The 57,671-nt window shown below is 62.6% G+C and carries 47 protein-coding genes and 1 pseudogene (2 of these 48 only partly in view); 26 read left to right on the top strand and 22 right to left on the bottom strand.

Annotated elements, in window-relative coordinates; genetic code table 11:
* The 5 genes from M8312_RS13340 to M8312_RS13320 all read left to right on the top strand — a co-directional run.
* Positions 1–1,288 carry the 3' portion of a hypothetical protein gene (locus M8312_RS13340; RefSeq protein WP_250118168.1) on the top strand. Its footprint begins 38 nt before the window's first position, so 1,288 of the gene's 1,326 nt are visible here — the last part of the coding sequence; its start codon lies beyond the left edge, outside the window; it ends in the stop codon at positions 1,286–1,288.
* A gap of 4 nt (positions 1,289–1,292) precedes the next feature.
* Complete coding sequence (locus tag M8312_RS13335) at positions 1,293–2,978, top strand: hypothetical protein (protein ID WP_250118167.1); 1,686 nt, start codon at positions 1,293–1,295, stop codon at positions 2,976–2,978.
* Complete coding sequence (locus tag M8312_RS13330) at positions 2,975–4,102, top strand: hypothetical protein (protein WP_250118166.1); 1,128 nt, start codon at positions 2,975–2,977, stop codon at positions 4,100–4,102. The genes M8312_RS13335 and M8312_RS13330 overlap by 4 nt, the downstream gene beginning before the upstream one ends.
* A gap of 28 nt (positions 4,103–4,130) precedes the next feature.
* A complete protein-coding gene (locus M8312_RS13325) occupies positions 4,131–4,454 on the top strand; it encodes a response regulator transcription factor (RefSeq protein WP_250118165.1) in 324 nt (107 codons plus the stop codon).
* A 232-nt stretch (positions 4,455–4,686) separates the two neighbouring features.
* Positions 4,687–4,947 carry a DksA/TraR family C4-type zinc finger protein gene (locus M8312_RS13320; protein ID WP_250118164.1) on the top strand — a complete coding sequence of 87 codons (261 nt, stop codon included), beginning with the start codon at positions 4,687–4,689 and terminating at the stop codon, positions 4,945–4,947.
* Positions 4,948–5,058: 111 nt separating this feature from the next.
* Here the strand turns inward: M8312_RS13320 and M8312_RS13315 are convergent, their stop codons facing one another.
* Positions 5,059–5,460 carry a putative quinol monooxygenase gene (locus M8312_RS13315; protein WP_250118163.1) on the bottom strand — a complete coding sequence of 134 codons (402 nt, stop codon included), beginning with the start codon at positions 5,458–5,460 and terminating at the stop codon, positions 5,059–5,061.
* A 627-nt stretch (positions 5,461–6,087) separates the two neighbouring features.
* Between M8312_RS13315 and M8312_RS13310 the strand changes: the two genes are divergently transcribed.
* Positions 6,088–7,167: a hypothetical protein gene (locus tag M8312_RS13310; protein ID WP_250118162.1), complete on the top strand. Its 1,080-nt coding sequence runs from the start codon at positions 6,088–6,090 to the stop codon at positions 7,165–7,167.
* Here the strand turns inward: M8312_RS13310 and M8312_RS13305 are convergent.
* Positions 7,164–8,177 (bottom strand): glycoside hydrolase family 43 protein, encoded by a 1,014-nt coding sequence (locus tag M8312_RS13305; RefSeq protein ID WP_250118161.1) that lies wholly within the window; start codon positions 8,175–8,177, stop codon positions 7,164–7,166. The genes M8312_RS13310 and M8312_RS13305 overlap by 4 nt on opposite strands.
* Positions 8,178–8,307: 130 nt before the next feature.
* On the opposite strand from M8312_RS13305, the pseudogene M8312_RS13300 reads away from it, so the two are divergent.
* Together M8312_RS13300 and M8312_RS13295 are read left to right on the top strand one after the other, a co-directional pair.
* Positions 8,308–8,576, top strand: a pseudogene (locus M8312_RS13300) (tyrosine-type recombinase/integrase); the annotation flags it as partial.
* 506 nt (positions 8,577–9,082) lie between these two features.
* Positions 9,083–9,817, top strand: a complete 735-nt coding sequence (locus M8312_RS13295) for a PEPxxWA-CTERM sorting domain-containing protein (protein WP_250118160.1) — start codon at positions 9,083–9,085, stop codon at positions 9,815–9,817.
* 171 nt (positions 9,818–9,988) lie between these two features.
* On the opposite strand, the gene M8312_RS13290 is transcribed toward M8312_RS13295, so the two are convergent.
* Together M8312_RS13290 and M8312_RS13285 are read right to left on the bottom strand one after the other, a co-directional pair.
* Positions 9,989–11,098: a catalase family protein gene (locus M8312_RS13290; RefSeq protein ID WP_250118159.1), complete on the bottom strand. Its 1,110-nt coding sequence runs from the start codon at positions 11,096–11,098 to the stop codon at positions 9,989–9,991.
* A gap of 272 nt (positions 11,099–11,370) precedes the next feature.
* Positions 11,371–11,586 (bottom strand): hypothetical protein, encoded by a 216-nt coding sequence (locus tag M8312_RS13285; RefSeq protein WP_250118158.1) that lies wholly within the window; start codon positions 11,584–11,586, stop codon positions 11,371–11,373.
* A gap of 123 nt (positions 11,587–11,709) precedes the next feature.
* Here M8312_RS13285 and M8312_RS13280 point away from each other — a divergent pair, with 123 nt between their 5' ends.
* Positions 11,710–14,106, top strand: coding sequence for a tetratricopeptide repeat protein (locus tag M8312_RS13280; RefSeq protein ID WP_250118157.1), 2,397 nt, complete (start codon positions 11,710–11,712; stop codon positions 14,104–14,106).
* A gap of 35 nt (positions 14,107–14,141) precedes the next feature.
* On the opposite strand, the gene M8312_RS13275 is transcribed toward M8312_RS13280, so the two are convergent.
* Positions 14,142–15,047 (bottom strand): TolB family protein, encoded by a 906-nt coding sequence (locus M8312_RS13275; protein WP_250118156.1) that lies wholly within the window; start codon positions 15,045–15,047, stop codon positions 14,142–14,144.
* Positions 15,048–15,464: 417 nt separating this feature from the next.
* Positions 15,465–15,923 (bottom strand): hypothetical protein, encoded by a 459-nt coding sequence (locus tag M8312_RS13270; RefSeq protein ID WP_250118155.1) that lies wholly within the window; start codon positions 15,921–15,923, stop codon positions 15,465–15,467.
* Between the two features lie 366 nt (positions 15,924–16,289).
* Between M8312_RS13270 and M8312_RS13265 the strand changes: the two genes are divergently transcribed.
* The gene (locus M8312_RS13265) at positions 16,290–18,422 is read left to right on the top strand and encodes an FG-GAP-like repeat-containing protein (protein ID WP_250118154.1); all 2,133 of its coding nucleotides are present in this window, start codon (positions 16,290–16,292) and stop codon (positions 18,420–18,422) included.
* Between the two features lie 436 nt (positions 18,423–18,858).
* Here the strand turns inward: M8312_RS13265 and M8312_RS13260 are convergent, their stop codons facing one another.
* Positions 18,859–19,116, bottom strand: coding sequence for a hypothetical protein (locus M8312_RS13260; protein WP_250118153.1), 258 nt, complete (start codon positions 19,114–19,116; stop codon positions 18,859–18,861).
* A 510-nt stretch (positions 19,117–19,626) separates the two neighbouring features.
* On the opposite strand from M8312_RS13260, the gene M8312_RS13255 reads away from it, so the two are divergent.
* The 4 genes from M8312_RS13255 to M8312_RS13240 all read left to right on the top strand — a co-directional run bounded on the left by M8312_RS13255 (position 19,627) and on the right by M8312_RS13240 (position 24,535).
* Complete coding sequence (locus tag M8312_RS13255) at positions 19,627–19,929, top strand: hypothetical protein (protein WP_250118152.1); 303 nt, start codon at positions 19,627–19,629, stop codon at positions 19,927–19,929.
* Between the two features lie 369 nt (positions 19,930–20,298).
* Positions 20,299–20,928 carry a YqiJ family protein gene (locus M8312_RS13250; RefSeq protein ID WP_250118151.1) on the top strand — a complete coding sequence of 210 codons (630 nt, stop codon included), beginning with the start codon at positions 20,299–20,301 and terminating at the stop codon, positions 20,926–20,928.
* Positions 20,929–20,962: 34 nt separating this feature from the next.
* Positions 20,963–22,759 carry a flotillin family protein gene (locus M8312_RS13245; RefSeq protein ID WP_250119790.1) on the top strand — a complete coding sequence of 599 codons (1,797 nt, stop codon included), beginning with the start codon at positions 20,963–20,965 and terminating at the stop codon, positions 22,757–22,759.
* 267 nt (positions 22,760–23,026) lie between these two features.
* On the top strand, positions 23,027–24,535 hold the full coding sequence (locus M8312_RS13240) for a tetratricopeptide repeat protein (RefSeq protein WP_250118150.1): 1,509 nt from the start codon (positions 23,027–23,029) through the stop codon (positions 24,533–24,535).
* Between the two features lie 252 nt (positions 24,536–24,787).
* Here the strand turns inward: M8312_RS13240 and M8312_RS13235 are convergent, their stop codons facing one another.
* Positions 24,788–28,135, bottom strand: coding sequence for a DUF3857 domain-containing protein (locus tag M8312_RS13235; protein WP_250118149.1), 3,348 nt, complete (start codon positions 28,133–28,135; stop codon positions 24,788–24,790).
* Between the two features lie 307 nt (positions 28,136–28,442).
* Between M8312_RS13235 and M8312_RS13230 the strand changes: the two genes are divergently transcribed.
* The gene (locus M8312_RS13230; protein ID WP_250118148.1) at positions 28,443–28,820 is read left to right on the top strand and encodes a YkvA family protein; all 378 of its coding nucleotides are present in this window, start codon (positions 28,443–28,445) and stop codon (positions 28,818–28,820) included.
* Between the two features lie 934 nt (positions 28,821–29,754).
* On the opposite strand, the gene M8312_RS13225 is transcribed toward M8312_RS13230, so the two are convergent.
* From M8312_RS13225 to M8312_RS13210, 4 genes are all read right to left on the bottom strand, one after another.
* Positions 29,755–30,120, bottom strand: coding sequence for a hypothetical protein (locus M8312_RS13225; protein WP_250118147.1), 366 nt, complete (start codon positions 30,118–30,120; stop codon positions 29,755–29,757).
* A gap of 98 nt (positions 30,121–30,218) precedes the next feature.
* Positions 30,219–31,025, bottom strand: a complete 807-nt coding sequence (locus M8312_RS13220; RefSeq protein ID WP_250118146.1) for an FAD:protein FMN transferase — start codon at positions 31,023–31,025, stop codon at positions 30,219–30,221.
* Positions 31,018–31,569 (bottom strand): FMN-binding protein, encoded by a 552-nt coding sequence (locus M8312_RS13215; protein ID WP_250118145.1) that lies wholly within the window; start codon positions 31,567–31,569, stop codon positions 31,018–31,020. Before M8312_RS13215 ends, M8312_RS13220 begins: the two co-directional genes overlap by 8 nt.
* Positions 31,570–31,579: 10 nt before the next feature.
* Positions 31,580–32,452, bottom strand: a complete 873-nt coding sequence (locus M8312_RS13210) for a DUF6662 family protein (protein ID WP_250118144.1) — start codon at positions 32,450–32,452, stop codon at positions 31,580–31,582.
* Positions 32,453–32,860: 408 nt separating this feature from the next.
* Here M8312_RS13210 and M8312_RS13205 point away from each other — a divergent pair, with 408 nt between their 5' ends.
* The 6 genes from M8312_RS13205 to M8312_RS13180 are packed head-to-tail and all read left to right on the top strand — an operon-like array spanning position 32,861 to position 39,824.
* Entirely contained in the window at positions 32,861–33,499 is a 639-nt protein-coding gene (locus tag M8312_RS13205; RefSeq protein ID WP_250118143.1) for a CerR family C-terminal domain-containing protein, read from the top strand.
* Entirely contained in the window at positions 33,496–34,497 is a 1,002-nt protein-coding gene (locus M8312_RS13200; protein ID WP_250118142.1) for an HlyD family secretion protein, read from the top strand. Before M8312_RS13205 ends, M8312_RS13200 begins: the two co-directional genes overlap by 4 nt.
* A 9-nt stretch (positions 34,498–34,506) precedes the next feature.
* A complete protein-coding gene (locus M8312_RS13195; protein WP_250118141.1) occupies positions 34,507–36,201 on the top strand; it encodes an ATP-binding cassette domain-containing protein in 1,695 nt (564 codons plus the stop codon).
* The gene (locus M8312_RS13190) at positions 36,198–37,310 is read left to right on the top strand and encodes an ABC transporter permease (protein ID WP_250118140.1); all 1,113 of its coding nucleotides are present in this window, start codon (positions 36,198–36,200) and stop codon (positions 37,308–37,310) included. Before M8312_RS13195 ends, M8312_RS13190 begins: the two co-directional genes overlap by 4 nt.
* A complete protein-coding gene (locus tag M8312_RS13185; protein ID WP_250118139.1) occupies positions 37,310–38,422 on the top strand; it encodes an ABC transporter permease in 1,113 nt (370 codons plus the stop codon). Before M8312_RS13190 ends, M8312_RS13185 begins: the two co-directional genes overlap by 1 nt.
* Positions 38,423–38,426: 4 nt before the next feature.
* The gene (locus M8312_RS13180) at positions 38,427–39,824 is read left to right on the top strand and encodes an efflux transporter outer membrane subunit (protein ID WP_250118138.1); all 1,398 of its coding nucleotides are present in this window, start codon (positions 38,427–38,429) and stop codon (positions 39,822–39,824) included.
* Between the two features lie 158 nt (positions 39,825–39,982).
* Here M8312_RS13180 and M8312_RS13175 read toward each other — a convergent pair whose 3' ends face one another.
* The 7 genes from M8312_RS13175 to M8312_RS13145 all read right to left on the bottom strand — a co-directional run bounded on the left by M8312_RS13175 (position 39,983) and on the right by M8312_RS13145 (position 47,346).
* Positions 39,983–42,526, bottom strand: a complete 2,544-nt coding sequence (locus M8312_RS13175; protein ID WP_250118137.1) for a polynucleotide kinase-phosphatase — start codon at positions 42,524–42,526, stop codon at positions 39,983–39,985.
* Entirely contained in the window at positions 42,523–43,941 is a 1,419-nt protein-coding gene (locus M8312_RS13170; protein WP_250118136.1) for a 3' terminal RNA ribose 2'-O-methyltransferase Hen1, read from the bottom strand. Before M8312_RS13170 ends, M8312_RS13175 begins: the two co-directional genes overlap by 4 nt.
* 787 nt (positions 43,942–44,728) lie before the next feature.
* Positions 44,729–45,034 carry a hypothetical protein gene (locus M8312_RS13165; protein WP_250118135.1) on the bottom strand — a complete coding sequence of 102 codons (306 nt, stop codon included), beginning with the start codon at positions 45,032–45,034 and terminating at the stop codon, positions 44,729–44,731.
* A 34-nt stretch (positions 45,035–45,068) separates the two neighbouring features.
* Entirely contained in the window at positions 45,069–45,464 is a 396-nt protein-coding gene (locus tag M8312_RS13160) for a hypothetical protein (RefSeq protein WP_250118134.1), read from the bottom strand.
* A 297-nt stretch (positions 45,465–45,761) separates the two neighbouring features.
* On the bottom strand, positions 45,762–46,373 hold the full coding sequence (locus M8312_RS13155; protein ID WP_250118133.1) for a hypothetical protein: 612 nt from the start codon (positions 46,371–46,373) through the stop codon (positions 45,762–45,764).
* A complete protein-coding gene (locus M8312_RS13150) occupies positions 46,373–46,909 on the bottom strand; it encodes a hypothetical protein (protein WP_250118132.1) in 537 nt (178 codons plus the stop codon). The genes M8312_RS13155 and M8312_RS13150 overlap by 1 nt, the downstream gene beginning before the upstream one ends.
* 86 nt (positions 46,910–46,995) lie before the next feature.
* On the bottom strand, positions 46,996–47,346 hold the full coding sequence (locus tag M8312_RS13145) for a hypothetical protein (RefSeq protein WP_250118131.1): 351 nt from the start codon (positions 47,344–47,346) through the stop codon (positions 46,996–46,998).
* An 80-nt stretch (positions 47,347–47,426) separates the two neighbouring features.
* Here M8312_RS13145 and M8312_RS13140 point away from each other — a divergent pair, with 80 nt between their 5' ends.
* Positions 47,427–50,906, top strand: coding sequence for a class I SAM-dependent DNA methyltransferase (locus tag M8312_RS13140; protein ID WP_250118130.1), 3,480 nt, complete (start codon positions 47,427–47,429; stop codon positions 50,904–50,906).
* A gap of 26 nt (positions 50,907–50,932) precedes the next feature.
* Here M8312_RS13140 and M8312_RS13135 read toward each other — a convergent pair whose 3' ends face one another.
* Both M8312_RS13135 and M8312_RS13130 read right to left on the bottom strand, forming a co-directional pair.
* Positions 50,933–53,104, bottom strand: a complete 2,172-nt coding sequence (locus M8312_RS13135; RefSeq protein ID WP_250118129.1) for a relaxase/mobilization nuclease domain-containing protein — start codon at positions 53,102–53,104, stop codon at positions 50,933–50,935.
* Positions 53,104–53,370, bottom strand: a complete 267-nt coding sequence (locus tag M8312_RS13130) for a hypothetical protein (protein ID WP_250118128.1) — start codon at positions 53,368–53,370, stop codon at positions 53,104–53,106. Before M8312_RS13130 ends, M8312_RS13135 begins: the two co-directional genes overlap by 1 nt.
* 1,395 nt (positions 53,371–54,765) lie before the next feature.
* On the opposite strand from M8312_RS13130, the gene M8312_RS13125 reads away from it, so the two are divergent.
* The 4 genes from M8312_RS13125 (at position 54,766) to M8312_RS13110 (ending at position 57,459) form a co-directional block, all read left to right on the top strand.
* The gene (locus M8312_RS13125) at positions 54,766–55,206 is read left to right on the top strand and encodes a hypothetical protein (RefSeq protein ID WP_250118127.1); all 441 of its coding nucleotides are present in this window, start codon (positions 54,766–54,768) and stop codon (positions 55,204–55,206) included.
* Positions 55,196–56,197 (top strand): hypothetical protein, encoded by a 1,002-nt coding sequence (locus M8312_RS13120; RefSeq protein WP_250118126.1) that lies wholly within the window; start codon positions 55,196–55,198, stop codon positions 56,195–56,197. Before M8312_RS13125 ends, M8312_RS13120 begins: the two co-directional genes overlap by 11 nt.
* Positions 56,198–56,249: 52 nt before the next feature.
* Positions 56,250–57,179, top strand: coding sequence for a hypothetical protein (locus M8312_RS13115; RefSeq protein ID WP_250118125.1), 930 nt, complete (start codon positions 56,250–56,252; stop codon positions 57,177–57,179).
* Positions 57,180–57,264: 85 nt separating this feature from the next.
* Entirely contained in the window at positions 57,265–57,459 is a 195-nt protein-coding gene (locus M8312_RS13110) for a helix-turn-helix transcriptional regulator (RefSeq protein WP_250118124.1), read from the top strand.
* A gap of 84 nt (positions 57,460–57,543) precedes the next feature.
* Here the strand turns inward: M8312_RS13110 and M8312_RS13105 are convergent, their stop codons facing one another.
* Positions 57,544–57,671: the 3' end of a tyrosine-type recombinase/integrase gene (locus M8312_RS13105; protein ID WP_250118123.1), read on the bottom strand. Its footprint extends 1,174 nt past the window's final position; only the last 128 of its 1,302 coding nucleotides appear in the window; the start codon falls outside the window, past its right edge — the gene reads right to left on this strand; the stop codon is at positions 57,544–57,546.

Raw genomic sequence — 57,671 nt, 5'->3', positions numbered from 1 at the left:
CATCGCCGGGCCGCGTCCCGTCGTGCGCGGCGGGGCCGTTCCCGCGCTTAGCTTCTTCGCCCTGCGCACGTCCGTCAATGCCCGGCGCCATGCCAATGCGCTCCGCTGCTTCCGCCGCCACGAGTTCGGCAGCGGACCCGAAGCGCCCGGTCCGGCGCACATCGAGGCTGTCAACGACATGCTGCGCGCCGCGCGGCGTTCGGGCTTGGCCGAAGACCGGCGTCTCGCGGCAGCTTGCCGAGCGGCGGTTAGCGGCGATGATGCCGCCTGCGCGGCGATGCTCACCGCAAAGGAGCGCCATCAGACGCTGTCGGGTGAAGTCGAGAAACTTTGGGAGTTCTACTTCAACCTGTTTAATCAGCGGCGCGGCCCGTTCGCAACGCTGCTGAGCGGCATGGATCGGATAGCGCTAGATTGTTACCAGGCGATCTATCTCGGCCTGGGCCGGGCCCGCTCCATCCCGAGCCCGTCACCGTTCACCTATCTTGAGACCGGATTCGGCCCGGCCACCTTCCGCCGGGGCGTGCGGTTGTCGCTGATCGGGGCCAAGGCCAATCCCTTTCCGCTGGTGAAAGTGCCTTATCACCGCCTGATCAATCCGTGGTCGCTCGGCGCCATTCCGCACGAGGTCTCGCATAACCTCCAGAACGACCTTGGCCTGTGGGAGCTCATGCCGAGACAGATCCTTGCGACCTTCGCCAAGGCCGGGCTGCCTCGCCGCAACGCGGCCGTGTGGGCACGCTGGCATAAGGAAAGCTATGCCGATCTTGCCGGCACATTGCTGATCGGGCCCGCCTATGTCGGCTCACTCATGGACGTGGTCGGCCGTTCGCGCCCCGGCGCGGCCAACTTCTCGGACGAGGCCGTCCACCCCACTCCAATCATCCGTGTGCTGCTCAACATCGAACTGCTCCAACGCATGGGCTTTGGGGACGACGCCCGACAGTTCCGTGCCGCTTGGGACAAGCTTTACCCCTCATCTGCCTGGGCGCAGGTGCCAGCCTGGGTTCGCGACAAGCTACCCGCGCAGATCTCGGCAATGGTCACCGCGATCTGCTACTCTCCAAGTCCCGAGTATGGCGGCAAGTGCCTAGCCGAGGTCGCAAGATTTGAACCCAAGCACGCCCTGCTAACGCAGGAAGCAGCAGTCAGGCTGGAGGCTGGCGATTCCACCGGTGTGCTGCCCGAACGCTTCCTGATCGGGGCGGCCCGGCTAGCCCTAGCGCGCGGCAAGGTTTCCCCCGAGACTATTTACCGGTCGTTTTATGCCACGTTGGGGAGGAGCTGAAGCGATGTCGCAGTCTCCCTCCTTCGGTGCCCAAGCGCGCTCGCCCGCCGAAGATTTCCAGGCTGCGGCTGAGGCCGTGGACCGCGGAATGGCGGCACTGCTGAAGGCAGCGGAAGAGTTCCAGGCTGGCCAGGGCGAGCGCCGCAGTGTCGAACTGCTGTTGCGGGGCCTGTGCGCAGCTGGGACCAGCCGGCCGCCAATCGATCCCGGCGTGCCCCGGGCCTCCGCGCTCAACGACAGTTTGCTGTGGCTGGCTGCCATCCGTGACGCGCTAAGTCCGGACATCCTGATCGACCTTGAGAAGGAAGCGCAGGACGGCGGAGCGCCCGCCGCAGTGCACTTGCTCGACGCCGTTCGCGACTTCGAACTGCTGCTCGGCTCTCTCGGCGATGCACATGGTCTCATCGCCGCCACGCTCCCACAGGAGGATCAGAACATGGCCACCGGACAACGCTCTCGCCCAACGCCGCCCATCCAGGTTCGGGTGACAACCACCGCTCCCGGCGGCACAGGCGCGCCCGTCAGCAAAGTCCAGCAACAGCTGGTCACCACCCTCGACAGTCTTGGTCTGCCGCATCACGAGGGCATACTCGACGGTCGCGGAGCAGGCGGCGACCGGCTGGTGGCGAGGCTTGTGGACACGCTCGACCGCCGCTTTGCGCTGCGCGATGATCCGCTGGGCGGCTATCGGGCGACCCTGACCCGGGCGGGCGCCTTCGACCGCAGCGGCGTCACCGATGGGCCGCTCGCCGGTCGTCTCGCCATCGCGTCCCAACTGGCAGTTGCGACTACCCGCCAGATCGGCGTGATGCTGGATGACTTGCTAACGTTGGCCCAGTCGATCGAAACTTGGCCGCTGACCGATTCCGCGAGGATCGACTCAGCCCGGGCACGCGTGGAGGCGCAGCTTGACCGGCTGCGGGACCTAGCCGGTCGGGCCGGCGGGCCGCCGCGGCTTCGCTGCAAGCATGCGCTCACCGCATTCGCGCAGGCACTCGGGCAACAATTCATCGCTCTTGGCCTGCTCAACTGCGTCCCGCCGGCAGGCTGGAGCGATCTGCGCAGCCGGCTCGATGAGGCAGTGAACGCACTTGGCTCGACGCTGGCCGTGACCACTCACGATGAGTTGAAGGCGCTTGTGGAGCAGCTCTTTGAGCAGAGCGCCACCCTTCGGCGCCAGCTCACAGGTCAGGAGGGCAGCTTGCAGCGCAGCGAGGCTTCCTACCACCTACGCACCATCTTCGAGGCGGTCGCCACCCAAGTCGACGGCATCCGCGCGGCAATGGACGACAGCCCTGCCGCTGCCGCTTGGGTCGGGGCCCGTCTCCGAGGCGAGGACGAGCCCCCTCGTTACCTGGCCGACGAGCTGGACGAAGCGCTCGACTGGTTGGCCGAGCTAGCAGACAGCTTTGGCCTGTCCGATCGAGCCTACGCCGATCTCCGCCCGGAGGCGGTGCGAGACATTCATGGCGCGCTAGGGACCTTGGCGAGCGTGATTGGCAATTGCCGAGGCGAGCTGCGCCGGCTCGACGTGCCTGAGGACGATGACCTAGTCGAGCGCATGGACGGATTGCAGCAGCTGATCGGCTCGGCACAGGACCTTACGCGCCAACTTACCGATGCGAGGGGTGGTCCCACCACCTCCTCGAAGAAGCCCCCCAAGACCTCGCGCCAAGGAGCAGCGTCATGACCGATCCCGTGATGCCCACGATTACTCGCCGCGACTATGACGAGCTGCTTGCCAAGCTTGAGGGGCTGCGCAGCGCCCTGGTCGTCGCCGCGCGTGACGAGCTCGCCGCCGGCCCCTCATCGGGCGCCGAACTGCTCAATAGCTATGTCGACTCCGCCCAAAGCCTGATCGAAGGCACGATTGCCGATCGGCAACCGCCCGACGGAGGTTTTGCCAATCTCATCGGGCTTGGGCCGACGGTCGCACGCGATGCCGGGGATGCGCCGGCACCAACCAGCGTGCCGAGTTATGACAATGACATCCGCCGCGAGCGCCTATTGGCGGTGGCCGACCTCTACTACCTCTACCAGCATGAGCGCGCTGGCGTGTTCCGTGCCGTTCTCAAGCTCCAGACGCTATTTCGCTCGGGTGAAGTGCGTTTGTCGGACGGTCCGGGCGCGATGGCACTCTACCAGTATGACCGCAAAAAGGTGCTGCGCTTCACCGCCGGTGAGCGCCACGCCGCCTACCGCAAGGTTTTTGGGTATACGAGCGTCCCGACACCCGCAGGGGCCGAGCCGAACAGTGCGTTCCACGGCCTGCTGAGCAACTTCTGCGAGCATGTCAGCCGCTACTTCAGCGACAAGCGCGTGTCCGAGGTGTTGCGACCGGACGGCACGCGCGAGACCTTTGGCAGCATGGCCGTGGTACGCCGCTCAGGGCTCGACCTGCGCCACAACCTCAAGCAGGTCTCCTACGGCAACATTGCCGTGCTGCGCAGCGAGGTTCTGATCCTGTTGCGTGAAGCCTTCGCGGTGCTTGGCTCGGCCGACGTGCGCAGCCTCTTCGGCGCCGACAGCGCGTGGGATGTCCTGGAAGAAGTGATGAAGCGCTACTTCGTGGAGGTGCCACTGACGTCGCAGCGCAGCCGCATGGCGACCTCGGGACGCGCCATCCTGAACTGGCTGGCTGAGGATTATCTGCTCAGCCAGGTCCGGATTGATTTCGAGGCCTTCCTTGAGGCGATCATTGATCCATGTGATGATTGGCGCACCAGCGCCGAGTCGATTGGCCTTAGTCAGGACGGAGCTTCAGGGGGCAGCAATGTGGTGCCTTTCCGCGCCCCGCTTGCCCGGACTTCCTGACTAGAAAACAGCGGGAGGAGTGCTGCCTATGAACGCGCACAAGCTGCTGCTCGTCGAGCCCGCTCAGGGATCGCTGCTCTTGACCCCTCCCCGGCCGGCGCCGACGCCGGATCGCTGGCTGACCGGGGCGACACCAAGCAATCCGTTCGCGTGCCTGTCGGAGCGCGAGCGCCAGATTGCCGCCCTGGTCGCCGAGGGCTCGTCCAACAAGGAGATTGCTCGCTTGCTCGATATCTCGCCAAACACCGTGTCGAGCCATCTGCGGCAGATTTTCGCGAAGCTTGGCCTGGTCCGCCGCGCCGAGCTCTGCCGGCTCTGGTTCCGGGCCGAAACAGTGCGGACCGAAGCCTAGGTGCCTATCACCGTGCCGGTGTGATTGTATCTGTTAACGGACACTGCACTCGCGCGTGTAGCTCGTAGGCGAGAAGCTCGCAGGTCCGCCTTTTAGCAATCCGCGTCTGATAAGGCCCGTAAGCGCCCCTCCTCGCGGCTTGATTGGCTACCTCAAAGCCTCCACTCCTAAATTTGCTCTGAATGGTACTGGCCCCTTCTGCTCCCCATATGTCCGTGAAAGGAGAGGCAAGATGGCCGGTGGTTGGACGCGCGACGGAGCGGTTCAGGAGCAGATCGACGATACAGTTGCGGACGCCGTGCTGGCTGCTCGGGCAAATATGCCGAGCGGAGCGAGTGAGCCGTTCTGTGTGATCTGTGGCGACGACATCCCCGAGGGTCGCCGCCACGCGGTGCCTGGTGTTCGTACCTGCGTGAAGTGCCAAAGCGCCCGCGACCGACCACTCGCCGCAGCGTTCAATCGTCGCGGCAGCAAAGACAGCCAGCTGAGGTAACCACCCGGGCCCAGACACTGCCTCGAAATGAGCAGACCGTCTTACTGACGCTGAGTTGTGCTTCAAGCGCTTCATGAGACCGGACGTTGGCTCAATCTGCTAGACTAGCGGCTAACTGGCCACCTCAATGGCTTCGGCGACGGTGATGCTTGGCCGTGTGGCAGCTAGGTCGCGTGCGGCCAAGCCGAACGCTTTGAAATGGTCGGACGCCATGTGCGCCTGAACGGCACCGTGGTCGAAGTACAGCTCGTCGAACACGAAGCGCCGGTCACCGTCGACCTCCTGCCAAAGATCGTAGCGGAGGACGCCTGTCTCAGCCCGAGAGGCCGCGATGCAGGGCTGGGCTGCAGCGACGAACGCCTCCTCCTGCCCCTGCTTGACGGTTACAAATGCTACGACCTTGACCGACATGATGATCTCCAACTGTGGAACATCGTGGACTCCCTGGTGACGACCGGCAAGACCCACCGCCGCACGTTCCGCAGCGATTGAGCTGGCCCACAGTTCGGACATCCGTCCATCGCAGTCTGTCTATGGCTGAAAAGACCCACACTCGGACGCTGGGGCTTCGATCTCAACTGCCCAGGAGCGGACGTTCCTTCACGGAGGACGGGCTGCGGCCGGAAAGACCCACTTGCTGATGTTAGCGGTTGCTGGGTCACCTCTCGTAAGCAGCCGTTCATTCATATGAGCTTGGAATGCGAGCAACCGGGAGCGGCTTGCAGTTGGAAGCGCTCACACAAAACCTGCGATCACTCGTAACCGGAGCAACGCGAGCGGCTGTGCGTTAAGTTGAAACAAGTTGACCAAGAGGCGTGGCAGACAGCCATGGACAATGTGGCAGATCAGAGGAAGCCTGGGCCCGACATGGGAGAGCAAAGTCTTGAGCAGTCGCTAGCTAAAGGCAAGGGACCGTCCAAAAGCAAGCAAGGTCCCAAAAAGGTGGCCGTAAAGCAGAACCAGACCTCACGTCCGTAGGTTTTGGCGACTGCGTCAATGATGCTCAATCCTGGATCGTGAGCCAAGGAGACGAACATGCCTGCGAAATGTTGGGCTTGTCTTGGTTAGCTGATGGATGCAGGCTTCGATAGCTTCCTTCAGGCGGGATTTGAATGTTCGTCTCACCGGCGGCGGGATGGAGTGCGCCTCGACCTGATCAGGGCCACGTCTCACGACAAACACATCTTGCAAGACTACGATGTTCTCGCAAAATTGGGCTTGAAGACCATCCGCGACGGATTGAGATGGCACCTTATCGGCAGGACGCCGGGCAGGTACGACTGGTCGAGTTGGCTGCCCGGCCTTGAGGCCGCCGAGCGGCTCGGCTTGCAGATTATCTGGGATCTTTTCCACTACGGCTCACCCGATCATCTTGACCAGGGCGCGCCAGATTTCCCTGACCGCTTCGCCGACTTCGCTGTAGCTGCGATGAGGGTACACCGGTCGGTGAGCAGCCGGCCAGCATGCATCTGCCTTTTGAATGAGATAAACTTCATGGCTTGGGCCGTGAGCGAAGGCTATTTTCCACCCGTAGGCACGATGGAACACGGCTGGTTCAAGAGCCATTTGGTCCGGGCGGCTATCGCTGCATCCACTGCCATCAAACAGGATTGGCCGGACACAATCATAATCGGAGCTGAGCCTCTCATCCACATCGCACCCCACAATCGTCGTCGGCAGACCGTTAGGAAGGCGAAGCAGAACCTGCAGGGCATGTACGAGGCCTATGACTGGCTTCTCGGAGTTGCCCGGCCGGAGCTTGGCGGAAGCGCCGACCTGATCGACGTGATCGGATGGAACTTCTATCCTCACAATCAATGGTATTTCGAAGGTCCCACCATTCCGATGGGTCATCACGAATATCGGGCGTTAAGCCACATGCTCATCGAGATGGCCTCTCGGTATCGGAAACCGATGATGCTCTCGGAGACAGGAGCGGAGGGTACGGGAAAGGCCTCTTGGCTCCATTACGTAAGCCACGAAGTTCGAGATGCGATGGTGGGCGGCGCCGATATGAGGGGCATCTGCTGGTACCCAATTACCGCGTACCCTGGCTGGGACAACTCGAGGTATGCCGAGACTGGCCTCCTGTCCACGATCTTGGCGAACGGGACCCGGAACATCGACGCGCGCCTGTTAGGCGAGCTACAGATGCAGCAGATGCTTTTTGCCTGCGAGCCGGACAGAAGACCCAAAGTGGCAGGCGGTGGACGCCACTAAACGACGGGTGAAGGTTGCAGGCTGACTGAGGGGGTTCCCACATGCGGCCACCCGTCACGCCATTCGATGCGATCCATCAGCAGCACTCGGCGGCTGTTGATCTCGTCCTCTTGCCGCTGCCGGGGCCGCTCGATGTCGATCGCATGATAAACGATCCAGTCTTGCCCCGCCTCATCCTTGATGATGCAGTTGTGTCCAGGCGCGAGCCAGCGATCGCTCCTAGATAACATCAGGCTGTGAGGAACACCCTTGGCTTGCTCGAGAGTCTCGAACGGCCCTGTCGCGCTCTTCGAGCGCGCGACCATGACCCCGTACTCCGCATGAGGGCCGCAGCAATTGTCACCCGAGTAAAACAGGTAGAAGAAGTCTTCGTGCCGGATGACCCATGATGCTTCAACGAGCCGAGGAAAGCTGCCTTGCTCACCATTTGGCCAGATCAGGTCGATAGGCGCACTGCCAGTTGCAAACGACCTCCGATCGGCCGCGAGTTCCTGAACCTTGATGGGCTGGAACCCGGAACCCCAGTAGAGCAGATGCTTGCCGGTGACCGGGTCATCGTAGGCCATAGGATCGATGAATTCGAATCCCACACCGAGCAAAAGGGGCTCTCCCATGTCGACAAACGGGCCGGCAGGTGAGTTCGAAGTCGCAACGGCAAGCGCGTGCCCCCGCTGGTGCACTTCGCAGACGTCGGGGGTGGCCGAGTAGTACATGAAATAGGTCGTGCCATCGAAGATGACGCTTGGAGCCCAAAAGTCTTGCGTTGTGCTCGCCCAGCGCGGCTTCGCGGGCAGCGCATCACCAAGATATTGCCATTCAATGAGGTCCGCTGATCGCGCGACCTGGACGTTGACCCACCCGTCCTCACGCAGTGCCTGCGTTGCGTAGGCGTAATAATATCCATCCGGCGCGTGGACGATGGCCGGGTCAGGGAAGTCGCAGTCGATGATGGGGTTCAGGTATAGCTGCTTGGGAGCATCGGAACGCTTCGAGGCATTTGGCACGGGCATCTACTTATCGGTCCTAAGCGGCTAATTCGGGCCCGTCCATCTATGATCAAGCTGGCTTAACATCAGCTTGAAGATTTGAACTTGCCGGGCTGGTACCAAGACGACCATTCAAGTCGTAGCGACGTCCACGTTCCCGAGCCGCGTTGATCGGCTCGCGCATATGAGTACCCGACAATATGCTCGCCTGGTCGACGAATGGGTGACTGCGATCGGTCTGCGACGAGAAGACTACGGAACCCATTCGCTGCGACGCACGAAAGCAGCCCTGATCTACAAGCAGACAGGAAATCTGCGGGCTGTGCAGGTCTTACTCGGTCTACCAAGATCGAGACAACCGTTCGGTACCTTGGCGTGGAAGTTGAAGATGCCTTGGCGCTGGCCGAAGCGACCGAAATCTGAGCAGGATGGTTCGCCAACCCACCACTCCCGTGCTTCGAGGAGCCGGGGCCCACATTTAGCCCACGGGGCGCCGGCAACTTGCGCGATCGGACTGTTTTCCGGCCGGTTATCCTGCAAAGACCGATTTCGCTAATTTGCAGGATAACCTCGTAGGAAGCTGCCAATGCTGATGTCCGAAGCTGGCGGATTTACAAACGTCCGGTAGTCGGCGCTTGCGACCCGTTGCGGGCATATCTTAGAATCGTCATTGCCTAAACTGGCAGCAGATAGGCGGCATGCGAACCCGCTCGCACCGCGACTGGCAATCTGTGCCGGCCGAAATTTGGGCGGTGGCGAAGGCAAGGTACTCACTTAAAGCGCCGAAGCCATTACAGGCTAAATCCCGTACCTCTCATCTGCGGAACATCACTCGTGCAGCCTTGTTAACCAAATCGAGCCGCCTGGCTCGTTTGGCGTCATCCGGCCGTGCACTCGTCGGGTGCTTCCATCGCATCCGAGGAGTATCGATGATGAAGGCCTATCTGCGTACTGCGGCCGTGATGTCCGCACTAAGTTTTGTCGCCATCCCACAGGCTGCTTCCGCTGCCATTGTTTATTCTGGCGTGTTCACACCGCTTAATGGGAGCGGTGTTTCTGGTACCACCACGCTCACGCTTTCAGATGACATGACCTCGCTTAACGTCATGATCCACGCAACTGGCCTTGAGCCCGGCAACGCGCATGTTGGGCATATTCATGGCCTTAATTCCGCACCGGGCGTACCGGCCGACTCGACAACTCCAACACTCGCGCAGGACACGGATCGCGATGGTTATGTTGAGTTGGCCGAGGGGCAGACGAGCTATGGGCCGATCCTCATCCCCTTTGGCAACGTTGACCCCAACCTGGATGGAGTGGTCGACTTCAATCAGACGTTCAACCTTCTCGACCCTGCTACCTACGCAGCCGGCTTCAGCATTAACGACTTGCTTGGAGCCGACCGCAGCGGCCTGACCTTGCGGGAGATTGTTCTGCACGGCATGACTGTCGCTCCGGGCGTAGGTGCTGGCACCCCCGGCGAAGTGAATGGAACCGGCGGATACCTCGCCGTGCTGCCGGTCGCCTCGGCTGAGATCGTGCGAGGTGGGGTCAGCGCCGTGCCTGAGCCCGCGACCTGGGCATTGATGCTGTTCGGTTTTGGCGCCGTCGGCTTCTCGATGCGCCGCCGTGGAACTGGCGACCTTTTGCTGCAAGCCGCCTAACTCGCTGCAGCGAGCGAAGAAGAAGGGCTCGGCCGTCTGGCCGAGCCCTTTCTTGTTCGCCTTTCGCCATTGCCTGCATGTCCGGTTGTCATCAGCTTCAGATATTGGCGTCCTGAAAAGAGTGATATCTCTGCTTCGCAGTGGTGAATGGAAAGCCCGACGGCTCTCTTGTCAGGAAGTCACTGCCTCGAGCGCTCGCGCGTCGTGCATCGGACAACCGTTGAACTTCGAACGGAACTCGGCCGACATCTCGTATGTGTGCCGTCGGGCGCGGTTGACCGAACCAAGGGGCTGGTGCGCCGACAGCCCATGCCAGGGGCTGAAGAAGACCTGCTCGTCGGTCAACTCCTGGACTTCAGTCCCGATTGAGATCTGTGGGGCAACCATGATCCGCGCGACGGCTTGATACGGACTCGCCTTTTCATCCCAAACAACTGAAGCGTCCTCGACCGGCATCTTGTTGAGATCGGTGCAGAGCTGCACCCGGAGCTCCCACTCACCGCCCTGCTCTATTATCGTGTTACGGACCTCTTCGCGCAGCGCATCGGGGCGGCCCGTTACGTCCACTCGTTGGCCCTTGAGCTGCGTTAGGTGGTCGGACACCGGCACCAGAGCGAATTTCGCAATGTAGTCGCCAAAGCGAAATGCGGTCTGGCTGTAATAGGTGCCGCCCAGAGGGTGCGTGATCGGGACGCCGCCCATCGACTTGAGCATGGCGCTTTGGCCACCCACCGCCTCAAGTAAGTCTTCAAGCCCGCGGAATGTGGCCGAGAGCGCCTTCTTCGCCCATTCCGCTTTGTCGGTCGTGGCAGCGAGCTGCTTGAGCGAACCCAGAAACTTCTTGGCGTCGGGTGCGGCGAAAGCGGGATCGCTCGCCAAAACAAAGTTCTGGCTCGTCTCACCCTTGCTTTCTGGTAGACGCTCGCCAGGCACGTCCAGCACTTTCAGAGCCATTCCGCGTGCTGCCGATACTGCATCGTCGAGGATATCCCCTGGCTGTGTCGATAGCCGCATTACGGCCTTGTAGGTGCCAGGGGAGGCGAACAACCCCTGCGCCAGTTCCGCCGGCAGGTTCGACGCGATGGTCAGCTCGCCTTGGAAGACGCCGTGCGCTTTGGCGTGAACGGCACGCACTGCATGCCCGTAGTCTTTCGATGTGGTCTCCTCGATCGACCGCATCGTTTCCGTCAAGTCCCGATGGACCTGCTCCTCGTCTTCGATCGCCTTCTCGACGGACGGGCTGTAGGTTGCGGGGGTAGTAAGCATGAGGATCTCCTTCATGAGCCCTCCAGCGAACCGCCACTCACGATGTTCCAATAGATGAGACCGCAGGCAGCGCTGCACAGCCCGCGCACACGAAGCTGAGTCAAGCGGGTCTCAAGCAAAACTGAAAATCACGCACTAATCGCGTTGCCAATGTCGGTCTTTGCCCTAAGTCTCCCATCAAAAGACGTTGGGGCGGACTCGGTCTCAGCATCACTGCCGACCTGCGCAGAATCAGGTAGCGCTGCTCCACCGCGTAAGCGAAAACTTAACAGCAACCCTCAAAACTGTTACGCCCATTCGCACACCGGGGAACTCACGGCGATGGGCTGCTTCGCGCGGAAGGTCGAGAGGTGAACGTTACGGCGCGCATTCGCCAACCGGCCGTGCAGGCGCTGGTGGTGGTTCATTGCCTTGGCCGAACTAGGGTAGAGGACCCGCTCGGCAACTCTGTCGGGATTAGGTCCCGCAAAGCCCGGGCCGTATTGGCGCTGCTTGCGCTTCATGGGCGGGCGATGTCGCGCGACTCTCTCGCCGACTTGTTGTGGAGCGACCGAGGTCCCGCTCAAAGCCGATCCAGCCTGCGCCAAGCTATCTTTGAGCTTCAGCATGCCTCGGAGGACGTCGGATTGCTCCTGGACGCCAGTCGCGGCGAGGTGACGATTTCGGCCGGTGCGGCGATCACCGATCTCACCATGATCGAGGCGGCCGTGGACACGGACGACTGGCACCGTGTGCACCATCTGCTTGCGTCGTCCGAGCGCGGCCTCCTCACCGATCTGGATGGGCTGGACGAGCAGCTGGACGATTGGCTGCGCCTGGAACGCGCGCATGTTCCAGCTCGAACCCTCAGGGCGGTGCTGAACGGAGCTGCGCGTTGCGCCGCCGAGCGTGGTGCGAAGGTCGGGCTCGAGATCGTCAATCAGGTGCTTCGGCTAGACCCGACGAACGAGGAGGCCACCCGCCTCGCAATGCGGCTAGCCGCCGAGAGGGGGGACGCGGCGGCGGTGCACCGCTACTTTGCTGCTCTCCGCACTCAGTTGCGGGATGAATTCGACGCCCATCCCGCTGCGGAAACGCTGGCCACGCTTCGGCGGTATGGGAAAGGGCAAGCGCTAACAAGTGACGAGGAGAGCGACCCACCTTCCATTGAGCAGAGCCCCATCCATTCGCCGCCATACAAGGCAGGCGCCAAGATCAGATGGGCACTGGCGCTGTTCTTGGTTGCCAGCATTCTGGCTGCTGCGCTGATCCTTCCGTGGCGCAGCGGATCCGTTGCCACTCAACCGAAGACCTTCCTTGCTGTGTTGCCGTTTGAAGAGAGCCTCTCGGATCAGGAATCCCTTGCGGTCGGGATCGGAGAACAAACTCGCGGCATGTTGACCGGAAATCCGGGTTTCCTGCTGCTTGGGCGAGCCACAACGGAGGCGGCGGCGGCGCAGAGGCTCATCCCCAGCGAGTACCGCCGGCGGTTCGGCGTCACGCACCTGCTGGAGGGGACGGTCAACCGCGCGGGCCATGAGATCGTCGCTTCGGTCAGTCTTACCCGTACGAGCGATGGCGCTGCGGTCTGGCACGGTACGTTCCGGAGCCGGAGCGACAGCCGGATCGCCCCTCAGGTTGCGATTGCCGGCGCAATCGAAGGCGCACTGCGAGGGCGGCTTGCCCCGGGTGGCGGTCGAAAGGCCGAGCAGATCGCGACCTCGCCCGAGGTTTACGCCTCATTCAGTGAAGCCCGGCAACTGATCAGCGAACGTGAAAGCCAAGGCGTGCGCCGGGCGGAATCGTTGCTTCGCGATGCCGTTGCTCAGGACCCCAATTACGCGCCGGCTTGGGCACTGCTCGGAATTGCGATTAGCTTTAACAATCAAGGTGTGGCGGCGAACAATGGCGCGCACGCGGAAGCCTTGAGCGCCGTTCAGCGTTCGCTGTCCCTCGCGCCCAACTTCGCGCTGGCGCATGCCGCACTGGCGCTCGCGCAAGGTGAGCAGTCGCAAGCGGCCGAGGCTTCGCTGCGCCGCGCCATCGCCCTGGACCCGGGTGACTCTGACGCGCTGACCTGGCTTGGCAACTCGCTCAGCGCTCAGGGCCGAATGAAAGAGGCGGCTGCCTTTTATGAGGAGGCAATCAGGATCGATCCTCTGCTTTATCCGGCAGTGCAGAACCTGGCACAGGTCGCGAGCGATCTCGGCGACAGCAAGCGGATTGATCGGCTGATCGATAGCACCAGGCGAGCCGGCGCAAGCGAAGAGTTCATCGACAGCCTCAATGTTCGGCGGCTCTATTTGTCCGGTGACTTCTCGCAAGCTCTGGCTTTGCTGAAGGCGCGCGGTCTCGACGGCAGCGGCCGGGCCAGGCCGTTGCTGTGGGCGGGGTGGTTCGACACGCTGACGGCCACTGGCTCGTACAGCGCTATGCACCGGATTACCGGTTGCCCCTCATGGTACGCGCCCTTGCTCCGCGGAGAAACGATCGCGCCCCAGTGGGAAAAGGGAAAGCCGGTTGCCCCGGAGATCTTCTGGACCTCGCAGTTCTTCTCGGCACCAGCTGCACGAGCGATGGTCCGCCTGCATCATGGGCGTGATCTCGTTGTTCTGTACCGGCGAGCTTTCCGGGACGCCGACGAGTTCATTTCGCGGGTAGACCGCCGCGCGATGCTGCCCGAATTGGCATCCAACCTTGCTCTCGCCCTTGAGGCCAACGGGCTCAATCAGGAAGCAGATTACCTGCTATCCGCAAGTGCGCAGCGGATGCAGCGCGCAATCGCAAACACGCCCGACCGATCGTCACTCGCTCGATTGGCGATGATCCGAGGGGCGCAGCATGACGCGCCTCAAGCGCTTGCGTTGCTCGACGAAGCCACCCGCAAAGGATGGTTTCCCGACGGACATACAGTTGCATTAGACCTCGCGCAGGAGCCTGCCTTTGGGGGTCTTTCGGGCAACGGCCGGTTCGAGGCCATCCGCAAGCACATCCTTGCCCAGGTTGAACATGAAAGGGCGGAGATCGGACCTTTGCCGGTCTGATTGCTCCGCCCGCAACTGGTAATTCTTGGTCTCAATCAGCGTGTCGCGGTCCAGATGTCGGCGGACCCTTCTCCGGGTCGCGTAGTGCCAAACATCAGTCGGCTGCCGTCCCATGACAGCGATGCCCGCGACTCTCCGGCCGAGCTGTTAATACCGTTTTCTAAGTGTACGGCGGTGCCCCAGGGCTGATCCACAGTCGAGCGGGTCGCAGTCCAAATGTCCGTTCCGCCCAGCGTACCGAAACGGGTGGAATCCCACACGATCTCCAGTCCGTCGCGGCGGACATTAGGACGGGCGTCCGCGGCCGAACTGTTCACTCCGCCGGGGGCGAGTTGAGCTGGGCCGAAGTCGACGCTGTAGTAGATCCGCTGCCTCCCTTCGCGTGTGCTGGAGAAGTAGAGGTATTCGTGACCGTCGGCCTCAAACCATGATGGGCTCCACTCCTCTGCGGGGCTGTTAATGGAGTTGTCGCCAGTGGGAAGTCGCTCGGGTGTCTGGAAGCCGCGCTGGGGCAAGTGCTTTGCGACATAGATGTCAGTGTTCGTCGAACTGGATCGCCGAACGAAGAACAGGCGATTGCCGCGCACCGGGTCCGGGCAGAACTCATCGGCCGCCGTATTGATCTCGGGTCCGGCATTTACCGGGGTGCCCCAGCCATTGCCGGTCCAGGGCGCGATCCAGATATCAAGTCCGCCGTGACCGCCGGGGCGGTTCGACGCCATGTACAGGCTCTTGTCGTACGGATCGAGGATCGGGCAGCCATCGTTTGAAGACGTGTTCAGCTGGTTACTTGAAGTGGGCAGCGACTCCGCGTTGAACGCGCGGCCCCAATCACCAAACTGCCGGGCGTCGGCTGCGACGGCTGTCGTCAGCGCCGTCAGCCCCAACAGCAATATCGCTCGGCGCGAAGGACGCCACCGGATGTTACCTTGCCGCATCATACCCTCCTGCGCAGGCGAGCGGAGGTGCTCGCCTGTCGACTGCATTGTGGAGCGGGCAGCGTTTGGACAACGTCAATTCAGCGTGAAAACGGCGCTAAATGCGACACATGATTTAATTTCGGAATGTTTCATGAGGCAAGCCCAGCGAAAGATCCTTCACCGGTGCGGCTCCGCGTGAACGATCGTCAGGTATTGCGGGCGCTCACCCGAAAGCAGATGGTCCGCTATCCACCAAGAATAGGCGTTGAGCATCCAGCCCTCGGCGGCCAAATGTGGCCGTAAGCAGACCGTCTGCTCTTGGGTGCCAGACCAGCTTTCCGGTCATTCGTTCAGCTTAGCAGCAAGCGGCCGCTTTCGACCTTTTGCGGACATTCAGCTTGAACGTTGAAGGACATTGTCAACAGTGTGTGGACAGGATCACCGAGGCTGCATGGGCGGCACCTCTGTGCTGGTGATGATCGGCGGCCTCCGGTTAAAAGCGGACTTGCCCAGCCGTGAAGCACACCAATCGTAAGCACTGATCCACTCTTCGGTCAGCCCGCCGTGCTCGCGCGTTATCTGACAAACGCGTCCCGCCTTGCGTTGGTCACCCTGCCCGAAGAACACGGTGACCTCAGGGCCCGAGCCTGAAGTGACCGCTTTGACCCCCATGCGGGTCGACGAAGGCCGTGAACTATCGACCTGACCATTCCATGGTTTGATGCCACTCGCATCGACAAGCGCCTGAGCGAAGCTTTCATCGTGCACGCCGATCGGCCTTTGAATGAGCTTGGCGCTTGTCGCACGCCAGCTCTGCAAACCGAAATGCTGCTCTGAAATCACGCGGGGCCCCGGCTCGCCCAGAGAAAGGACCATAAGGATCAGACCAAGTTGCATAACATGTCCCTTTCAACGCGGGTCTGACTAACTCTCATGCGTCTGCTCTCCACCCAACTCGGACCTCCAGGCAAGAGGTCTGAATTCGACCCATTGCGGACGTTCGCGCGACGTGAGGATCCATCTCGAGGGAGGTCGAGCGGGCGAGGAACGTTGGAAAAGCAGTGCTGGGGCTAAGCTCGCGACCGCCTTGGCAACGCCGCCGCCTTTGTCGAAAAGACGAGCGATGTTGCTTTGATAACATCTGTCATCAATGATGATCAGGGTTCGTCTGTAGGAGTTCGTGTCCTGTCCCTCGTCCCTGCCCTGCCACCCGAGCCGACGAGCCCGCGTGAGACCGGCGTCTACCTAGCCGACAACGGCCAGGTGAACATCACCGCAAGCACGGTCATCCACACCAGCGGGACGGCATTTCAGGTCTACAATGGGCTGCGGGACGGTTCGTCCTTCCGGAATGCCGGGGAGATTTGGGCGCACAATGGCGCGGTGCTGGTCGGAAACAGCTTCGGCGACGTGGTGAACCTGGGCTTGGCGGTGGCGGAAGGCGACGTTCAGGTGACGGCCTTCAGCGCGTTTCAGTCACTGACCAATCAGGGCTCGATCTATGCGGTCTCAAGCGGGCTCACCGCCGCGCTGGCGATCTGGGACTATGGCGGCGGGCTGACCGAAGCCGTGATCCGCAACAGCGGGCTAATCGCCGCGCAAACAGAAGCGGGCGGCGCCGTATACGCGATCCGGCGCGAGAATGGCGGGTCCATCTACAATAGCGCGAGCGGAAGCATCCTGGCCGAGGGCGGCTTTGCGACCGCCATTGCGGTCATGCGCGGTGGCGTGGGCACTCAGCCAACCATCATCTCCAACGACGGGAGGATCGAGGCCGTATCGCTTGCTGCCGGCGCGACCAGCGTTGCGATCGGCGCAAGCCATGGCGCTATTGAGACCATCGCGATCATCAACAACGGCCTGATCCGGGGTGACTACGCCATCGCCTTCTCCGAGCAAGGCTATCAGCCTCCGCAGTATTGGGGCAGCGAGACGGTTACCAATGGCGCGACCGGCGTCATCGAGGGCCTCGTTGACCTTGGCGACGGGCACGACACGCTGATCAATCAGGGCGTGATCCACGGCGACATCCACCTCGGCACCGGCAACGACCGCTATGAGGGAGCCCAAGCGGCAAGCGCCGTGGTGGTCTTCGGGGATGCCGGGTACGACTCGCTAGTCGGCGGCGCGTTCGACGACCGGTTGACCGGCGGCATCGGCGACGATGTGCTGACCGGTGGCCTTGGTCACGACGTCCTGTCGGGCGAGGCCGGGTTCGACACCTTCCGCGATACGGCGGCGGGTCTCGACGGCGACACGATCGTCGACTTCGCGGTGGGCGACAGGATCCTGATCACCGACGCGACGCCGGCCAACTTCAGCTTCACCCTGACTGGCCAGACCCTGACCTTTAGCGGCGGCACCATCACCTTCGCCACGCCGCTGAGCGGGCCGCTGGTCGCGACTGGCGCGCCGAGCGGCGGGGTGCGGATCACCATCGCGACGGTGACCCATGCTGCAAACAACGACTTCAACGGTGACGGCCGAAGCGATGTTCTGCTCGGCCGCTCGACCGGCGCGGTCACCAATTGGCTGGGCCAAGCGGACGGCGGCTTCACCAGCAACCACCAAGTCGCTACCTATGTGCTGGCGACCGCCTGGCATGTCGCCGCCAGCGGTGACGTGAACGGCGATGGCAGGGTCGACCTTATCCTGCGCAACGAAGACGGCACGGTGACCGAGTGGCTGGGGCAGCCCGACGGCGGCTTCACCTGGAACTCGGGAGCGGTCTACGCCCTTGCCACCGCGTGGCACATTGTCGGCACCGGCGACGTCAACGGCGACGGCCGCGCTGATCTGGTGCTGAGCAACGGCAATGGACAGCTGACCGACTGGCTCGGGCAGGCGGACGGCACCTTCTTCTCCAACCACCAGCTGGCCAGCTACGTGCTGCCGGCGGGCTGGTCGGTGGCAGCGATGGGCGATTTCGACGGCGATGGACGGAGCGACCTGCTCCTGCGCCTGACACCGGACGGAACCGTGACGGAGTGGATGGGCCAGGCAGACGGCTCCTTCCGTTGGAACGACGCGGCGACCAACGCGCTGCACCCGGCGTGGACGGTCGAGGGGGCGGCCGACATCGATGGGGATGGCCGGTCGGACCTGGTGCTTCGCAACACGGTGACGGGCGTGGTGACCGACTGGATCGCACTGGCCGACGGAAGCTTCGCCAGCAATCACGCGAAGGCAAGCTACGCGCTCGACGCCGCGTGGAAGGTGGAGCAGATCGGGGACTATAATGGCGACGGGATGTCGGACCTGCTGCTGCGCAGAACCGACGGCACCGTGACCGAATGGCTGGGCCAGGCGGATGGCGGGTTCAGCTGGAACTCGGCCGTGATCTACAGCCTCGACGCAGGCTGGGCCGCGCAGCCGGGATTGCACAGCATCATCTGAGCTCGCGAGGGTGGCCGTGCGTCCCGGTTGAACGGGTGAGCGATGGTCGTCGTGGACGTCAGCACCCATTCCCGTTACGGCCGCCATAATGCCCTCGCGGAGCTATGCCTGAGACCTAGTGCCCCGATCGAGAGCATAGCGCGCTTTAACTTGAGCCAACTTGGCCGTCGAAATGTTTGGACGCTTCCTCAGCACTTTTCTGAAAATCTTTGACGAACCTCTGCGCGAACTTGGCGAGTCCCTTTGTCCCAGACCGTGGATGGCCGCCCGAGTAATTAGTAGCTTGCGAGTTACCCGGGCAGCTTGTCCTGAGGGCTCAAAGTAGAGCTAGTTGGCCGAAGACCTGACACCGTTGACGCGAGTACACTGGCCGCCTCGCTGAAGGCGGCTTCGCGAATTCGCAAATGTCAGCTGGAGGAGATGTTCAGATGGGCTCTCACCGCACGGAAAACTCATAACCGTCGCCCGGCACCCCGATGATCAGTTCCTCCCGGCTTGGCGCGTAAGACACGGCTTTCTTGCTTGTGTGACAAGGTAAGTCAGAATTCGGATCCACCAACTCACCGATGGTGAAGGTGCCAACTCCGATGGCGCCGATCCGTGACTTGTAGCGCACCTCCTCTCCATGTGGTCCCTTCCACATGTAGCGCCACTCGTCCCATGTCTGACCGACCTTCAGCTGATGTCTAATCATCTGGTAATACGCTGTGCACCGCACCGGTTTTCTCGCCGGCTCGAACTCGCAAGTCTGAACACGATCCCGGATCCACTTGGGTCTTGGCGCAGCCGATCCGGGCGCCGTGAGGCCCACCCCCACCGCCAGAAAGACCAATGATCGCCGCAGAGGTGCCACTGCGTGAAGCTAACCCCACCGCAACCCGCGTCAATGTCCGGCCAGGAAGATGCGTAGGCGGCGCTATGCTCATCTCGGCTCCGAACGTCTCCGGTCAGGATAGAGACGTCCGCTTTCCGACCAGACCTGCCACTCGGTGGCTGCTTTGCCTAACTTGAGCTTACCGGCAGCACCTGACCGAAGGCAGACATTCGCCGCACTGGTGAACGAAAGGCTGTACCGGGAGCTTGGCGCCCCTGAGCAAACGGTCTGCTTACGGCCAGCTGCGGACACTGGCTCGAGCTCGCCAGACTAGCTGCGGAATGGCGGCAATGGGTGGAAAGCGGACCTTCGCCGCTCTACCCAACAGCCATGAAGATCGCCGTTGACGAGAACCGCATAACTATCTGCGGTCGCGCCGGTGGCACCGTCCGCTTTACTGACATCGCCGAGGTCGCCGCTGAGAAGATGGACAAGGTCACCTACGAGGAGGTGTTCCTGATAGTGCAAGCGCGAACCGGTGAGGTCATCACCTTAGGCGAGTTGGACGAAGACTTCGCACAAGCAGAGCAAGTCCTGCGAATGCGACTGGAGGGCTTCTCCGAAAACTGGTGGCAAGAAGCCGAGCAGCGCCCCGCAGGTCTCAGGGCGAAGGTTTGGCAGGCTGCAGCTTAAATGTCTGCAATGGGTCGCAAGCTGCCGTTCGCGGCTCAGCTGAACGAACGACCGGAAAGTCGCGCCAGCGCCCGAAAGCAGACAGTCTGCTTCCGGCCCGCTACGCACGGCGTGCAGTCGACTTCCACTTGCCTGAGGTTGCCAGTGCCCCCACACGAACCAGTTCAGCAGGTTCGACACGCGAAGCCCTCGTCCTTCGAGCGGGGAGTTATTTTCGTCTGGTTCGAAGGTATCCTAGAGCGAAAGGCACCCGCACTTTAGCTGGCGGAAGGGCGGCTCTAGTACGGGTTGGTCCGGAACCGGACAGCCTGCTTTCGGCCGTGGTCACCCATTGCAGCCATCCGTAGTCCCCGATAATCTCCGAACAGAATGGCCTCTTTATTACTCGATTTGCTTACGCCAGCTTACATTCCCTTTGTCATTTCGTTCGTCGTAATGCTTGGTATTGGCCTCATCGAAGCAGTGGGCCTCGGATTGGGGCACATTGACGTTCATCCGGACGTGACAGGCGATGCAGACGCCGACGGTGCGACGCTGCTCGACTGGCTTGGCCTGGGCGAGATGCCCGTCCTCATCTGGCTGACGGCCCTGCTGGCGTGCTTCACCCTGCTCGGACTTGCGACCCAGCAAGTTGCGGCGGCTTGGCTGGGCGCGCCGTTGTCGCCCGCCATTGCAGCGGTCGGCGCAGGGGTCGGCGGCCTTATCCTGAATACCTATGTGTCTAGCGGTCTAGCGCGCATCCTCCCGGGTCTGGAAACGACTGCCATCACATCGGATGAGCTTCTGCGGCTGCGCGGCACGGTGCTCGAGGGAACCGCTCGGCGCGGCCGGCCCGCACGCGCCAAGGTAGTCGATCGATTCGGCCAAGCCCATTATGTGATGATCGAGCCACACGAAGACAGCGACACTATCGCACAGGGTGAGACCGCATTGCTTGTGCGCCATGAAGGCTCTTTATTCTTTGCTCTGCCCGACGTCAGTCAGCTTCGCGCCTCCTGACGTTTCTTAATTCTTCCAGCAAGTGGAGGCCGACGTGCCCGCATCTGTGTTGACCGTGCTGATCTACGCCGGGATCGTTCTTCTAACCCTGCTGGTGATTGGGATCATCCTGACGCGCTTATACCGGCGTGCAACCAAGGACGTCGCGCTGATCCGAACAGGCTTCGGCGGAGAAAAGGTCGTCCTTAACGGCGGCATCATGGTCATTCCCGTCTTGCATGAGCTGATGCAGGTGCGGCTTACGACGGTGAAGCTGGAAGTGTCACGTCTCAACAAGGACGCGCTGATCACGCTTGACAAGTTGCGGGTGGATGTCGTCGGGCTGTTTCACATCAAGGTCAAGCCCGACGCGACCTCCATTGCGGCGGCGGCTCAGACGCTCGGTGACGCGGTCAACAGCCCCGATGCCGTGAAGGCACTGCTGGATGGCAAGCTCGTGTCTGCGCTGCGCTCGGTCGCGGCGACAATGACGATGGAGCACCTTCATGCCAACCGCGCCGACTTCATCCAGAAGGTGCAGGAAGCACTGATGACCGATCTGGACATGAATGGCTTCCAGCTTGAGTCGGTCAGTATCACGCACTTCGACCAAACGGCGTTCGAGCATTTCAACGAGAATAACGCCTTCGACGCGGAAGGGCTGACTGTGCTCACCCGGACGATCGAGGAGCGCAAGAAGATCCGCAACGACATCGTCGCGACCAATCGGGTCGAGATCGAGCAGCGGAATCTCGAGGCGAACAACCAGTCGCTTGAGATCGCCCAGGCCGCCGAGCAGGCCCGGCTGCTGCAGGAACAGACATTGTCCGCACGGCGCGCCGAACAGGCGACGGCAATCGCAACGGCGGAAGCTGAGCAGACGCGGCTGGCCGAGCTTGCCCGAATTAGTGCGACGCAGGCGCAAACCGTGGCCCAAACGGAGGCGGATAAGGTCGTGAAAACGGCCACGATCGCCCGTGACGGTGCCATTCAGACCGCGACGATCGAACGCGACCGCAACATCGAACTGGCCCGCATCACCACCGCCGTTCAGACTGCTCAGAAGTCGGAGGAGGAATCGACCGCTACTGCGGCTGCTAACGAGGCACGCGCGCTAGCCGTTCGCGCTGAGGAGAGCGTCGAAACTGCCAAAGCGACGGAAATCGCCAACCGCACCAAGAACGTGGCGGTGATCGCGGCGACGCAGCGTGCGCAGGAGGAGGCCGTCCAGATCACGGTTGCGGCTACGGCCGAGAAGGAAGCAGCCGAAGCCCGCGCGGCGGCGATCCGCACCGAAGCGACGGCCGAAGCCGACGCCGAGAAAGCGCGCGCCGAGGGCCGCGAGGCAGCCTTCCGGGTTGATGCTGCGGGTCAGGCCGCGCTTAACGAGGCCACCAACATTCTCAGCACAGATCAGACTGCGCTGCTGGTCCGCAAGGCCATGCTGGACGCTCTGCCGGCAATCATCGCTGCAGCGAGTAAGCCCATCGAGAACATCGACAAGATCAGCATCGTCGATGCGCGGGGACTGCACGGTGAACAAGGCGGGCCTGGTGGCTCAGGCGCGGGGGAGGGGAACCTTGCGGATGCGGCCGTCGCCGCCGCCATGCGCTATCGTGTGGGCGGGCCGTTGATCGACGCGCTGATGGGGGAACTTGGAATGGACGGGCGCTCACTCAATGGGTTTTTGGCCGGCGGTTCGGCACCGTCCCCGCATATGCGTGAAGAGGGTTCTTCACAGGGGAAGTCAGCAGCTCGGCAGATTGACCGCGTTGCAAATGGCGCGGCTGGCAGGGACAGGAGCAGCTCGCGCCGCGATCCGCTGAACGGGGCCGAAGCATCCCAGCCTTAAACTCGGGCAAGCTAAGACGGTGTGACTTGTGCATTGGGGCTATGTGCGAGGACTCCCATTGCCGTCTGCGCGAAACTGAACGAACGGCTGGAACATCGACTCCTCTGCCAAGAGCGGACGGTCTGCTTCCGCCCAAACCTGCCTCGGGGCGGCCTGAAATGCCCTCCGAAATCGGAGGGCCCACCAACTAGACTAGGGAAGGTAGTTGCGCATTCCGCGCGTTCGCGCAATCAATCGGCGAAGTAATAAGCGGGGGCTCACGAGCACATGGGGACGTTAGTTGTTAGCCTGTTGGCGCTTGCCACAGCCTCCATCCCGACGACGATTGTTGGCACCACGCAGAGCCCGTCTGAAGCAGCTGCAACTCATCTTAAAGCGGCGGCCGAAGCCGCGCAGCGAGAAGATTGCGAGACAACCTTGAAAGAGGTTGGGCCGGTCGTAGACGGGAACACGGCAGGCCTGCCTACCAACCTTCTCGCGGCCGCCTTTGATCTTGCCATCGTGTGCAACGCGCAACTGAATGAGATTGAGAAGACCGGTCAGTACGCCCACCGCGCCACGAGCCTGACCGAAGCGTCCGATCTGGCCTGGCGTATGCGGTTCTCCGCCGATTACGATGCCGAGCGTTATTCCCAGGCTGTCGAGACCTTGGAATCGATGAGGCAAAGCAGGGCAGCCTTACTAAACGGCCTCGATCCGCGATGGATTTGGCGTCTGCATTTTGCTCTAAAAAGGGCCAGGCTGAATGGGCTTGATAAGCGCCTGCTAACGATCCTGACCGCTCCGCTGTACGAACCGGAGGATCCCTCGTTCATCATCGATGACGGACGGGGCAACGCCAAGGCGATTTTGGCTGGATACTATATGGCCGAGGGCGATCGCGCTGGAGCGCTCAAGCTGGCGGCAGAGCTTTCGAGCGTCTCCGCAATCACGGAAGCTCTGTTCAATCCAGATCTTCGTGCCGCTTCTCGTCTGTCCTCTAATCTTCGCGTTGCTGCAGAGGCGGATCTGAACCGATTACGCGACCTGAAGAAGCGTTTTCCAAACTCGCTTCGACCACTGATCGGGGAAGCCAACGCCCTTCGTCAGCTCGGCCGCCCGGCCGATGCCATCGCGGCGCTTGAATTGGCTCGAAGCCGTATCGAGAGCAGCCCTCCTTTCGATGACCAGGCCGAGAACCTACCCTGGTGGTGGAATGAGCTAGGCTATGCGCACAGCATGGCGGGCAATTACGACGCGATGGTGGCGTCGTTTACAAGTGGTAGCGCTCTGAACGAAGACGGTTCGCCTAATGTCAGCCAGGTGATCAATCTGGGAACGCAACAGGTCGCGTTTGGCAGGTACGATGATGCCCTGCGCTCCGTGAGCCCCGAGTTTCTAAAGCGAGATATGAGTCCATTCGGCAAGATGCAGGCGCTGAGCGTGCGCGGTTGTGCGCTCGCGCTCTCCGGCAAGGTCGCCGAGGCTCAAGCCGTTCTGCGCGAGGCAATCGCGCACGAGAGCGACGATCCGGCCACCGTAACCGACCTCAGACTCTGCAGCGGGGAGGAGGCGGAGGCGGCGGCTTCGTACGTCAAGCGGCTCATGGATCAACGGCAGCGCCCGATTGCACTTAAAGAACTGGCTAATTACGCCAAGCCGGCTCCAAATGCGCCAATCGACCCTCGCGATCTTCGAAGAGCCAAGGTCGCGTTGCGTCCCGAGGTGCAAAAGGCACTGAATGCCGCTGGCGGCGTCGTCGAAGTTCCGCTCCAGCGGAACTCGCTAGGCTGGTAGAGCCCCGGTCATGCCTCTCGGCTCTGGTGGCACACCAGCTCAGCCTGTGATTGACGCTGGGGCCGGTTCAAACTTCCACAACGATGACCTCTTTTGGCCGAGAACAGATCGTCTGCTTAGGGGTGCCAAACTGCAGACTCGCCGTCCGTTGTGCCTGTGCGTGGTCGCATTTGACCACCTCACACAATGCAACGAAATTGTAGCGCCCTGGAAAGTTGAACGCCGACGGTCATGTTCCTGCCTCTGGGTGCACTAGTTTGTGTTTGCCGTGTTCGCTTCAACCCCCGTGATTGCACTCCGCAGCTCCGTGGGAAGTTCGATCCCATACCCCTGAAAACGTTTCTCGACTTCGCCGTTCTGACTTCGAGCAAGCGCGAGGTCGGCACGAGCGCCCGCCATGTCGCCTAGCCGCGCTTTGGCGATCGCGCGTCCGTAGAGCGATGCTTCCATCTTGGGAGCAAGCTTGAGTGCAGCGTCGTAGTCGCTGATCGCGGCGGCATTCTGCCCCAACCGCAGCCGGACGAAGCCCCGACTGTCGAGAGTCGCGGGGCTATTCGGGCGTAACTTCAACGAGGATTCGCAATCATCCAATGCTGTGTTCATGGAGATATTATGCGTGGCCTTGGCCCAGCACCGCTGATTTAGCGCAGTGGCATCTCGCGGGTGCCTAGCGACATAAGCGTCCAGCAGCTGAACAAGCTCCGTTGACCGGCCCTGCTTTTCGAGGATGCGGGTCCGAAGCTGGATGATCTCTCCATCGCTGGCCTTTAGCTGCTGAAGCTTGGCAACATCGGCAGTCGCCGAAGCGAGGTTTCCGCCCTCGACCGCATAGAGGCCATGCAAGAGGACCGCCTGCTGTGATTGCGGATCGATCTTCATCGCCGCCGCCACGTCCGCATCTCGCAACGCGCTTTCGGTCGGCAGGCGGAGTTGCGCCCTGCTTAGGTAGTGAGAAGCGCTGGGCCAGCGGCGGATCAGCTCGTCCAGGTCGTTGACCGCGAGAGCGCGCTTACCGGCTGCCTGCCGCAACTCGGCGCGAACTTCGCGAGCCGTGCGATTGTCCGGGTCGCTACTTACTGCGCGATCGGAGTCAGCCAGCGCCTCGTCCATTCTCTCCAGCCCGGTAAGTGCAGCCGAGCGTGCCATCCACAGCAGCGAACTCGGTTTGATGGCGATGCCCTCGTCCGCATCGGCGAGTGCACCGCTAAAGTTACCGCGAAGGAGACGAATGCCTGAACGGCTTAGGAACAAGCTGGCGTCACCTGGCTCAAGGGCGAGCAGCTGGGTGAGCCCCACTTCCTCATCGGCATAGCGTTTCTGCGTATTTGCAAGATTCACCCGGGCCCGCAAAGCGAGCGTCTGCTTCGGGTCCAGCGCGAGTGCGGTGTCGGCTGCGGGCCCCGCGCGCGGATCATTCATCATGGATAGCGCCAGCGCGCGCACCGCATGAGCAGCGGCGAGCTTGGGATCGAGCGCGATTGCCGCATCCTCGTCAGTCAGACTAGCCTTGTAATCGCCTCGATCGTAGCGAACGGCGCCTCGATGGAGCAGTGCCTGCGCCAATGCGGGCTTGTCGCTCTGCAAGGCCGCGATGTCGGCCTCGGTCGCCGTATAATCGTCCGGAACACGGACGTAGGCGCCCTTGAGACGAAGCGCGGCGAGCTCGGTGCGGGCTTGCTCGGCGTGCGCGATCGGCAACTCGGGAGCGAGCGCGCGGGTGCTTGCTTCCATGGTCACCAGACCGCCAGAGATGGCCACCTTGCGGTGCATTGCGTATATGCCCTGCACCTCCTGATCGATCGGCTCCTGCTGAAGCCTGAAGCCTTCCCCGTCATGCGGCAGCTTGATCGTCTCGCGGCTCTCCCAGTAATCGGGATAGTCCAGCGCAAAGGGGGCATCGGCGTTGACCATGTTTGTCCGGTCTGTGTCGAATTTCCACCCAAGACGCGCCCGGTCCAGCTCGTACCAGCGCGCGTCGGCGTCAGTATACCAATCCATTTTAGCGGTACCACGCATGGTGACCAGGAAGTCGCCTGTCTTCGGATCGGTGGCAGTGGTGATGGTCACAGGCGACACGAAGTCGTAATTCTTGCGCCAGAGATCACGCAGCTGCTGTTGCTGATCGGCTGGCGACAGGCCGCTGTACTTCACTCGCATGTCTGTGCCGCTCATGCCGCGAAATCGCATCTCTCCCGATGCAATGGCCGGGACTTCGATGCCGGCGCTGGAGTCGAGATCGAGGGACAAGGTTTCGCTCGGCTCGGTCAAGGGCTCCGGCTCCATTGGGACCAGGCCGGCAGAGGTTGGGCTGACCGGCAGACCAACGTGATAGGGAGGGGTCCGCAAAAACTCGAGCCGAGTATCACCAAGCCGGGTACCGTCGAGCCAATAGGTCCCGCCGGCGACCGTGGCTCTGACGATCACATGATCGAAGGAGCCCATCGCGGGGAGCCTCGTACGCACGAAGTCGCCGGACTCGGTGTGCACGAGCACCGGCTCAGCCGCGATCCCAAGTTCCCGAAGCAGCGCGACCAGCAGAACCGTCTTGCCTTTGCAATCGCCGAACCGGCGCGACCACGTCAGGTCGGCGGCAGCCGGAATGTAGCCGCCGTCATCCATGCCAAGAAATAGGTATCGGACCTGGTCCTGAACAAGCGCCAGCGCTAGTTCGGCGCGGCGGCGCGGGTCAGTGGTGGTCGCGGCAATTTTCCGGGCTTGGACTTTCACTTCGCTGTTGGGCGCGAGCGTTGCCGCCTTGGTGTAGAAAGGCAGGATCGTCTGCGCGACCGAGCGCCAGTCAGCAAAGTCGGACAGGTCCACGGCATTCACGGCGCGAAAGCGAGCCGGTGCAGCTTCAGGAGGCAGGGGGGTGCGCACGGCCCGCAGGTCGATCAGCAACTCGTTGCCAAGCGCGGTCTTCGTCAACGTGGGATTGAGGACGCCCGGCAGCTTGCGCCAGTTCATTTTGACGTCTGCGGGCCAGATCAGCCGGTTGCGAAAGCGGCCATAGTTCGCTCCATCGGCAGGTCCGGTGAGGATCTCGGAGTGACCGCCAAGCGCCGGATCGTGCCGTTCGCGCGTGTAACTATACTCGACGATGTCCCCGACCCTGAGATCAGATGGCTGAAGTGAAGCGGTGAGCTCACCATCAAGTGCCGCGTCCTCCATCTTCTCTTCGCGCTGTACGATCGTCAGCTTGGATCCGTCGCCGAGGAGATCGATGGGCTGACCATCGCGAATGATCCGGTAGCTGTGGAAGGTGATCTTCTCGAGGCTGGGGTCCCAACCGACTTGCAATGCGCCATCCGGAAGGCCTTGCGGGGTCATGATCTTGCGCGCGAAGTCGACGTAAGACAGCATCCCCTCGTGCGAGAAGCGGACTTGCCGGTCAGCAAGAACGTTGACGCTGGCAGCACCCTCAGTTGCTGCTGGAGCGGGCGGGATGTCAGCCTTCAGCGCCCAGCTAGGCGCCGGTCCAACCAACGGCCGGCGGTTGTCAGGTTTGGCAGCAGCGACTTCGGTCAGGACCGCCTGACCCTGCCCCATTGCCGGGTCGAGCCCGAAGACCCCGAGTAGCAACAAATACCTCAAATTACGCATACCGCCCCCTGAACCAACCCGCTAACTCTGATCCAGCACACGGGTTCGCGCAACGGCCTTTAATCCGAGTTAAGAGATGCTGGGAAAACGGCGAGATTGTCTCGGTCAGTCAGATTTCTGTGCCGCTCTCAAAGAAGCATCTCGGCTTGGCCGCTTTTATCGTAGCAAGCAGATGTCGTTTTCTGGCCGCAAACAGACCGTCCGCTTTCGGACGCCCAGCTAGCTTTCCGGCCGTTCGTTCAGCTTCAACAGGGACGACCGCTTGCGACCCATTGTGGACCTTGGGTAGCTCCTCCACTGTGCCCGCATGTTGGAGAGAGCGAAGACCTGGGCACGAGCGCTGAAGCGGGATGTTATTGCTCTATGGCTTGCGGCTCGCGACCTGAGGGTGCCTTGGCACGCAAAGGCCGTCGCAGGTGCGGTAGCCGCATATGCGCTTTCGCCTATCGACCTCATACCAGACTTCATCCCGGTGCTCGGTTATCTTGACGATCTCCTGATCGTTCCGCTCGGAATAGCTGCCGCCGTGCGGCTCATCCCTCCAGCGGTCATGAGTGACCTCCGCAACCAAGCGCTAAATCAAGCAAAGCCCACCTCGCGCGCAGGTCTTGCGGTCGTCATCCTGATCTGGATCGCGCTTGCGCTCGGCTCCACATGGTATCTCCTACCGCGCATCGTTGGCTGAACTGCATTTAATGATCTCACGATTGAACTTGACCGAGCGTGCGCTCACGGTTCCCGCAATGAGCCGAAGAGCCGCTGCCATACTCATTTTCACGCTAACTGTGCTCGGGTGCGGGCTGCTTTGGGGGAGCGGTGACAGAGACCTCGACTTGGTCGCCGTGACCACGTGCGGGCTACTAGCTTGCGCTGTCCTATGGATATTTCCGAAACGCTGAATGTCCGGATTCCACCCATTGGAGAAGTCTGCGCTCAGCGGGATATCGAGAACCGTCGGCGCGTCCTCTGTTTGTCACGAGTACCGCCTGAGTAGTTGCGTACGTTCGTCTTGGTGACTTATGTTGACCCATCCGACGAGAACGAGTTGGACAATGGCAGACAAGGAAACACGCGAGCAGCGCAGTGAGAGGCATGCTGCGGAAGTCGAGGAAAGTCAGCGAGGGCTTCGGGACAGCATCGCTAGAACCGAGAAGCTACTCCACGACTCAAATGAGATGCTGCAGCGGCACCGACGTGAACGAGACGAAGGCGAGCAGTAGCTAATCTCGTCTTTGCGAGTTTTGAACCTGGCGGACCACTTCCGCAGCTACCCGCTCCTTCAACTCCGCCAAAGTGCCTACGTCGTGACCGCACTCAAGGCACTCAACCACGCTGTGATCGGTATTCGCTTCTGACAGGGACAGCCGATTGCTGCCACACGAGGCACAGGTGATTTCAAGCCGCATGCCAATCGCTTAGCGGTGTTCGCTGCATGGCGCCACGCTGTGTTACCCCGAAAACCGATTCCTTTGTTTCCACAGCGACACCTGGGAAGTCGACGAGATGAGTGGCCGTGAGCCGACGGTCGGCTTACATCACAGAAAGCGAAGAGTTGCCGAAGCAGCCGAAGTAGCCTTTCGGCACGAACCCATAGCGCTCTCTCACACAATTCAAGAAAGTCACGAGAAGTCGGACCCGCCGCGACGCTGGCCTTTGCCGCGCAGTTGGTGAACGAGAAGCGCGAGCGGAAGTGCGAGGCCGATCACCCAGTGAGCGGTGCTGGCCACACCGCGAAGCTGCTCGGCTGTGGTGTAGTAGAGAACGAGTCCGCTGAGGGTCAGCAGCAGGCTTACCACGACGAGCGTGAGGCCGCTGACGCGATTGCGGCGTGCATACCATCCAAGGCGCATGTGCACGGTAATCAGCATCGCGCAGGCAATTACGAAGACATAGGCCAGCACGCCGTGAGTTGTGAGAATCCAAGAAAGAGCTGGATGCGGTTCAGGCCCGAACTCACCTTCGATCTGGCCGAACTTGTCCAGCAACAGCCAAGCCACTCCGCTCCCCGCAAGAGCAACGACCACAACGTAGATCAGCCACTCGTGCCAGCGGGCAAGCCGAAGATTGAAGGAGGGCCGCTTTCTCATGCTTTCTCGAGGGCAAGTGCTTCGACTGTTCCGTCGACAGTGATACCGAAGGCCTGCGCCTCAGCATGTCTCAGACACTTGGCAGCCACCGGTGAAGCGGCAAGCACGATCTTAGTAAGAGCGTCGGCATCGATCGCAATTGGAGCGCACACCGTCACCGACCTCCAGCGCTCGTCGGGATTGCAGATGTGCAGCATGGAGCCGTCAATTGAAGCGCTGCTAGCGAGCGCACGATCGTTGAGCCCGATCTCCGCCACAGGACGCTGTGTCGCCGGATCGCGGACCTGCACCGGCCAGTCCCCGCCGAAGCCCCGCATGTCGCCGCCAGCATTCACGAGTCCCGCGAGGGCTCCCCCAGCGCGCAGTGCATCGACGGCACGATCAACCGCGAAGCCCTTCGCGATCCCGCCGAGGTCTATTGTTGCCGGCAGACTTAGTCTCACTCGGCTATTCTCTAGCTCAAGCACCGACATATCGTCGGAAACCGGCAGTGGCTGATCCGGGTGTCGTGGGAGCAGATCTCCATCAATTGCGGCCTTCCCAGCCTCCAGCACATCGAACGCCCCTTCGCTCTGCTCCCACCAGTAGAGGGCGCGCTCGATAACGGCAGCAGTCCAGGCGTCTACCGCTACCCATTCGCAATGGGCTGCCCGATTGATCCGCGAGACGTCGCTGTCTGGTTCGTGCGCACTCATGAGGCGATGAACCCTTCCCACGGCTGCGAACGCGGCTTCGACAGCCTGATCCTGCTCGGCAACGATCTCGACGAATGTTCCGAGAAGAGGCCGGCAGCGCCTACGCATTCCTCAAGAGTAACTGGTAGGTTACGAGGAGCCGGCGGACACCGTCAGTCACATGACGGCTGGACAGAGTAGCGCCGGAGATGTTCTTTATGTCCTTACCGAGCTGCACAGAAGATCCGAATCGCTTGCCGACGAACTGCTGCCGCCAGGCGGGGTTGCGGATTTCGCCGCCGTAAGTCTCGCGATACTCCAGCACCTCAACCCGCCTCACCACGCCGTCCGCTGACAAGGCGACCGCATAGGTGATCATCTCATGCTTGCCGAGCACGCGATCGATGATGAACCAGCCTAGCCGTGCATTGCCCGAGCGTGCCTCCCACACGCTCTGCACCTTGTCGAAGCTACCAACTCCCGAGGCCTTGGCGATGGTCTTGCGCTGCTCCGGACTGAAGGCAAGGTCGTGCGAGACGAAACTCGCCCCCGGAAACATCGCCTGCCGCGCCGCATCAGCTGTCAGGTAGACGGTGGCATGGAGTGCGGCCGGCGCGAAGGCGACCGCAGCGGCAGGAAGCAGCGTGAACCATGATGCTTGGTCGCGGCTCATGGTCCAGTCCTCAGAAGTTGTAACCGACTTTGAAGCGGATTTCGCGCTTCTCATGCTCGTCGAGATGAAGGCTGCGGCCTGGCTCGTGCGGCGAGCCGTAGATCTGCGGCAGATAGGTGGCCGTGAACCACCACTTCTTGCCGCCATAGTGGATGGTCGGGCCGGCGAAGAAGGCATAATGCTCACGATGCAGACCGCTCGTCCAATCGGGATACTCGCTATGGTAGCGCCCCTCCGCGCCGATGAACCAGTTGGGCGCGACGCGGTAGGAAAGTCCCGTGGTGACTTCGATGGCGAGTTCCTTTTCCCACTCGGTTTCACGGCGTCCAGACACCGGATCGACCTCCTTTTCCTTTTCCCACTCGGGCTCGAGGGTCAGATTGGTCGCCCAGATCAGCCGATCGTCGAGGAAGTTTTTTTGGACGATGGCTTTGAATTCGAGTTCCAACTCGGTCGTCCGCTCGCCTTCGACATTGTGAATGCGCGACCAGCCCGGCTCGACGTAGAAGGCCAGTCCCACCCCATCCTTGTAGGGGCTGAGCACATTGTATTTCAGCGATGCCTGAAGGCCCTTGAAACCGAAGTTGCGATCCACATTCGCCAGCTCCGGCTCAAGTCCGCGAATGTGGTGGCTCTGGAAGTTGACGTAACCCGACACCTGCAGCCGGTCGGTCAAGCCATGCTCGAGCTCGAGCTTGTAGTCCTGAGCGTCGTAGTGACCCTCGGCCTTCCCCCGGCGGTCGGTCAGCCAGAGATAAGCTTCCGACTTGCCCTTCGGCAGCGTTTCAGCCCCGTAGGAATAGCCGAAATAGTTTTCGTCGGCCCAGGCAGGCGTTGCCGACAGCACGAACAGAACGGCGCCGAGCGCCACGTGGCGAGACATTGGACCCCCAACCGAAAGCTTGTCCTCACCCGCTAATGCGAAGCATTCGCAGATACAAGAACTTTCTTCGTGAGAGAATGAGCAGGATTGGCAGCTTCTCATTGCCGATCGAGCTGCCTGGGACCTCCAAAGGCGTCGGATGCGGACTTCAGCTCCGTAGCTGAACGAACGCCGGATCACGGGCAGTGGCAGGACCTCCGGGAACGTCCGCAATGGGCGCATAGCTGCTGCAACGGGAAGCCTGAACGAAGGTCCGACTCTACCCGTTCGCGGCCGGAAAGCTGCCGTTCCGCTTCCCACCAGGCGTCGTCATTAATTGGCTTTCACAGCTGCCTTCACAATCGCGTCGGAATTCGCACCTGGGTATCAGCATTGACTCTTGTTCGTTCGAACGAATAACCTAATGCCATGGATCAGCCTCAAGTGGACCTCGTATCGGCTGCCCTGCCTCTCTTTGGCCGACTGGGGTTTGAAGGCGCCTCGACGCGAGCCTTGGCGAGCGCGGCGGGCCGGCCGATGTCGGCCATCACCTATCACTTCGGGGGCAAGCACGGACTGTACCTCGCCTGCGCCGACCACATCCGTGACCGGATCGGCGGGTTCGTCGCCGCCACCATCGAACAGCAAGAGCAGAGCGGTCCCCCATCGCCGGCACAAGCGCGGGCGCAGCTCGAGCAGCTGTTCAAAGTCATTACCGGCGCCATGCTCCAGGACACGGAGGACATGGCGCGCTTCATGATGCGCGAGCAGCAGGAGCCCACCGAGGCCTTCGACCGCATCTGGAGCGGGATTATGGGCCGGGTGCTAGAGCGCATGACAACGCTGGTGACCGTCGTCGCGGGTGACCGGCTTGCCCCCCTTGCCGTGCGCGTGCGGGTGATGACCTTGATGGGGCAGATGATGGTGTTCCGCGTCGCTCATGCCGCCGTGCTGCGGTTGACCGGGTGGACTCACATCGGGCCAGCGGAGGTCGCCGTCGTGCAGTCGGCCGTGCGCGACAATCTTGCCCACATTCTCGACGGACTGAGCGGAAAGGGGAAGCCATGAACCGGCGGGTGCTGATCTTGGGAGTCGCGAGCCTTGCCCTGCTCTTGGCGGCGTTCCTGACGCGCGGCTTCGGCCTTCTCGACCAGCCGGAGCAGGAGCTTAAGCTTTACGGCAACGTCGACGTGCGCCAGGTCGACCTGGCCTTCCGCGTGCCGGGGCGGATCGCCGCCATCGCCTTTGAGGAAGGCAGCCGGGTGCCGGCGGGGGTGGTGCTCGCGCGGCTGGATCGCCGCACGTTCGACGACGCCATCGCGGATGCGTCAGCGCAGGTCGCTCAGGCCGATGCCGAGCTGGCCCGGCAGCGCAACGGCAATCGCCGACAGGACATCGATCGCGCCCGCGCCGCCGTCGCCGAGCAGCAGGCGCAGGTCGACAAGGCGCGGCAGGATCTCGCACGCCGGGAATCGCTGCTGCCCAGCGGCGCGGTCAGCCAGGCGGTGGTCACCGCCACCCGCGGCGATTATCGTGCGGCGGTGGCGCGGCTGGAGTCGGCGCAGCAGGCGCTGTCGTTGCAGCAGGCGGGCTCGCGCAGCGAAGACATTCGCGCCGCCGAAGCCACCCGCGCGGGCGCGCTCGCCAAACGCGAGCGGGCGGTGACGGACCTTGCGGATACCGAAATCAAGGCGCCCTCCGCCGGCACGGTGCTGACCCGAGCGCAGGAGCCCGGCGCGATCGTGCAGGCGGGGCAGACCGTGGTGACCCTGACCATCGACCGGCCGATGCGCGTGCGCGCCTATGTCGCGGAGAGCGACCTGTCGCGGATTGCGCCCGGCATGGCGGTGATGGTCAGCGCCGACGGGAACACTAAGACTTATCACGGCACCATCGCCTATGTCGCGCCGACGGCGGAGTTCACGCCCAAGTCGGTCCAGACCGAGAGCCTGCGCGCCGACCTCGTCTATCGCGTCCGCATCCTGGTCAACGATCCTGACGGCGGTCTCCGGCAAGGTCAGCCGGTCACCGTCGCCGTTTCCAACGCTCGTCCGGCAAAGCGCTAGGCGCGGTAGGTGGAGCCGGTCGCCCAAGCCGTCGGCGTGACCAAGCGCTTCGCACCCGAGGCGACACCGGCGCTCGACGCCGTCGATCTCGCGGTGCCCGCCGGCGGCATGACCGGGCTGGTTGGGCCGGATGGTGCCGGAAAGACGACGCTGATCCGCATTCTTGCCGGCCTGATCGAACCCGATGGGGGAAGGGCGGAGGTCTTCGGCGGACCCGCGACCGCCGCCGACCGCAGCCGCATAGGCTACATGCCGCAGCGCTTCGGTCTCTACGAAGACCTGACCGTGGCCGAGAACATGCGGCTCTACGCCGACCTGCGCGGGCTCCCCGCCGAGGAGCGGGCCGGCAGCTTCGGCAAGCTGCTCGAGTTCACCCGCCTCCAGCCGTTCCAGGATCGCCTGGCCGGCCAGCTGTCGGGCGGCATGAAGCAGAAGCTGGGCCTCGCCTGCGCGCTGATCCGCGAGCCCCGACTGCTGCTGCTCGACGAACCCGGCGTTGGTGTCGATCCGGTTTCCCGCCGCGAGCTGTGGGACATGGTGAAAGCGCTCGCCGGTGAAGGCGTCGGCATCCTGTGGTCGACCGCCTATCTCGACGAGGCGGAGAAGTGCGATCGCGTGTTCCTGCTGAGCGAGGGCAAGCTGCTCAAGTCCGGCCTGCCGGGCGACTTCCTGGCGCCGCTCAAGGATCGCACGATCCGGGTGGCCGCCGACGAACCCGCGCGCAAGCTGCTGCCGCTGGCGCTGGCGCTCAAGGGCGTGATCGACGGCACGGTGCAGGGCGACGCGGTGCGATTGCTGCTCGCCAAGGACGCCAAGCCCGACCTGTCTTCGCTCGGTCAGGTGCGCCAGGAGCCGACCCCGCCGCGCTTCGAGGACGCCTTCGTCGACCTGCTCGGCGGTGTTGGGGAGAGCGAGAGCGCGCTGGCGAAATCCTACCGCACGATCGCGCATCGGGGCGAAGCGGCGATCGAGGCGAAAGCGCTGACCCGCCGCTTTGGTGACTTCACCGCCGCTCGCGACATCAGCTTCGCGGTGAAGCCCGGCGAGATCTTCGGGCTGCTTGGTCCCAACGGAGCGGGCAAGTCGACCACCTTCAAGATGCTGTGCGGACTGCTGACCCCGAGCAGCGGCACCGGTGCGGTCGCCGGGAACGACCTGCGCCACGCCCGCGCCGAGGCGCGCCAGTCGCTCGGCTACATGGCGCAGAAGTTCTCGCTCTACGCCGACCTCAGTGTCCGCCAGAACCTCGATTTCTTCGCCGGCATCTATGGCCTCTCGGGCGGCGAGCGCCGCGCTGCGATCGAGCGCGTGACCGACATCTTCCACCTCGAGCGCTACCTCAAGGACAATGCCGGCGCGATGCCGCTCGGCTACAAGCAGCGGCTGGCGCTCGCCTGCGCGGTCATGCACCAGCCGCCCGTGCTGTTCCTCGACGAGCCGACCAGCGGGGTCGACCCGCTCGTTCGCCGCGAGTTCTGGACCCACATCAACGGACTGGTCGGCAAGGGCGTCGCGGTGCTGGTCACCACGCACTTCATGGACGAAGCCGAATATTGCGACCGGGTCGGCCTTATCTACCGTGCCGAGCAGATCGCCGCGGGCACGCCCGATGAGCTCAAGGCCTCGACCCGCACCGACAGCATGGAAGCGGCGTTCATCGCATTGATTGAGCAGGCCGACCGCCAGCCGGCGAAGGCCGCGTGAACCCGCGCCGCCTGCTTGCCATGCTGCGCAAGGAGTGGGCGCAGATCATCCGCGATCCGTCGACCCTGCTGATCGCCATCGTGCTGCCGATCGTGCTCATCCTGCTGTTCGGTTTCGGGGTCAGCCTCGACACCGCCCGGACCCGCATCGGCCTGGCCATGCAGGACGACAGCGCCGCGGCGCAGTCGCTGGCCGGTGCCTTCCAGAACTCCCCTTACTTCCAGGTGCGTGAAGTCGGCCCGGTGGACCGGCTGGGTGACGAGCTGGTTGCCGGACGGATCCGCGGTATCCTGGTCGTCCCGGCCGGCTTCGGCCGCGACCGAGCCAAAGGCGGCGGCACCGTGCAGGTGATTACCGACGGGGCCCAGCCCAACACCGCCAGCTTCGTCGCCGCTTACGCCACCGGCGTGCAGCAGAGCTGGGCGGCGGCGGAAGCCGAGGACCAGGGCCGCTCGGCGGCACCGGCGATCGACTTCGAGCGGCGCTTCTGGTTCAACCCCAGCCTGACCAGCCGCTACTTCCTGGTGCCGGGATCGGTCGCCATCGTAATGACTATGATCGGCTCGCTGCTGACCGGCCTGGTGGTCGCGCGCGAATGGGAACGCGGGACCATGGAGGCGATTCTCTCGACGCCTGTCACCATGGCCGAACTGATCCTGACCAAGGTGCTGCCCTACTTCCTGCTCGGCCTCGTCTCCATGACGGTCTGCACGGTGCTAGCGGTGGTGCTGTTCGGCGTGCCGCTGCGCGGCTCTCCCGTGGCCTTGCTGATCATTGGCGCCTGCTTTCTCGTTCCCGCGCTGGGACAGGGGCTGTTCATCTCGGCGGCGACCAAGAATCAGTTCGTCGCCTCGCAGATCACGCTCCTGACCGCCTTTCTGCCCTCGCTGCTGCTATCCGGTTTCCTGTTCGAGATCTCGTCCATGCCGCGCTGGGTGCAGTGGCTGACCGTGGTCGTGCCCGCCCGATATCTCATCCCGCAGCTGCAGACCGTGTTCGTGGTCGGTGACGACTGGGGCATGTTCCTGCGCAACGGCGGCGCGCTGCTCGGCTTCGGCCTGATCTTCTTCCTGCTGACGGCGCGGGTCACCACCCGCCGGGTGGCGTGATGAGCGGCACCCGCACCCGGCTGCTGGCGATGATCGTCAAGGAATTGTGGGCGGTGCTGCGCGATCCGCGCGGCCGCATCATCCTGTTTGTGCCGCCCTTGCTGCAATTGGTTCTGTTCAGCGCCGCCGCGACGCTCGAGGTCAAGAACGTCAGCCTGGGAATCTACAACCAGGACCAGGGGGTCGCCGCGACCGAGTTCCTGCAGCAGCTCGGCGGCAGCCCGAACTTTCGACACCTCGTAACGCTGAACTCGCCCGACGAGGTGCGAGCCGCCATCGACTCGCAGAAGGTGATCGGCGCTGTGGTGATCGACCCGGAGTTCAGCCGCGACCTTGCGGGCGGGCGACCGGCGCACATCCAGGCCATCTTCGACGGCCGCCGCTCCAACGCAGCGCAGATCGTCTCGGGCTACCTGACCCAGATCGCGAGCAGCGCCGGGGCCGCGCTCGACGCCTCGCGCGCGTCGCCGCCCACGGCCGTGGCGGTCACCAATTGGTTCAATCCCAACCTCGACTATCTGTGGTTCATCATGCCCGCGCTGGTGGTGCAGATCGGCGCCATCTCGGCGCTGTCGGTCAGCGCGCAGGCGGTCGCGCGCGAGCGTGAGCTCGGCAGCTTCGAGCAGTTGATGGTCGCGCCCCTGCGCACTTGGGAAATCCTGGTCGGCAAGCTGGTCCCGCCGTTCGCGGTCGGAATGGTGAACGCCACCATCTACCTTGCCGTCATCCCACTGGTGTTCGGCGTGCCCTTCACCGGCTCGATCCCGCTCTTTTACCTGACCATGGTCTGCGGCCTCTACTCGCTGGTCGGGCTCGGACTGCTGATCTCGTCGGTCACTAAGACCCAGCAGCAGGCGTTCCTCGGGCAGTTTGCCGCCTTGCCGCCGCTGGTGCTTTTGTCGGGGTTCACCAGCCCGATCGATAACATGCCCGGCTGGCTGCAGGTTATCGCCGAAGCCAATCCGCTCACCCACTTCAATGTCGCGATGGAAGGGCTGTTCCTGAAGGCCATGCCCGTCGCGACCCTGCTCAACAGCCTGTGGCCGCTGCTGCTGATCGGCAGCATGGCCCTGGGCATTGCCGTGCGCGAATTCCGCGCCCGAATGGAGTGAGCGCATGCGCCGTCTTCCCGCCTTGCTGACCATGGCCGCGCTCGCCGGCTGCACCGTCGGTCCCAATTACCAGCGGCCGGTGATTGCCGCCGCCGCGGGCAACTGGATCGCCCCGCTGGACCAAGGCGCGGTTGACCAGCGCTGGTGGGCGCGCCTTGGCGATCCGCAGCTCGACGCTCTCGTCGACGCCGCGCTGGCAGCCAACCTCGACCTGGTTGAAGCGCAGGCACGGCTGCGCGAGGCGCGCGCCAACCGTGACGCCGCGGCGGGCAAGACGCTGCCCGAGGTCAAGGCATCGGGCTCGGCGATCGAGCAGCAGTTGAGCAAGAACGGTCAGCTGCCGGTCGGCAAGATCCCGGGTCTCAGCCGCCGCTTCAGCCTGTTCGACGTCGGCTTCGATGCGTCCTGGGAGCTTGACCTGTGGGGCGCGACGCGCCGTTCGGTCGAGGCAGCCAGCGACCGCGTGCGCCAGTCGGCGGCGCAGCGTGACAGCACCCAGCTTCAGCTGGTCGCCGAGGTCGCCCGCAGCTACGCCGACCTGCGCGCGGCACAAGCCCGCGAACAGGCGTTAGCTGCCGCCGCGGACGCTCGCGGCGAGAGTGCCCGCCTTACCGAACTGCGCTTCCGCGCCGGGGAGAGTTCGCGGCTTGAAGCGAACCAGGCCGAGCAGCTCGCCGCCGACGCACGCGCCGCGCTGAGCGAGCCGCGCGCCGCGGCCACGGCGGCCATCTACCGCCTCGGCCTGCTCACTGCCCGCGCGCCCGGGGCGTGGCTGCCGGCGCTGGCGCCGCGCGCTGCACTGCCCAGCCCGCCCGCGCTGGTGCCCGCCGGGGTTCGATCCGAACTGCTGCAGCGGCGGCCTGACGTCCAGGCCGCCGAGGCCGAGCTCGCCGCCGCTACCGCCGATGTCGGCGTGGCGACCGCCGACCTGTACCCGCGGTTTTCGCTGGCGGGCAGCATCGGGCAGCAGGCGCGGCACGTCGGCGATCTCCCGAGCGGCGGCAGCACCCGCTTCAGCATCGGCCCGAGCTTCAGCTGGCCGATCTTCAACTTCGGCCGGATCCGCGCCCAGATCCGCGCCGCCAAGGCGCGCGCGGATGGCGCCGGTGCGCGATACGAGCGGGCGGTGCTAACCGCGCTCAACGACAGCGAGACCGCCGCCAATCGCTATGCCAACACCCGTACAGCCGAGGAGCAACGGACCGCCGCGGTTGCCCGCGCGCGGGGAGCCGCCGACCTCGCTGCGTTGCGGTTCCGCCGCGGCGAAGACGATCGTCTCCGCCTGCTTGACGCCCAGGCCACGCTCAGCGCCGAGGAACTGCAGCTGGCTTCAGCAAAGGCAGACGTGCTGACCGCTTGGATTGCGTTCAACAAGGCTCTCGGGGGAGGGGCGCTAAAGTAAATCAATCTCCCAATCGGGATGCAGAGGTCGGCTTTTGCCAGATTGCGCCCGAAAGCTGCCATTCCGCTTCCCACCACGGATGGACGATCCGTCGACTTCTCCGATTCAGCTTCAGCAAGTCGTCACTTGCAGACTGGTCGCGAGGGCTTTGGCCTAGCTCACAGACGCGGGTCGACGGGCTCGCTCTCCATTGCCAGCACACCGAATACGCATTGATGCACCCGCGTGAGCGGAGAGTGTTCGACGAAACGGTGCAGCGCCTCTAACCCAAGGGCGAATTCTCGCAGCGCCATTGACCGTTTCTGACCGAGGCCACGCTTCTTCAGGCGGAGCAGGTTCTCGGGCCGGTCGTAATCGGGTCCGTAGATGATCCTGAGATACTCCCGGCCGCGAGACTTGATGGCGGGCTGAAGTAAACCTTTCTGTCCCCGGGTGACGAAGTCCAATGGCTTCACGACCATGCCTTCGCCGCCTGCCTCGGTCATCTGCTCCCACCAGGCAATTGCATCCGCAGTTGAGCGGGCGTCATCAAGATCGATGCGCCGATACTCGGTCGCAAGCAGCAAAGCGGGATCAGCAGTGGACAGCCGGTGCGCCGCCGCCATGTGCCACAAGTGGTTCTTGTCGGAGTGCGCAGAACCCTCGCTGGCTAGCAGGTGGAAGGGCGCGATCTTCAGGTCGTCGATGCCAGCGAACGGAGCAACATAGCGGTTGTAGGCCGCACGGAACCGCACGGCGTCGTTGAGCCGCGCGGAAGCAGCCTCGGCCAGATCGTCGACCGCCACTCCGCGCGACCGTGCGGACGAAAGCGCCTGTGAAAGCGCATCCAGGCCAGTGATTGCTGCGGCTCCAACTGCCGCATACTGACCACGCACCAAGGCGCCGGCCTTCATGCTCCAGGGCAGAATTTCCGCGTCCCACAACACCCAGTCAGTGGAGAGCTCCGACCACAGCCCCGATTCCTCAATTGCCGCATCCACTCGATGGAGCACTGCGGCCTCGAGCTCCGCATCGTTGAAGAAGCGTCGACCTGTCCGAGTAATTATCACGCCACGGCTGCCATCATGCACGCCGAAGCGCCTCGCGGCGGCCTCCTGCGTACGCGCCAGCAGAATAAGGCCGCGCGATCCCATGTGCTTCTCTTCAGCAATGAGCGTTCTCACGCCCTTGCTGCCGTAATAGGCGAACGCCTCTTCCGGCCGCTCCAGCCACCCGTCCATGGCGCTGGTCTCAGCCGGCGACATGGTTGGCGGGAGGTAGATCAGCCATCGAGGGTCAACGGCATGGCGGCTCATCACTTCCAGTGCCGCCGCCGCATTCTCCTCCCGCACCGTCACCATGCCGTAGGTACGAGTCTCGATCACCTGCTTGCCGAGCACGTCGGCCAGGTTCAGCTGGAGCGGATGCGTGTCGCCTGTGTCCGCCGGTGGTGCTGCGAGCGGGCGGATGGGCTCGTAGTAGGTCTTGGCCGCCGGGACTGAGACAAGCTCCAGCTCAGGGTAGCGCAGCGCCGTCAGCTTGCCACCGAACACGCAGCCGGTGTCGATGCATAGCGTGCCGTTGACCCAGTTGGCCTCAAGCACCGGGGTGTGGCCGTAGATCACCTTGGCCTTGCCTTTGTAATCGGCCGCCCAGTCCCAGCGCACTGGCAGGCCGAACTCGTCGATCTCGCCCGTGGTCTCGCCATACATGCAGAAGGATCGAATGGCGCCTGATGCGCGGCCCTGCATTTCTTCCTTCAGGCCGGCATGCGCAACGACGAGCTTGCCGCCATCTAGGACGTAGTGGCTGATCAACCCGTCAAGCCAGGATTGCAGGCTAGCGGTGAACTCTGGCGGCTCTGCGGCAAGCTGCTCGACGGTCTCGGCAAGGCCATGGCTCATCTTCACCTGCCGGCCGGCTAGATGGCGCTTCAACTTGTCATCATGGTTGCCGACCACGGCCAGCGCATGGCCAGCTTCCACCATATGCTTTGCAATGCGCAGCACGTCTGGTGAGCGCGGTCCCCGGTCAACCAGGTCGCCGACGAACACCGCCCGTCGGCCGTCCGGCGGCGTGACAGTCACATCCTTGCCGCTCCAAGAGACGGCGTATCCGAGTTGCGACAGCAGACTCTCGAGCTCGTAACCGCAGCCGTGGACATCACCGATGATGTCGAAGGGGCCGGTAAGCTCCCTTCGGTCATTCCACAGCCGTGTGCGAGTGATCTCGACCGCATCGATGTCGTCGACGGAGCGAAGCCGGTGAACGTAACGCAGCCCCTCGCGGCTCATCCCGCCGATTGAGCGACGAAGGCTTTGCATCTGCCGCCGGACGGGACCCGCTCCGAACTGCCGATCGGGCCGCCGCGCATTTCGGCCGACGGCGATGTCCTCAGGTAGGTCGAAGACGATCGCCACCGCCAAGGCATGCCATTTGCGGGCTAGCGCAATCAGTCCTTTGCGCGCTTCGGGCTGAACGTTGGTGGCGTCGATGACGGTGAAGCGGCGACCTTTCAGGCGCTTCTCGACGAGATAGTGCAGGACGTCGAACGCATCGCTGGTGGCGGCTTGGTCCGTCTCATCGTCCGCAACCCACCCGCGCATCCGGTCCGAAGAGATCACCTCTGTCGGAAGGAAGTGCTTGGCGGCGAAGCTGGACTTGCCGGTGCCGGATGCTCCGACCAGCAGGACGAGGGCGAACTCGGGAATCTCGATCTTCATGCCGCAGCCCTCACATCCTCGGCTCGCGTGAAGATGGCGACCTGCGTCGGGTGCCCGTGAGCGGCGTCCTCGCTACCGATACCTTCGAAACGCACGCCATAGCCATGTGCCTGAGCGACGCTCTCGGCCCAGTGGCGGAACTCGGCGCGGGTCCACTCGAAGCGGTGATCGGGATGGCGCATGGCCTCCGGCTGCATGCCTTCGAACAGGGCGTTATACTCGCGGTTGGGCGTGGTGATAACGGCCATTCCCGGCCGTGCATGGCCGAACAGCGCCGCCTCGAACGCCGGAAGCCGCTCCGGGTCCATGTGCTCGATGACCTCAATCACTGCCGCTGCGTCGAAGCCAGTGAGCCGGTCGTCGCGGTAGACCAGAGATCCCTGCAGAAGCTGGATTCGCTGCCGCTTCATGTCGGGCATATGGTCCAGCTTCAGGCGATCGCCGGCGGCCGCCAGCACTCTCGGCGCGACTTCGACGCCAGTGATCTTCCTGAGGCCGGGGATCTTGATCAGCTCGCGCAGCAGCCGGCCCTCGCCGCAGCCAAGGTCGAGGATGCTATGGACGCCGCTTTCGCGGATCAGCTCCGACACATAGGTCATGCGCTGGTCGTTCAGCCGGATCGGCTTCTCGATCGCTTCCTCTTGCGCATCGCGCGACGAATGCTCCTCCGCCTCCTCGGCCTCAACGCGCTCGTCCAGCTGGGTCCGCGCCTGCCGCACCAGCGACTGCAGGCCCCGGAGGTAGCGGCGGACGATCAACTCCCGCTCCGGGTGCGTCTCAAGCCACCCTTCGCCCTTGCGGAGCAGCTTCTGCACCTCGTCTTCGCCCACATAGTAATGCTTTGAATTGTCGAGCACGGGAATGAGCACGAACATATGGGTGAGCAGCGCCGCCAACCGTTGCTTGCCGGCCAGCTTCAGCTGGACGTAGGGGCTGTCACCCCATTCCGGGTGTGCCGGATCGAGCGGGATGGCCGACAATTGGACGGAATAGCCAAGCGGCTCGAACAAGCGGGCGAGCAGATCGGCGGCTCCTCGAGCCGGCAAGGGTGTGAGTTCGATCTCCAGGGAGATTGCGACCTCGGCCAGCTCCTGTCGGTGCTTGGAGCGGCCACCCATTGCCGTATTGAGAAGCCGCCCAAGCGCGACCGACAGCAGGGAGGAAGCTACATAGGGCCGGTCGCTGACATACTGATCCTCGATCTTTGCCTTGCCGCGCACCAGCTCGACCGTATCGACCTCCAAGGTGATCGCAGCCGTGCAGCGTTCCTCCTTCGCCTCGGGGTAGAACAGGGTCGCGCGACCGAACGACAGCTCCACCGAATGCACGTTGTCCGGATGCTTCATCAACAGGAAGCCCAAGTCGGTCGCTGGCTGATGCGTCGTCGAAATGGTCAGCAGCATACGGAAACTCACTTACAAAAAAGCCCTCCCGGGAAGCGGAAGGGCTGTGGCGATGGTCGGAACGTCAGGTTCGACTAGGGCACAGCTCCGATAGGGGGTTCTGGCGCGTTGTTTGGGCGCGCGAAAGCAACGGCCGCTCTCGAGCGACGAAGAAAGGAGGCAATGGCGTGCGCTCGCATTTAGCCTTCATCGGCGGAGGTCTGACTTCGGTCAAGCTTTAGGTGTTTTCACTGGCTGTGAGTGCCAGCCGCGCTTCTAACCCCCACCTAAGCCATGGTTTGGTGAATCTCAGATGTTGTCGAAGCCCCGTCATGGCTGCAAGCTAGCTCCCAGCCGCACACGAACGAGTGTCGGCTATACGCCTGCGCTCACCCTCAAGCAGCCGTACGGCTTTCCACCACTTGTGGCCGTCTAAGACCGATTGGACTGAATGTCCGCTTTGGGTGGAAAGCGGACACTCACCGAACTAAGGTTTTGGCGTGGATGTCTCCATTATTTTGCTCTTGCCCTTCAGCGCCCTTGTCACTTTCACGACCTTGATTTGGGCTGATGCAGCGGGCGGGTCACGACCACGACTGATCTGGCCCTTCGCCTTCTCAATGCTCATTGGCGTTGGCCTTTTCATGGGTCTACCCGCGCCTTCGAACCCAGTCGTCTGGGTCGCTATGCTCGTCGTGACAGCCTGGTGGGCAGCTCTCGGCGCCATCATCGGAGCGCTGTTAGGCAAGCTAGCAAGTCGTGTGCTGCGCATCCGGCGGTAATGTCCGCAACGGGTGGAAAGCGGACATTCGCGTCAGCTTCAAACTCCGACCAACAACATGATCGTAAATGCCATGAAGAACGCTCCGAGCACGCCCCATACCAGACAGGCAGCGATCGTAAACCAGAAGGCCGTCGGGTTGGCAGCACGTTCGATCACGCGTGTCGACATCCTGTTGAGGGACAACGTCTTGCCAGTCCTGATGTCCCTAAGAGCACTGACACCGAGAAGTATGCCCGCCGCTCCCAGCCCGGCGAGCAGTAAGCCTTCAACGATGCCCCAAACGAAGCTCCAGATTGTGCTTAGCACCCATTTGCCCTCACAAGAGGTGCGGGTTTGCAGCAAGGCTCGAATGTCCGCAATGGGTGGAAAGCGGACGTTAGGCTTTCCGCCTAATCGCATCCCGATTGAAGGCTAACCATGCGATGGACGACATTGCCCCGCATGCCGCAGGAAGCGCGGAGTCCAGAAGAGGTGCGCGGTCAACTATCGGAAGGACAACCGCTACCCCAAGCAGCGCGCCCACCATCGGCAGAAGCACTCCATAAAGCGGTCGAGGCAGCGCCATGTCACAGAGGAGAAGGGCGACAGGTAGCAGAAGCGCCAATCCGACGATCTGAAATGGAAAAACGAAAAGAACCAAGACGGCCAGCCCGTCGAGTCTGAAATCACCGCCTACGTCTCTTCCCCACATGGTCCAGACAAGCAGAGCAACAGTGCCGAGGACCGTGCCTAATGCTAACGGACCAACGATGCGCCGCAGAGTCCAGTTCATGCCGCCAAGGTGCGCCAAGCTGTGCTTCTGCGCAATGACTGGCTGAACGAACGTCCGCTTGCGGGGCGTGCGCAAACCGGCTCTCTCGTCCGAGAAGGGCGCAAAGCAGACATTCGCGCCAACGCTGAACGAATGACCGAAGTTGGAGCGCCTGAACGAACGGCTGCTTTCGGAAGCGATGAACGCGTGGCCGATGCTTGGTTAGGCTGGCCGACCCTCAATCGACGGCGAAGGGCGCATAGCGGTCGTCTAAGCTAGTGGAGCCGACAACCGAGGTGCCGACCCCACCATCTGAGCTTACTTGCTGACCCAGTCGCGCCAACTCGCTTCCGCAGCAGCCAGCCCAGCGTCACTCGCCAGGTCCCGGTGAACGCCGAACCACCCGAAGCATGTCGTCCGCTTCATCAGCACCAGTCCGTGGACGTGCACCGAGTTATCGCTCCCCATCAAGAATGGAGCATGCAGGACGGCCAGGACCGGGACGCCGACACGTTCGACGAAGTGCTCCCGCATCCAGGACCGGGCCTGATGCCAAGGGGCATGCAGGTTCGTTGCCTCCGGGAACTGCAGCGTGATCTGCGCGAAGGCCGCATTCTCGTCCGCCGGGAGCTTCGACATGTAGCTCTCAGCCAAGAACAGTGGGTCGGCGTAGTCCTGCGGCACGTCGCCGCGCAACAGCACCTCCACCGCTGCCGCTTTGTCTTCTTCGGTCCCTTTATTTCCGGGCCGACACTTGGCCTCGAAGTGGGGAACGATGCTCTCGCGAGAACCTTCACCCTTCGACCAGTAGAACCTGGCCGTGGAGACCGGATCATCCGGCTGGTTGTGGTAGAAGGCCTTGAGCGGCCGCGTGATCAAAGCCGCGACTGAGGCGCTCTCCAGCGCCGACGACTTCCTCTTGCCGGGCATCAGAACCACCCCTGCACGGCGATCGAGAGATACTCTGCACCCGCCTTCAAGCCGCGATAGGCGTCGATCTCATCCTCGAACGGTGCTTCGGACCAAAGCTCGAGGCCAAGTCCATCGAGACGGATGAAGGTGCGCTCACCGCCGGTTGGCACCAGCCAGGCGCTGCCGAGCGGCTGCCGCATCCAAAGGCGATAGCCCAGGAACGGCCGCTCGACATGACGCAGCAGGACGTCAAAGGTCGCGTGCTTAGCCTCGTCGGCGGCCCGGACGATGATGGCGTCGCGATCCACCGCTTGGGCGATGTTGCCAACTTCGCGGGTGATGAGCGGACGGCAGCAGCGGGTGCCGGCAAGGACGATATCGGCCCCAGGCACCACCATGGAGTGCAAAAGAGCCGGATGCCAATGCTGGGGCTCCTGGTCGATGAAGCCATCGAGGATGGTCCCCATGGCCAGCATCAGGCGGCGGATTTGTACTGGGGGCTCGGGGATGGGGTCCAGCTCAATGCCGGGGTGGGGGACGGGTGCAGTCTTCATGTATTCAGTCTCTCTTGAGCGTTGGTGACTTCGATCGAACCTTCGAGTTTTCATCTTTTCGGGTTCAATCACTCTCCCCTTCACTCTCATTGGAGCCGTCCTCCGCGCGGCTGCCTTCCACCTTCACGCCCTCCAAAGAAGGGCGGCGCTCGCGCGATAATCTGCTGGATCTTCTCACTCGCGCCGTCGGGTCGCACCTGCAGGACGGCGACGCACTCGGCGACTTGGGCATCGTTCGGGATCAGGCTGGACGGGCTCTCCCACCACCTGCCGAGCAGATGCCAGTTGAGCCGGGCTGGCGGCCAAGTGGCCACTTCGCGGCGGGTGGGAACGTAGCCACCATCCCTGATCAGACCTTCGTGAGCCCTGAGTTCGGCAAGGAACTGTTCCTTCGTGAAGCCGAAGCGATACTCGTCTTCGGGCTGCTCTTCAGACATTTCATTCTCCTTGGTGTGATCACCAAGGCGCCCCTCCCTCTCTCGTTGCGCTCCGGCGGGCGTCCATGCTCTATGGCGGCATGGACGAGGGGCGTGGCGTAGAGCGTTTCATTGCGGCGTGGCGGGACACGGGCGGGTCTGAGCTCGCCAACACACAGAGCTTCATCAGCGGGCTATGCGGTCTCCTCGGTGTCGAGCCGCCGCTCGGCAGCCGTACCGACGATCAGCACAACGACTACGTCTTCGAGCGCCGGGTCTTTCAAGATAATGGCGACGGCTCGACCAGCTTCGGCCGGATCGACTGCTACAAGCGAGATTGCTTCATCCTTGAGGCCAAGCAGGGAAGCGAGGCCGACCGAGCGGCCGCCGAACGCGGCGAGGACGACCTCGACCTTTTCGGTCAGACCGCTTCGACCCGCATGAAGCGCGGCACCGCCCGCCGGGGTACGCCAGGCTGGGCCAAGGCCATGCTCCAGGCCAAGGGTCAGGCCGAACGTTACGCCAAGGCCCTCCCGGTCGAGCATGGCTGGCCGCCGTTCCTGCTGGTTGTAGACGTCGGATACTGCATCGAGGTCTATGCGGACTTCACTGGCACCGGCCGCGCCTACGCCCAGTTCCCGGACCGGGCCCGCTACCGGATCATGCTCGAGGACCTTGCCGACGAGGAGGTCCGCGACCGCCTCCGGGCAATCTGGACCGACCCCAAGAGCCTTGACCCCGCCGCCCGAGCCGCCCGTGTCACCCGCGACATAGCCGACCTGCTCGCCACGGTCGCTCGTCGCATCGAGAAGCGCGGCTTCAACGCCGAGGCGACTAGCGGCTTCCTCATGCGCGTCCTCTTCACCATGTTTGCAGAGGATAGCGGCCTAATTCCCGAAGGCAGTTTCACCAACCTACTCAAAAACCAGCGCGCCCACCCCGAGCATCTTCAGCAGCAGTTGACGGCGCTCTGGACCGCCATGGACGCTGGCGACTTCTCGCCCGCGCTCGGCGTCCCACTGAAGAAGTTCAACGGCTACCTTTTCAAAGACCGCACGGCCATTCCGCTCGACACCGAGGAGCTGGACGTCCTCATCAAGGCGGCCGAGCACACCTGGACCGACGTTGAGCCAGCGATCTTCGGCACCCTGCTCGAACGGGCGCTCAATCCCAAGGAGCGGGCCAAGCTCGGCGCCCACTACACGCCCCGGGCCTATGTGGAGCGGCTGATCGGGCCGACCATCATGGAGCCACTCCGGGCCGACTGGGATGGAGTTCGGGGTGCCACCGCCCCCCTCATCGAGGAAGGCAAGGTCGACGAGGCCCGCACCTTCGTCCAGGCCTTCCACTCCAAGCTCGCCCAGACCAAAGTGCTGGACCCCGCCTGCGGCACCGGCAACTTCCTCTATGTCGCCATGGCCCGCATGAAGGAGCTGGAGGGCGAGGTCCTCGACCTTTTGGTCGAGCTTGGCGACGACCAATATGTCGCCGAAATCACCGGCCACACCATCACGCCCGAGAACTTTCTGGGCATCGAGATCAACCCGCGCGCGGCCGCCATCGCCCAGCTGGTGCTGTGGATCGGCTACCTCCAGTGGCACTTCCGCGTGAACGGCCACGACCGGCCCCCGCCCGAGCCCATCCTCCGCGACATCCGGACCATCGAGAACCGCGATGCCTTGATCGCGTGGGACGAGCGCGTGCTTGAGCGCGACGATTACGGCCAACCAGTCACCCGCTGGGATGGCGAGACCATGAAGGTGAATCCTGTCACGGGTCGGGATGTGCCCGACGAGACCGCGCGGGTGGAGGTTTATCGCTTCTTGAATTCGCGCCCAGCGGTGTGGCCTCAAGCTGATTTCATCGTTGGCAACCCACCGTTTATTGGCGCGAAGTACCTGCGTGATCGATTAGGAGAGGGCTACTTCGATGCACTCTTCCGCACGACGAGCGTTCCCGAAAGCGCCGACTTCGTGATGCACTGGTGGGACAAGGCAGCAACGGCCGTTCGACTCCATGGTGCCCGGCGATTTGGGTTCGTAACCACGAACTCCATCACGCAGATTTTCAGCAGACGAGTTATCGCGAAGCAATTAGACGCAAGAGACCGACTTAGCTTGGTCTTCGCCATACCCAACCATCCTTGGATCGACGAGAAGGACGGGGCCGCTGTTCGCATAGCCATGTCCGTTGGACACCTAGGCAAGCGGAGTGGCGCCCTGTTGTCTGTCGTTGATGAAACTCGCGCTCCGAATGAGATCCTATTCTCTAAGCGTTTCGGCGAGATAGGTAGTGATCTTCGAGTAGGGGCAAACGTGACTTCTGCCGTAACACTCCGCGCGAACGAGAGCCTATGCTCGCCAGGGGTGAAACTTCACGGGGACGGGTTCATCTTGCGCGCCGAGGAAGCGGCGCGGCTGCAACCAGTGGAGCCGGCGATCGCACACATCCGCACGGGTCCTGCGCTCGGAAACGGATTCATTTTCGAATACCGGCACGGGAGAGACCTAACGTCACGGCCGCGCGGAGTGAAGGTCATCGACCTATTCGGGCTTTCCGAGGCCGATGCCCGTGAAGCGTGTCCGGCTGTCTACCAGCATGTTCTTGCCACGGTTAAACCACATCGGGATCAGAACAATCGTTCAAGTTACCGAGAAAACTGGTGGCTTTACGGGGAGAGGCGTCCCGAACTCAGACGAGCTTTGTCTAAGCTGAAGCGCTACATCGCTACCCCGGTTACGGCTAAGCATCGCTTCTTCCAGTTTCTTGAATGCAATATCCTGCCCGATGACGCTCTCATCGTGGTCGCAAGTGAAGACGCACTCGTCTTAGGTGCATTGAGCAGTCGGACGCATTGCGTATGGGCTCTTGCCACGGGCGCTCGCATGGGCGTTGGAGACGATCCCCGCTACAACAAGTCGCGCTGCTTCGACCACTTCCCCTTCCCAGCCGATGTGCCGGAAACCCTCAAGGACCGCATCCGCACTGAAGCCGAAGCCCTCGACGCCCTCCGCAAGCGGGTCCTCGCCGAGAATGAAGACCTCACCCTCACCAAGCTCTACAATGTGCTGGAAGCGCTGCGGGAAGGGAAGGCAATCGATGCCAAAGAGCGCGACATTCACGATCGTGGGCTGGTGACACTCATCCGCCAACATCATGACGCCATCGATGTCCTGGTCGCCGAAGCCTATGGTTGGCCGGCCGACCTGCCGGACGAGGAGATCCTCACCCGTCTCGTTGCCCTCAACAAGGAGCGGGCGGCGGAGGAAGCTCGCGGGCTGGTTCGTTGGCTCAGGCCCGAGTATCAGGCGCCCGACTACCAGGCGCCAGTCGCCGGCACCCTCGACCTCGGTGAGGCCTCCGCGGCGCTGCCCGACAGCGTCATTCCCTGGCCCGGCACCCTCCCTGAGCAGGTCCGCGCCGTCCAGTCGATCGTCGCCTCCTCGCCAACGCCACTCGCGCCGCAGGACGTCGCCCGAGCGTTCAAGGGCAAGCGTGCCGCCACCGTCCGTCCGGTTCTCGACGCTCTCGCAAGCGTCGGCATGGCCCGCCGCCTCGGCAACGGCCGCTACGCCGCCTGACAACAACGAAGCGGGATCGCTGCCCGCTACAGCCCTTGAGCAGCAATCTCCTTCAGCTGCTCCTGCACCCTTCTGACCTCCTCGTAGGAGAGATCGTCTCCCGGCGAGCTCGTCACGGCGGGGGCTTCAAGCTTCTTCCTCACTGGTCGGTTCTTCAGCCGATCTCGTACTCGCCTTGTCATCTCGAGGAACTCGGTATCCCGCGAGGCGACTTTGGCTAGCTCGCGATCGTTGCCGGCCGGCGACAAGACGGCAAGAATTTCGGCGTCTCGATACGGCAGCGGCCCGTCACAACGACGTTCCAGCTCCACGGCCCAGTCGTCGATTCTCTTTTGGTGGCGCTGCTGCAGATACTCCTGCACGAGTGGATCGAGGTCGAGAATGGTGACCTCTTCCAGCCTGGGATCGTGGCGATCGGCAACAATCTGGAAGGGACCTGTCCTTCCGGTCAGCTGATTGTCACCTGCCGCTGCTCGTCGGCAGACGCGCAGGTCTGGGAGGTCATCCAGGGTTCGAAGAGCACGTCGGACCCGCAGCGCCTTCATTTCTTCGGGCGATCGTTGGCGCGGAGCGGGCACGGTCACGACCTCTGCTTCGCCGGTGAGTCCCGTCCCAGCGTCGACCTGCGTCGTCGGAGACTGGGGCACAGGAGCCTCAGCATCATAGATGACCGCGATGCCGAGAGCTTCAGCGCGCTGTGCCGCCAAGGTGATGAAGGCAGCTGGCCCCACCAGCCTCAACGTTCCCCACCTTTCCGCCGCAAGCGCAAGAGCCTCATCGACTGCGGCAACCTCGTCGGCGGCATGGACGATGATGAAGGCACGGTGGTCGGTGAAGAGCGTGCGACCATCTCGATCGACATACTCCGTGTGGTAGCGGTGAGCCTGCCTCCCGGATCGATCCGCCAGCTGCGTGCTGAACTCCTCACCTCCCGAGAGAGGAAGAATCAAGGACGGGGAACTGACTGGCGTTAGCAAGGCAGGCTCACCAGACTGCCGCCACTGATCCTCGTTCATGCGCTGACGCGTGCACCGGCTGATGGCCTCGGCGAAGGCCTTCTGGATGGCCTTGGTCGCGGTGAGCCCTTCCTGCTGCACGAGCGGCGCCAGCAGCTTCCGCTTGTTCGCAGGCATCTCGGCGACACGCGCCTTTAACCAGGCATCAACTGCATCGACTTCTTGGTCGCGCCTCTGACGAAGGTGGTCGAGCTGGTCCTGCACGCTGACCTTGTAAGCCTCATAGCTAGTATTCACCCGGGTCAGGTCGCGTTCGAACGGGCCGAGCCGCTTCTCCAGCTCCGGACGCGAAAGGCTGGAGTGGACTTCGGAAGCCTTGGCTGATTGCGTCTCGACGGCGATCCGAGCACCGCTTCCGGCCTTGTCATACGTTGCGTCTAGGGCCTTCAAGCGCTCGTGCAGGTCCGCCCAGCTGGACGCCTCTGCTGCCGCCTGGGCGAGGGCTCCGCGCGCGTCCTGAATAAGGGAAGGCAAACGCGTCCGCTTCTTGCCGAGAGCCTCCCACCACTTGGAGACAAACGTCCCATCAGCGTGGCGGACGAGGGCACCAGTCTCTACGTCGAAGATGGCACCCTCTTCAGCGCGGTAAAGGGCGTTAGGTTCGCGGATCCGATCCTGCCTCTCCTCGATGAGAGCAAGTCCCTGATGCAGATCGTCGATCAGCCAGTCGGTTCCTGCGGCTGAAGCCGTCGTAGGATCGACACGCAGGACCGCCAGGTGAAGATGCGGGTTCCTGGTGTTGGAGTGCTCGGCCCAGATTGTCTGGCATCGTTCGAGACGGAGAATGCCCAACATGATCGTGATTGCTTCTTCGCGCTGCTGCGGCGACCACGTTTCGCCTTCGTGAAGGCTCAGAATGATATGAACGACGTGGTTCTTGACGGTCGTCGCGCCTACCGCCGTGGCCAGCATCTCGGCCTGCCACTCGGCCAGATCACGGCCAAGCAGGTTTAGCTTGCCCGACGCCTCGACTTTCTCGCCCGGCTCGATGCCAGCATGCCGGACCGCAAGGGCGTAGTCAGTAATCGACAGGACATTCTCAGCCGCCACTGCAGCAAGTGCGTGCGGATCGGCGTCCACGACGTACCGGGTCAGCGCCAGGACTGAACTCTGCAGCCGGGCGACCCGCTGCTCGGTCGAGGGACGCTGATGCCGGTTCATCCTGATGATCTTGCCGATCATCAGACGAGCCTGTGCCGAACTGCCTTGGCAAGGACCGGGATCAACTCGCGGAGCGTCGCGTTCAGCTCGCCGCATTCCTCTCTTGCCTGAACAAGACCATGAATCTGGATCAAGCGGCGGAGCGCCGCGAGACCAACGTTTGAGACGACTGGCCTGCCCCGCAGGAGGAAGCGAATGTACTCGGACCTGTTCATCAGACTGGCCTCCGCAGCCCGGTCCAGTTCGCCTACTTCAACCCGCGGCAGGCGGAAGGTAACCTCCACCATGCTGGCGCTGTCGTCCTCAGAATTCTTCTTCAACTACTCTCTCCAATGCGAGAAGGTTCTCCGCCGAGCATCACGGCCGTATACGCGGCCCATCCTGCTCATTTTTTCATAAGTGGTTTGCCGGCGAGCGAAGCGGCAGCCGGCCTGCGGTTTGCCGGCGAGCGAAGCGGCAGCCGGCCTGCGGTTTGCCGGCGAGCGAAGCGGCAGCCGGCCTGCGGTTTGCCGGCGAGCGAAGCGGCAGCCGGCCTGCGGTTTGCCGGCGAGCGAAGCGGCAGCCGGCCTGCGGTTTGCCGGCGAGCGAAGCGGCAAAGGTGCGGTCAGGTCATCCGGCAGGTGGCCGAGCCATCCTCGACGCGCTCTCCGGCAGAGCTGCCGTCCAGCGGGCTCTGCAGCGGCGAGCAGGTAAGTGTAGCTGAAGCAGCGATCGGGGTGACAAAGTTCCCGATACGAAACCCACGAGACTAGCTTCTCACATCCGTGAGGCCGGCCAGCAAGATCAGAAACGTCCAGCCTACGAACGACCGGCAGCCGATGGCACAAGGTTTGTGCCTCCTCAGCCCACAACCGCCCTTGCGTGACTTGAGCAACGGGGCATGACGACTTGAGCGAGGCTGCCGCTAGAATATCGGACAACTTGGTGCCGCGCACCCTGCGATGCTCGACCCAAGTTAGCCAGAAGTCGCACGCTTCGACGCCGGCAGGGTGGCCACCACTCCTCGCCTGACCTGCTGCCGGCCGCACCGAACGGCGCGCGTCATTGACACCAATGTTTGCCGGGCAGGTAAGCGGCAAGAGTAAGGCCAGCCTTGAGCTTGATTGTGGCACTGTGACATGGGCCAGCGCGAGATTGCGCACAGCTTCAATCAAGATGCTGCTTCCAGCCTAACAGGCAGCAAAGACCCGGCAAACCTACCGAAGTGTTGCCGCTCAGAACCTCTCGAGCAAAGTGACGAGGAAGCACCTTCGCGCCGGTGGGTAGCGGGCTCTGCAAGCAAGAGAGTAGCCGATGAGGTGTGTCACGGAGGCCGGTGGGTACGAAGCTCCATTCCATCAGCGAAGCGCCGCCAAATGCGCCAGCGCAGGCATCAAGAAGCCTGCGAGTGCGGCCCACGTCAGCAAGGAAAGCCGGATTAGGTGATGATCCCCTCCCCCGCAGCACGTCATGTCTGGTCGCGTCAGCATCCCCGTCTTGAGGACGATTGCCATAGAAGCTGTGTCGAACATGCTCGTCGACAAGCAGAACGCGCAAGCTTACACAATAACAAAATATGCAAACATCGTCAAACATGCTCAACAGCGATCAATTCCGATCAAGTTCCGTCAAACGAAAGTATGCATGACGGTACTCTTTGCCTGACTTCGCCTGCGAAATACATCTTCTGACGGAGGTAGATCATGACGTCTGAAGAAAAGTGGCGGAGGCGGGCTGACGGATTGTTGGCTGCTGCTATTCGCAAGAAGCGTAGCCTTAACACAATCACAGGGAAGGTCGACGACCGTTTCCAGGAAATCCTGGCGGCTCGGCAGCGTGGCATGGCTTGGAAGGACATCGCGGCGGCAATCGAGGATGGCACCACGATCAAGGCCGATGCTGTCGAAAGCGCATTCAAGCGCATCTGCGAGGAGCGTAATGTCAATCCGCCTGGTAAAGGTGCCCGCAACTCGGCTTCGCGGGTCACCTGCTCAAACACCAAGACGATCGATAAGCCCAGCTTGTCCACTCTGGAGGTGAACAAGGGTGCGGCCGTGGACAACGATGACTCGGCTCCGAACGCCGGAGAAAACTCGAAGGGGGCTGACCTTTTCGGCAGCCGCTGGGTGGACGATGGTGAATGATACGAAGGGCTCTATTGTGAGCCACCGCCTCCCCGGCCTGTTTAAGGCTTGTGAGAGCCAGCCGATCGCTGAGGCCAGATGGCCCAACACCATCTACATCGTCACTACCAAGAAGGGAGGCGCTGGCAAGACCGAGACGACTGAGTGCCTCGAAGCTCTCAGCACGATGTCTGGCAAGCGGTGTCTGCTCGTCGACGTCGATGATGGCAACAGGGGGTTGGGACGCCGGGTCGGTCTGGATCGGGTGATCAAGGTATCGTGGGACGCACCCGTGAGCAATGCGCCCCATTGGGTTACGAAGCATGCACCGGCAGCCGACACCATGATCTTCGATCTCGGCGCCGGGATCGATAGTTCCGATCTGCCAATCACCGCATACCTCAGCTCAATCTGGCGCATGCTCGCAAATGGTGGTGCGCGAGTCATCATCTGCGCAGTTGTGTCGACCAACGCGCCAACCTCGAACTATATTGAGCGGCTCGGGAAGCGCTTCGAGACCTTGGGAGAGCTTCTGGTCGTCTGCAACAATCAGGACGGCTCGCAGGAATATCCTGCGGAGTTGGCAGATCTCGGCATGACGAAGGTTCACCTCGGGCAGGTTCCGAGTGGAATTCAGGCCGTTCGCCTGAGCCGTCGCGAGCTGTTGAGCACGGTCATCCAGAATCCAAGCGTTGGCTTCACTCTCGCCAGCGCTTGCATGGCGCAGCGCCTCCTGAAGTTCGCTCAGCAGAGCTTCTTCAAGGACTTCGTGACTATCGATGCGCTCGACAAGCTGGGCAGCATCTCGTCCGCTGCTCCTCGCCAGTGCGCCTACACCATCCTGAAGCGCGCGCAGGCTACTGACATGGCCATCAAGGAGAACGCGCGTCTGGCGGCTAGCATGAGCTCGCTTCTCGCTCCTGATCTCGACGATCAAGCGATCCTCGCTGCCGCCAAGTCGTACAGGTCTCAGTATCTTAGGTATCGCGAGGCGGCGATTACCACTTCGTAGTAGAGTGTTAACCATGGGGCATCAGGGCATTCCTTGAAGGGGATGCTCTCAGATGCGGCCGAAGTTCGTGAGTCAGTACAAAATCCACAAAGTTGAAGTGAATGAAAAGGCGGCAATGAGATCATTCCACCTAATCTTCGTTCGCGAGGCGGTCGATTGCGGCTGGGCAAAGGTGAAAGGCAGAGCCGCAAAGATCGAAAAGCGCCAGCAGGAGCGACTAGCTCACATCGAGGCTGCGGCTAGCGAGTTGCATGCGCCGGTCGCGTCAGCTTGCGAAGCCTACCTGCTCTCTAGTCGCACCAAGGTAGAAAGCAGGTCCCTGCCCGAGCTCCTTGATGACATCAAGGTGGCTGCCGGGAAGGCAGCGGATGCCATCGACATACTGGCTGCACAGCTTCTCCGTCAGTACCTCGAGTTGGAGGAGAGAGATGTGAAGAGCATGGATGCCACCCGTTACTTCTTGTTGCACTCTCTTGGCTTCGCACTGAATGCATCGTTCATCGACATCGTGAAATCTGACGTTTTCAGCGAGTTTGTATCGCCCGGACCAGTCATCCGAGCTTCAGGTGTGGAGCTGGAGCACGGCTTGGCTGGCTTGCGCTGGCTCTCCAGGGCGGCCGATAAACGGCTCAAGGAATACCGGTCGGAGTCCCTGCCTACGTCACTGGGGAATGCCCCAGTCGTCACGCCGAGGCTGGGTGATTATGCGAACCGCGAGGAGGATGATTTCATCAGCGACCTTGCCGTTCTGTTCGACTCCCATGTCGGTAAGGTCACCTGTCATCGTGGCAATCGTGCGAGCCATGGTACGCCGTCGGGCTTTGTGCGATTCGTGAATCGGATCTTTGACGAAGTCAAAGTGATTGCGGGTGCACGTGGAATTTCTATGCCCAAGCAAGAACGATCACCAGACAAGATCCATGCTGCTCTAAAGCGCACTGGCACGGCAGCTCATCTCTCAGCACGCTGCGGTGCGGTTTAAGCCGCGCAAGAAGTTAATCCCGCTGCGTCGAATGAAGTCCTCCAAACTCTTACTTGCCATTCATCACCACAAGGGGGAGGAAAGAATGGCATCTGTTCCAAAGTTCATCACGATCAAGACCGTGGCTGGGATCGCCAATGTCAGCCCGTCGACGGCAAGGCGTTACGCCAAGCGGGAGGATTTCCCGAAACCTCGCTACATCAGCCCCTCGCGGCCGATGTGGATCATGGACGAGGTCTTGGCCTGGTTCATGAACCGCCCGCACACCCGCATCTGGTAAGGCTCTGCATTAGAACGCCACCAACTCGACAGTTGGTGGCGTTCTTTTTTGTGCCTCGTGCGCACTAACTCGTTGATGTGCCCGTCACACTTTCCGCCTTCGCCGACCCTCTAAGAGCCTCGCCGCCGGGGGTGCATTCACCAACAACTTACCGGCCCAAATCTTTGACAGCTCGCGCCTCCGCTCAATGAAGCCAGCACGATTGTACTTGA

Source organism: Sphingomonas sp. KRR8 (assembly GCF_023559245.1).
Taxonomy (GTDB): Bacteria; Pseudomonadota; Alphaproteobacteria; order Sphingomonadales; family Sphingomonadaceae; genus Sphingomicrobium.
This window is presented reverse-complemented; position numbering and strand designations above follow the sequence as displayed.

Bases quoted from the DNA above. Each gene is read 5' to 3' on its own strand.
- M8312_RS13230 (WP_250118148.1), top strand. From the start codon at position 28,443: ATGTTGGAGAGAGCGAAGACCTGGGCACGAGCGCTGAAGCGGGATGTT.
- M8312_RS13290 (WP_250118159.1), bottom strand. From the start codon at position 11,098: ATGAAGGAGATCCTCATGCTTACTACCCCCGCAACCTACAGCCCGTCC.
- M8312_RS13160 (WP_250118134.1), bottom strand. From the start codon at position 45,464: ATGAACTGGACTCTGCGGCGCATCGTTGGTCCGTTAGCATTAGGCACG.
- M8312_RS13335 (WP_250118167.1), top strand. From the start codon at position 1,293: ATGTCGCAGTCTCCCTCCTTCGGTGCCCAAGCGCGCTCGCCCGCCGAA.
- M8312_RS13175 (WP_250118137.1), bottom strand. From the start codon at position 42,526: ATGAAGATCGAGATTCCCGAGTTCGCCCTCGTCCTGCTGGTCGGAGCA.
- M8312_RS13305 (WP_250118161.1), bottom strand. From the start codon at position 8,177: ATGCCCGTGCCAAATGCCTCGAAGCGTTCCGATGCTCCCAAGCAGCTA.
- M8312_RS13115 (WP_250118125.1), top strand. From the start codon at position 56,250: ATGCGGCCGAAGTTCGTGAGTCAGTACAAAATCCACAAAGTTGAAGTG.
- M8312_RS13110 (WP_250118124.1), top strand. From the start codon at position 57,265: ATGGCATCTGTTCCAAAGTTCATCACGATCAAGACCGTGGCTGGGATC.
- M8312_RS13120 (WP_250118126.1), top strand. From the start codon at position 55,196: ATGGTGAATGATACGAAGGGCTCTATTGTGAGCCACCGCCTCCCCGGC.
- M8312_RS13285 (WP_250118158.1), bottom strand. From the start codon at position 11,586: ATGAAGCGCAAGCAGCGCCAATACGGCCCGGGCTTTGCGGGACCTAAT.
- M8312_RS13150 (WP_250118132.1), bottom strand. From the start codon at position 46,909: ATGAAGACTGCACCCGTCCCCCACCCCGGCATTGAGCTGGACCCCATC.
- M8312_RS13315 (WP_250118163.1), bottom strand. From the start codon at position 5,460: ATGTCCGAACTGTGGGCCAGCTCAATCGCTGCGGAACGTGCGGCGGTG.
- M8312_RS13125 (WP_250118127.1), top strand. From the start codon at position 54,766: ATGACGTCTGAAGAAAAGTGGCGGAGGCGGGCTGACGGATTGTTGGCT.
- M8312_RS13205 (WP_250118143.1), top strand. From the start codon at position 32,861: ATGGATCAGCCTCAAGTGGACCTCGTATCGGCTGCCCTGCCTCTCTTT.
- M8312_RS13135 (WP_250118129.1), bottom strand. From the start codon at position 53,104: ATGATCGGCAAGATCATCAGGATGAACCGGCATCAGCGTCCCTCGACC.
- M8312_RS13275 (WP_250118156.1), bottom strand. From the start codon at position 15,047: ATGATGCGGCAAGGTAACATCCGGTGGCGTCCTTCGCGCCGAGCGATA.
- M8312_RS13325 (WP_250118165.1), top strand. From the start codon at position 4,131: ATGAACGCGCACAAGCTGCTGCTCGTCGAGCCCGCTCAGGGATCGCTG.
- M8312_RS13185 (WP_250118139.1), top strand. From the start codon at position 37,310: ATGAGCGGCACCCGCACCCGGCTGCTGGCGATGATCGTCAAGGAATTG.
- M8312_RS13235 (WP_250118149.1), bottom strand. From the start codon at position 28,135: ATGCGTAATTTGAGGTATTTGTTGCTACTCGGGGTCTTCGGGCTCGAC.
- M8312_RS13155 (WP_250118133.1), bottom strand. From the start codon at position 46,373: ATGCCCGGCAAGAGGAAGTCGTCGGCGCTGGAGAGCGCCTCAGTCGCG.
- M8312_RS13295 (WP_250118160.1), top strand. From the start codon at position 9,083: ATGATGAAGGCCTATCTGCGTACTGCGGCCGTGATGTCCGCACTAAGT.
- M8312_RS13180 (WP_250118138.1), top strand. From the start codon at position 38,427: ATGCGCCGTCTTCCCGCCTTGCTGACCATGGCCGCGCTCGCCGGCTGC.
- M8312_RS13200 (WP_250118142.1), top strand. From the start codon at position 33,496: ATGAACCGGCGGGTGCTGATCTTGGGAGTCGCGAGCCTTGCCCTGCTC.
- M8312_RS13330 (WP_250118166.1), top strand. From the start codon at position 2,975: ATGACCGATCCCGTGATGCCCACGATTACTCGCCGCGACTATGACGAG.
- M8312_RS13240 (WP_250118150.1), top strand. From the start codon at position 23,027: ATGGGGACGTTAGTTGTTAGCCTGTTGGCGCTTGCCACAGCCTCCATC.
- M8312_RS13250 (WP_250118151.1), top strand. From the start codon at position 20,299: ATGGCCTCTTTATTACTCGATTTGCTTACGCCAGCTTACATTCCCTTT.
- M8312_RS13145 (WP_250118131.1), bottom strand. From the start codon at position 47,346: ATGTCTGAAGAGCAGCCCGAAGACGAGTATCGCTTCGGCTTCACGAAG.
- M8312_RS13270 (WP_250118155.1), bottom strand. From the start codon at position 15,923: ATGCAACTTGGTCTGATCCTTATGGTCCTTTCTCTGGGCGAGCCGGGG.
- M8312_RS13260 (WP_250118153.1), bottom strand. From the start codon at position 19,116: ATGATTAGACATCAGCTGAAGGTCGGTCAGACATGGGACGAGTGGCGC.
- M8312_RS13130 (WP_250118128.1), bottom strand. From the start codon at position 53,370: ATGGTGGAGGTTACCTTCCGCCTGCCGCGGGTTGAAGTAGGCGAACTG.
- M8312_RS13215 (WP_250118145.1), bottom strand. From the start codon at position 31,569: ATGAGCCGCGACCAAGCATCATGGTTCACGCTGCTTCCTGCCGCTGCG.
- M8312_RS13255 (WP_250118152.1), top strand. From the start codon at position 19,627: ATGAAGATCGCCGTTGACGAGAACCGCATAACTATCTGCGGTCGCGCC.
- M8312_RS13210 (WP_250118144.1), bottom strand. From the start codon at position 32,452: ATGTCTCGCCACGTGGCGCTCGGCGCCGTTCTGTTCGTGCTGTCGGCA.
- M8312_RS13220 (WP_250118146.1), bottom strand. From the start codon at position 31,025: ATGCGTAGGCGCTGCCGGCCTCTTCTCGGAACATTCGTCGAGATCGTT.
- M8312_RS13320 (WP_250118164.1), top strand. From the start codon at position 4,687: ATGGCCGGTGGTTGGACGCGCGACGGAGCGGTTCAGGAGCAGATCGAC.
- M8312_RS13140 (WP_250118130.1), top strand. From the start codon at position 47,427: ATGGACGAGGGGCGTGGCGTAGAGCGTTTCATTGCGGCGTGGCGGGAC.